Raw genomic sequence first — 55,241 nt, 5'->3', positions numbered from 1 at the left:
GATGGCTAGCAACTCGATCCTGACTAACCCGGAAGCCCTGGTCGCTCTTCGTAATCTGGAGCGGACCAACAATCTCCTCGCCACCACGCAGAATCGCGTCTCCACCGGCCTCAAGGTCACCGGAGCGATCGATGATGCCTCCAACTTCGCGATTGCCCAGGGCATCCGCGGCGACATCAAGGCGCTCGGCGCGATCAGCCAGGGCCTGAACAACTCCAAGGGCATCGCCAACGTCGCGATCGCCGGCGCCACCAGCATCTCGGACCTGCTCCAGACGGTGCGCCAGAAGCTGACGGAACTGTCGAACGAAGGCATCACCACGACCCAGCGGCAGATCCTGACCAACGATTTCACCGAACTGCTCTCGCAGGCGGCCAACTTCATCGACAACGCGGTGTTCAACGGCGTCAACCTGCTGGATACGGCCGGTGCCGCGCCGACCATCAACACCCTGTCGAACCTGGCGGGCGGTACGCTGACCCTGACCAACGCGGACCTGCGAACTCAGGTGCTGTCGCTGGCGGCCGTCGGCCTCGGCACGGCGAACGCGGCTCAGGGTGTGATCGCCAATGCCTACTCCAACCTGGAGTCGGTGGTGAACGCGGCGCTCGGCTCGCTCGGTGCGGAAGCCCGCGCCCTGGATCTGCAGACCACGTTCCTCGACCAGATCACCGATGCGACGGAAGAAGGTCTCGGCAACATCGTCGATGCCGACATGGCGCGCGAGAGTGCCCGACTGACCGCCTTGCAGGTGCGCCAGCAGCTCGGCGTCCAGGTTCTCGGCATCGCGAACCAGGCACCGCAGATCCTGCTCGGCCTGTTCCAGTAATCGGTGCCGGCTCAACCGGCACCGCTTGACCGCGTCCCGCTGCCGGATCGGGCAGGGTGGGCGACGGTCTCGACGGAGGACTAAGGAATGCGGGGATACGGTGCATACAAGAATACACAGGTGGCGACCGCCGTGCAGAACGGACGGGACCTGGAGTATCGCCTCCTGGCCCAGGTTACCGGCGGCCTGATGAAGGCCCGCGACGGCAAGGTCACCATCCAGGAGAAATACAACTGGATCCTTCAGAACGAGAAGGTCTGGGGTGTCTTCCTGGCGGATGTGAACGACCCGGCCAACGCTCTGCCGCAGCAACTCAAGGGCGGCATCGCAAGCCTGGCGCTCTGGGTCATGAAGGAAACCAAGCTCGTGATGTCCGACGACAGCGCGCCCTTGGACGATCTGATCGAGATCAACCGCCAGATCATGGCGGGCCTGAAACCCGAGCCACAATCGATGGCCGGCTAATCCAGGAGAGCGACACAGGGGGCGGCACGTTTCTTGCTTGTCAGTTTCCGTGTCAATCGTAAGGACCCGTCATGAGCCTCCTTTCCGCCCTTACCACCGCGACCAGCGGTCTGAATGCGGCCCAGGCAGGGATCGACATTGCTGCGCGCAACATCACCAACGCGAATGTCGATGGCTACACGAAGAAGACCCAGACACAATCCACGCGGATCATCGACGGGCAGAGCAGCACGGTCCGGCTGGAGGAGATCACCCGCCTGGTGAACTCCCAACTTCAGACCGACGTGCGCAACCAGACCTCCACGGTGGAGGAGCTGAAGGTCATCGACGACTTCCTCGGGCGCCTTGAGCTGGAGTTCGGCCGCCCGGAGGACAATGCCTCGATCTCGGCAAAAATTACCGACCTGAAGAAATCCTTCCAGGTCCTCGCGACCAACCCGGACGCGTCGACCGCCCAGTCGGACGTTCTGCGCGCGGCGACGGCCGTGGCGGAAGCGTTCCAGTCGCTGTCGGGAGCGGTCCAGGATCTTCGGGCCGAGGCGGATACCCGCATCGCGGAGTCGGTCGACAACATCAACGAGGCCCTGGCCAACATCGAGAAGATGAACGGCGAGATCGGCGCGCGCAGTGCCGTCGGCGAGTCGACGGCGGATCTGGAGGACGAGCGGGACCGCTGGGTCGCCAAGCTCTCCGAAGAGATGGATATTCAGACCTTCGACCGGCCTAACGGTACGATCGCCGTCATGACCGGCGGCAGCGACTTCCTGCTCGACCAGACCGCGGTGACCCTGACCTTCAACCCGACGAACACCGTCGGGCCGGACGTGGGTCTGAATGCCGTGTTCCTGGACAACGGGTTCAACGCGCCGTTCTCGATCAATGGCAGCATCAACAGCGGCAAGCTCGGGGGCCTGCTGGAACTTCGGGACACCGTTCTTCCGCTGGCGCAGGACCAGCTGGACTCGCTGGCCTTCGAGCTGGCCCAGCAGTTCGATACCATCAACGTCGGCGGCAATACCGCGAACATCGACCTGTTCGTCGATGCCGGCAACGCGATCCCGGGTGGCGATCAGGGCTTCTCGGCCCAGATCCAGGTCAACCCGACCGTTACCGCGACCCCCACCATTCTGCGTGACGGCAACGGCGGCACCTTCGTGTCGAGCGGGGTGAGCGACAACTCGCTGGCCCTGGCGGTCATCGACATGTTCGACACCGCCCAGGCCTTCGTGGCGGTCAACGGGCTCAACGGCACGGCCACGATCGAAGAATTCGCTGCCGACCTGGTATCCTATCAGGCCAATCAGAAGGCGGATTACGAAAGCCAGCTCGGATTCCAGGACCAGGTTCGCAATCTCCTGGAAGAACGGCTTCGTGACGAGAGCGGTGTCAATGTCGACGAGGAACTCGCCAGCCTCATTCAGTTGGAAAGCGCGTTTGCGGCATCAGCGCGGGTGTTGTCGTCGGTGCAGGATGCACTCGACGAACTCCTGGCCGTTGTTCGATAACCGCGGAGAGGGCTAGATCATGCGTATTTCGACTCTGAGCCAGAACCTGAGGATCGACACCTCGATCACGTCGATTCAACGCCGGATCGCGGATGCCCAGCAGCAGATCTCCACAGGCAAGCGCAGTCAGGTCTACAGCGGCTTCAGCGGGCAGGACACGCGCCTGCTGATCACCCTGAAGGAGCAGCGGACGTCGGCGGACTCCTATATCAACTCGATCAACAACACGAAGGTGAAGACCGAGACGATCGACGCGACGCTGCAGCAGATGACGTCTGTCGCAGAGGATCTGCGCACACAGCTCTACGAGCAGGTCGAGGGTCTGTTCGAGCAGTCCTCGCTGGCGTTGTCGACCTTCGCCACCGCGGCGATCAACCAGATGTCGAACCTTCTGAACCAGACGACGGATGGCAAGTACCTGTTCAACGGCACCGATACGGACACCCAGCCGATCATCGATCCGGCGACCACCCAGGGTGCCTATGCCCAGCCGGCGCTCGCCGGCGGCTCCGCCGGCATCATCGCCGCCGCGGAGGCGTTCTTCGACGTGGACGCCAACTGGAACAACGTGACGACCCCGGCGCCAGGCTCGCTGTCGGTGCGCGTCGATCAGGGGGTCGATCTGGACTTCGGCGAGTTGGCGAATGACAGCGCGACCTTCGAAGAGGTCTTCGACGTGCTGTATGCCTTCTCCAACACGACTTTCACCGCAGGCGACGACGCCGAATACCGTAACCTGTTGAACTGGGGCCTCGGCAAGATCGAGGCCGCTATCGACCTGATGAACGACATGGTCGGGCAGAACGGCGTCGTGGGCAGCGAGATGGCCACCCGGCAGGAGGCCCACAAGGAGACGATCCTGCTGCTGGAGACCCAGATCGGCAAGATCGAAGATGTGGATCCCTACGAGGCGGTCGCCGAGTTCCAGACGTTGCAGGCCCAGCTTGAGGCGTCGTTCCAGACCACGGCCGTGTTGCGGAACCTGAGCCTTACGAAGTTCATTTAAGAGAGTCTTCCACGATCGATTTTCCGTCGACAGACATCGACGCACGCGTGGTCGGCCAAGCCGAATGGCTTGCAGCCTGACTTCTGAGTATTATATAAGTTAAATTAGTGTGAAGTATGGCATCGCTCCAGAATGGAGGAGCCCGTGGATATACGCAGTGTAACCGGTATAGCAGGCGCGGCAAGCGAGCCGCGGTCGGTTGCGCGCGAGTCCGCGACGTCGGGTACGTCTAACCGTGCCTCCATCGCGGGCGGCTCCTCGGACTCCCGCCAGTCTCCAGCCGCCGAATCCGTCAGCGCATCGTCATCCGGCCAGTTCTATGTCAGCCCGTTCCTGACGTTCGATTCGCGCTCCCTCACCGTGATTTTCCAGGTTCGCGACACGGAATCCGGGGACGTCACCCGGCAGTTCCCCGCCGAGTCCGCGGTCGAGCGCTACCGCCGTGATCCCTCCGCCCGCCCCTTCGTTCTTCCGGAAGCGGAGGCACGCCCGGATGAGCAGACCGGCCCGCCGCCGCCGACCATCGGCGGCCCGGTGACCCAGGCTCTGCGCGAGCAGGAAGCGGCGGATCCGGTCACCTCGGATCCGACCGCGCCGGATACCGGCGGCCCGTCGGGAGCCGAGGGCGCGGATACCCAGACCGGACAGTCCGGTCCTGCGCCGGCGGCGCCCACTGGCCGGACCCGCATCGACCTTGTTGCCTGATACCCGCCGTACCGGTCCCTGACCCGTATTGAGATTGCCTTTGATTGCGTGCTCCGTCTTGACAATATGTGGTACGTTTTCAGCTACCCGTATCCATCCGTGGCGGAGTGACTCTGCATGACCGTTGACGACGACCTGCAACCCAAACTCGTCGCCGCTGTCCGCCTTCACGAGGCGGGTGAGTTCGAGCAGGCTCGCGATCTCTATGTCGAGATTCTCAACGCCGATCCCCAGCATGAGCGCGCGCTGCATCTGGCCGGTTTGCTGTGTCTCCAATGCGGTGAGTTCGAGGGCGCGAAGGGGCTGCTGGCGGCCGCCGCGGATATCGATCCGACCAACGCAGCCTATCCCAACCATATCGGTACCGCCGATCTCAAGCTTGGCGACCTCGCGGCTGCCGATCGCCAGTTCGACAAGGCGATCGCCCTCGACCCGCACTATGTCGAAGCGCATTTCAACAAGGCCCTGACTCAGCGCGGCATGGACGACCTGCCCGGCGCGGCGGCCAGCCTCGAGCGGGCAATCGAAGCCGACCCGTCGGCCTCGGAAGCCCTGGTGTGGCGCGGCATTGTCGGCCGCGAGATGGGGGAGGGGGCCGACGCGGTCCAGTTCCTGATCAAGGCGGTCGAAATCAACCCGGACAATGTCAACGCCCTGTATCAGCTCGGTGAAGCGTTCGTCGATCTCGGCGAGCTGGAACAGGCGGAGAAATGTTTCCGCGCGGCCACCGATCGGGCGCCGAAGGTGACGGCCTTCCGGGGCAAGCTCGCGAGCTGTCTGGGGCAGTTGGGGCGGATCGACGAAGCGATGGCGGAGTTCGAGGGAGCCCTCGCCGGCAATCCCGACGATGCGGCCCTGCTGGGTGGACTGGCTTGGCTCAAAGCGGAGACAGGGGAGTTGATCGACGCCCGCAAGGCGGCGGTCCGCTCGATCGAGCTCGACCCGCAGAGCATCGACGGGCACTTCGCCATGGCGCGGATCCACACGCTCGCGGGCGAGGCAGATCTTGCCGAGGCGTCGCGGTCGCGGGTGCGCGAGCTGGCGCCGGACAACGCCCGCTATCTGGCTGAATTATAACCCTCGATCTGGCTGAAATATAAACTGAGCCCGACAATCCGACGGCGCACCGTCCGGCCGGCAGAATCTGCCGGGCGGTACGGGCGGATCGGACGGCGGTATCGCGTCAGAGCGTGCGGCTCATGAGCTGGCCGGAACTGCCCGAGGCAGCGTAGGCGCCATAGCCGCGCTGGATCGACGCCTTGCGGCCGGTATGCGCGGGAGCGTTCTCGGGCAGCCCCCGGGCCTTGCGGACGCTGCTGATGATGAGGTTGACCATCTTGTCGGTCGCATCCTGGGCCGCTTTCAGGGCCAGCATGTTCTCCGACAGGGTCTCGCGGAACACCTGATACAGGGAGCGGAGTTCGGAGCGCTCCTCGGTAGACAGGGTCTCCACCGCGCTCAGGTTCTTCTTGATCGCCCGCTGGTGGATCTCGAAGGCCTGGCTCAGCTTGACCTTGTGGCGCTGGATCTTCTCCACCTGATCGTACTGCTTGTTGCGCACCAGCTCGGTCTCCTGGCGCATCAGCGCCATCAGCTGCGTCATCGATTCCACGAAATGCTGGATCAGTTCACGGGGGTCCATCACACGGCCTCCTGCAGCGTCAGCAGTTGTCTTTCAATGGTATCCGCGAGGCCGATACCGCCCCGCGAGGCGAAGGACTTGGTGATTTCCTCGACGTAGAAGTCGCGCCAGGTGTCCTCCGCTTGCCCGCCGCCGAAGACGCCGTCGCTGCTGATGCCCTTGAACATGTGGCCCATCATCTGGGACAGGAACTGGGCCTCGAACTTCTCGGCGGTCGCCCGCACGGCCTCATTGTCCTTGGCGCGGGCGGCGGCCTGGATTTCGGCGGCGGTGTGCGCCGTGTTGTTGCGGCTGCGGGTCATCGCCAGATCGGCGGTGCCGAGATTGGCCATGGAAAGGTTCGCGGTCATCGGTCCGTCCTCCCTCAGAGCACTTCGAGTTCGGCTTGCAGGGCCCCGGATGCCTTGATCGCCTGCAGGATCGAGATCATGTCGCGCGGACCCACGCCGAGGGCGTTCAGGCCGTCGACCAGTTCCTGCAGGGTCACCGTGGTCGGCAGCACCGTCAGGCGGTTGTCGCTCTCGTCGTCGATCTCGATCTGCGTGCGCGGCACCTCGACCGTCTCGCCGGTCTCGCTGAAGGGCTGCGGCTGGCTGACCTGCGGGGTTTCGGTGATGCGGATCGTCAGGTTGCCCTGAGCGATGGCGACGGTGTTGATGCGGACGTTCTCGCCCATGACGATGACGCCGGTCTGCTCGTCGATCACCACCTTGGCGATGTTGTCCGGGGTGACGCGGAGCTGCTCGATATCGGTGATCAGGGCGACCGCGTTGTTGCGGTAGGCATCGGGCACCAGCATCCGCACCGTGCCCGAGTCAACGGACTGGGCGATCGGGCCGCCGACGAAGGCGTTGATGGCCTGGGCGATGCGGCGCGAGGTGGTGAAGTCCGGATTGCGGAGCGCGATGCGCACCGTCTCCATCATGTTCAGCTTGAAGTCGATCTCGCGCTCGACGATCGCGCCGTTGGCGATCCGGCCGCCGGTGGGCACGCCGCGGCTGATCGAGGCGGCCTGACCCTGGGCGGAGAAGGCGCCGGTGGCGACCGGGCCCTGGGCCACGGCATAGACCTCGCCGTCGGCACCGACCAGCGGGGTCACCAGCAGCGTGCCGCCGAGCAGATCCTCGGCGTCGCCGATGGCGGAGATGCTGACGTCGATCCGCGTGCCCTGGGTGGAGAAGGGGGGCAGGGTCGCGGTGACCATGACCGCGGCCACGTTGTCGGTGCTCAGGCTGCTGTCGCGCGAGTTGACGCCGAGGCGCTCGAGCATGCCGACCAGGCTCTCACGGGTAAAGATTGCCGAGTTCAGCGAGTCACCGGTGCCGTTCAGGCCGACCACGAGGCCGTATCCGATCAGCATGTTCTCGCGCACGCCCTCGAAATCGACGATGTCCTTGATTCGCGTCTGGGCGCCCGCGGCGGTGGCCGTCAGCACCAGGGCGGTCAGCCCGGTCGCGATGCCTTTCAGGAAGCGTGTCAGCGTCATCGTCTCTGTCCCCGCGTTTCGCGCGTCTCGGCTCGAGTATCGTTTCTGCCGGGTTCTCCGGTCTGGCCATCTCTATGCGAGTTTCGTGCCAACCCGTGGTCCGGGCCGCTCCGCCGTTCGATGTCGCCGGTTCGTCTGCCGGTCGTGGTCGTGATATAAGGCAATCTATCCCTGGCGATGCGGTCTGATAGGGCCTGCGACGCCTGCATTTGCTCTGACGGTGAAAGAATTGCAGGATATAGGCCAGCGCCGCGTCGCGACCGCCACGGCAATTGAGGCTTCTCATGAAAGTTGATCCCACCAAGGTCAGCGGCGTTTCCCAGGCGAAACGCACGAAGAAGTCGTCGTCTACGGGCGGGTCGGCCTTTGCCGACATGATCTCGGAGACCGACGCGCCGGAGCGGGCCAGCGGCCCGGCGCCGACCTCGTCGGTCGACTCGGTTTTCGCCCTGCAATCGGTCGGCGACCGCGAGGGCAACGCGCGCAAGGCCAAGGAACGGGCCGAGCTCATGCTGTCTCGGCTGGAGGATCTCCGCGACGGCCTGCTGATGGGAATGGTGCCGACCGATCGTCTGCATGACCTGGCGACGGCGGCGCGCGAGCAGCGCGAGGAAATCGACGATCCGCGCCTTTCCGAAATCCTCGACGACATTGAACTCCGCGCACGAGTCGAGCTTGCGAAACTGGGTCGAAGCGTGTAACCCCACGCGCGTCGTCGTCGGCGGTATCGGCGCAAAGGCTCCGCCCATCGGCGATATCGGCAGGTTCCCCCGGAAAGCGATCCGCTTGTCGGGTTCTCCGAGGGAGCCGGCTGTGGTCGAAGACGCGTGGAGGATTTCGGATGAGCGTTACCTTGCCGCCGGACTATCAGCCGTCGGATGAAGAGGAGTTCATGAATCCGAAGCAGCTGGAATATTTCCGCCAAAAGCTGCTGCGTTGGAAAGCCGACCTCGTGAAGGAGGCCGGCGAAACCCTGAGCAACCTGACAGAACAGAATTTACAGCAGCCGGACATGGCGGACCGGGCCTCGCTGGAGACCGAGCACTCGATTGAACTGCGGACCCGTGACCGCGAGCGCAAGCTGATCAGCAAGATCGAGGCGGCGCTGAAGCGGATCGAGGACGGCACCTACGGCTACTGCGAGGAAACCGACGAGCCGATCAGCCTGCGCCGTCTGGAGGCGCGGCCGATCGCGACGCTGAGCCTGGAGGCGCAGGAGCGCCACGAGCGCATGGAGCGCACGCACCGCGACGACTGACTGATCCGGGCCCGCATCGGATCGCAAGAACACGAAGGCCGCCTCCAGGGCGGCCTTCTGTTTTCGGGGGCGGCGCCCGTGGGCGCCGCCGGGGTCGGATCAGCCTCAGAACGGCATGATGATGTCGAGGACCTGGCTGCCGTAGCGCGGCTGCTGGACATCGGTGAGCTGGCCGCGGCCGCCGTAGGCGATGCGGGCTTCGGCCATCTGGTCGTAACTGATCGTGTTGCCGGAGGTGATGTCGGCCGCGCGGATCACGCCGCCCACGACGATCTCGCGCACTTCGAAGTTAACGCGCACTTCCTGCCGGCCGTAGAGGACAAGATTGCCGTTCGGCAGTTTCTGCGTGATCACCGCGGCGATGCGGATATTGATTTCTTCCTCGCGGTCGACCTCGCCGCTGCCGACATTGCTGGAGTTGGAGCCGAGATCGACGAGGTTCTCGCCGGTCACCGACTCGGGGAAGACCTGGCCGAGGGAGCCTTCGTAGCCGAACAGGCCGCCGAGGCTGGCCCCCTCGCTGTTGGCACGGGTCCGCGTCGTGGTGTTCGTGACCGCGGCCTCATCGTTTATCTGGACCACGACGGTGATGATGTCGCCGATATCGCTGGCGCGCTGGTCCTTGAAGAACGCCCGGCTGCCTTCCTGCCACAGCGAGTTCGCCTGACGGGTCGCCACCACAGGTGCCGGCATCGGCATGCTGATCGGCTGGTAGCCCGGCGACTGGGTCGGATCTTGGATCCGCGACATCTCCGGCGCCTGGCCCAGGTTGGACAGGCGGTCGATCGCGTTGCAGCCGGAGAGCAGGACCGCGGCGGCGGCGATGCCGAGCAGCGGGCGGATCCGGATGGGCGAGGACAGGCGGGTCATTTCTTCATCCTCCAAAGGGCGCTTCTGCACCCGGGTATCAAAAGCCGTGCCAAACACGGTCGCGGTCGCGGTTTCGACGGGCTCAGCCGTTCAGGGCGACCAGATTGGCCAGCGAAGCGGGCTCGACGATCGCCATGTCCGGGCCGATCACCCGGGCTTCGACGACCTTCTGGCTCTGGACGTTGGTCACGCGGATCACCGCGTTGCGGGTACCGGATTCCAGGGCCTTGCCGCGGGCGGTGAGCGTCATCGTGCCGGTGCGCACCGTCAGGGTGATCAGCTCGCCCTTGGTGACCAGCAGGTTCGGCTTCAGGTCCGTCAGCCGGACCGGCACACCGGCGGTCAGCGGACGACGCGCGGTCTGTCCGACGATGTCGTCGCGCTGGGTGACGGTGGTCACGCTGGCGCGGCGGGCGGCGACCCGCTCCCAGGAGATCATGTCTTCGGTGATCACCTGGCCCGGCATGGCGTGCCGGCGGAGCATCGGGACTTCGACCATCGCGACGACCTTGCCGCTCATCTGGGTCATACGGCCGCCATTCGCGCTGACCGTCGCATCGAAGCGCTTGCTGCGCGGGTCGTAGCTGATCGAATGGATGTCGAGCTGCATGCCCTCGTTGGCGGCGATGAACATGTTCGACGAGCGGCCGAACAGGTCGAGATCGAACTCGTCCTCGACATATTCGGTGGCCAGGCGCTGGGCGATCTTGTCGGCGATCGTCTCCATCGGAACCTCCAGGCTGGCCCGGGTCACGACGACGGCGATCTTGGAGCGTTCCGGCCGCCAGTTCAGGCCGAACGCCTGCGCGTACTGCCAGATCTGCCGGGCGCCGAGAACCATTCGTTCGCCCGGGGCGGGCGCGTCGGCGAGCCGCTGATCGAAGCCCTCGGGCAGGTTGGCAAAGACGTCGGAGAGCATCAGGTCGGCATGATCGAGCACGACCTTGTCCTTGAGGATCAGCGGCAGGTTCTGCCCAGCCTGCAAGGTCTGCCCAGCCTGCAAGGTCTGCCCAGCCCGCGGGGTCTGGCCGTTCGCCGCGAAGCCGGTCGACGGCAGGCCGAGGCCGGCCGCCAGCGTGGCGGCGAGGGTCAGGTGGGTGAGGGCGTGTCGCATCCGGATCATGGGGTTTCTCCCGTCGTCCCGGTCCCCGCCGTGCGGGGACCGCATGCTCAAAGAGGGGCGTCAGAGGACGTTATCGGACGTTATTGACCGTCGACATCATCTGGTCGGAGGTCTCGATGACCTTGGAGTTCAGCTCGTAGGCGCGCTGGGCGGTGATCAGGTTGGTGATCTCCTGCACCGGGTCGACGTTCGAGGATTCCAGGAAGCCCTGCTGCAGGCGGCCGAAGCCGGCGGCACCGGGCGCGCCGGCGCCGGGGGCACCCGACGCGGCGGTCTCCAGCAGGAGGTTGCCGCCGATATTCTCGAGGCCGGCCGGGTTCTGGAAGATCGCCAGCTGCAGCTGGCCGACATTCTGCTCGTCGACCTGGCCGTCGATCTGGGCGAAGACCTGACCGGATTCGTTGATCGTCACGCCCAGGGCATCGGCCGGAATGGTGATGCCCGGCTGCACGGTGTAGCCGTCGGGGGTCACCAGGCTGCCGTTCTGGTCGAGCTGGAAGGAGCCGGCCCGGGTATAGGCGGTGTTCCCGTTCGGCATGGTGATCTGGAAGTAGCCTTCGCCGCGGATCGACAGGTCGAACTGGTTGTCCGTGAGGATCAGCGCGCCCTGCTCGTTCACCCGGTAGGTCGCGGCGGTCTTCACGCCGAGGCCGAGCTGAATGCCGGAGGGCACCACCGTACCGGCGTCGGAGGAGGCCGTACCGACCCGGCGCTGATCCTGGTAGATCAGGTCCTGGAACTCCACACGCTGACGCTTGAAGCCGGTGGTGTTCATGTTCGAGATGTTGTTCGAGATGACCTCGACGTTCATCTGCTGGGCGTTCATGCCGGTGGCGGCGATGTTCAGCGACTGCATAGTTCTACTCCCTGGATGACCGCGTCGGGTCCTGTCTCGTCTGGTCTGGGGCGGGGCTCAACGCGGCCGATCACCCGTAAATTCGATTAAACGGAGCCTTGCACAGGGCGTGCCAGACGCTTGACCGCGTCCTGCTCGCGCTCGCTTTCCTTGGAGATCAGGTTCTTGACCGCCTCGTACATGCGGCTGACTTCGATCATCGTGGTCAGCTCGGCGATCGGGTTCACGTTCGAGGATTCGATCAGGCCCTGCTGCACGTCGCTGTTTTCGGCGGGGCGCGGCAGCTCGTCGGACTCGAACAGGGTGTCGCGGGTCTTCTTCAGGGCGATCGGGTTGTCGAACTCGACCACGGCGATGCGTCCGAAGACCTCGTCGCCCAGCTTCACGCTGCCGTCGGTCTCGATGATGATCTTCTCGTCGGACCGGGGCACGAAGATCGGCTCGCCTCCCGCATTGAGCACGAGATGACCCTGGTTGGTGACGAGCTGGTTGAACTCGTCCAGGGCGAACGTGCCGTTGCGCGTATAGAACGTGCCGGTGCCGTCATCGACCTGGAAATACCCGGGGCCGTCGATCGCCAGATCGAAGGTGTTCCCGGTCTTGCGCATGGCGCCCGGCTGGTGGTCGGTCGCCGTGCCCTTGTCGATGACGAAGTCGTTGGTCTGAGCGAACGGGACCTTGGTCTCGTAGGCCTGATAGATCATCAGCTCGCGCTTGAAGCCGGTCGTGTTCATGTTCGCGATGTTGTTTGCGACCTGGCTCATCTGCCGGCGCAGTGCCGCTTGGCGCGACAGGCCGATATAGATCGAGTTCTCCATCACTCTCTCCTTGCGTTCGCAGGCCCGTTTCGGGCTCTTGTCTGCTGGCCGTCGGGTCCAGCCCGCGGTCTCGGAGATCGGATATGCAGGCTCCGTGCCAACCGCGGACGAGCGCTACGCAGGGAGCGCATCGCGGCGCCGAAGGCCGGGAATGGACTGGCCTTTTACCGACGGCCCCATTTCTGTAGAATCAGGGTGAGTCGGCATTGCGGTTGCATAGGCTGATCGGACCGGCAGGGTCGTCCCGCGGCATGCGTGGCGGCAGGATGTGCCGGTGGCTCCGGGGCGACGACCGCCGGATCCGGTGAACACCAGGGCCCGATGAATCGGCCCGAGGGAGTGTCTGATGGCTGATGAAGCCCTCGACGATATGGATGGTGCCGGCGACGGGCCGGAAAAGAAACGCGTCAGCGGCAAGCGGCTGATCATCTTTGCCGCCATCATTGTGCTGTTCCTCGTAGGCGGGGGCGTCGGTGCGGCGTTCATGCTCGGCCTGTTCGGCGGCAGCGAGCCGCCGCCGGCCGAAGCCGCCACTGAAGGCGAGGCGGCGGCACCCGCGGCACCTCCGCCGACGCAGGACACCCGCGCCTTCTTCTTCGAGGTGCCGGATCTGATCGTGAACCTGAACACCAACGGCCGGAAGTCGACCTTCCTGAAGATCAAGATCGCGCTTGAGCTGGAAGGGCCGCAGGATACCGACCGGATCAACGAGGTGCTGCCGCGCATCGTCGACAACTTCCAGGTCTATCTGCGCGAGCTGCGGGTCGACGACCTGAACGGATCGGCCGGTATGTACCGGCTGCGCGAGGAATTGCTGAGGCGGGTCAATCTTGCCGCCCGGCCGGTGCGGGTGCGCGACGTGCTGTTCAAGGAAATGCTGGTCCAGTAGGGCGGAGCGCAGGTCCGGCCCGCGGGGTCGGCACAGAGGCAGACGAGCCGGAAAGAGATGAGGCTGGGCTGATGGCAACCGATGACGATCTCGCCGCCGAATGGGAGGCGATGGGAGATGACGAAGAAGAGGATGTCGGCGCTGCGCGTGTCCTGAACCAGGACGAGATCGACAGTCTGCTCGGTTTCGACGAGACCACCAGCGGCGAAAGCGACACCTCGGGCATCCATGCCATCGTCAACTCGGCACTCGTTTCCTATGAACGTCTGCCGATGCTCGAGGTCGTGTTCGACCGCCTCGTGCGCATGATGTCGACCAGTCTGCGAAACTTCACCTCCGACAACGTCGAGGTCTCGCTGGACAACATCACCTCCATCCGTTTCGGCGATTATCTGAACTCGATCCCGTTGCCGGCGATGCTGTCGGTGTTCAAGGCCGAGGAATGGGACAACTACGGCCTCCTGGTGGTGGACAGCGCGCTGATCTACTCCATCGTCGACGTGCTGCTCGGCGGCCGGCGCGGCACGGCGGCGATGCGCATCGAGGGACGGCCCTACACCACGATCGAGCGCAACCTGGTGGAGCGCATGGTCAACGTGGTGCTGAGCGACCTGTCGGCCGCCTTCGATCCGCTGAGCCCGGTCACCTTCCGCTTCGACCGGCTGGAGACCAACCCGCGCTTCGCGACCATCGCCCGCCCGGCCAACGCAGCCGTTCTGGCGCGCCTGCGCATCGACATGGAGGATCGCGGCGGTCGCCTGGAACTGATGCTGCCCTATGCCACGCTGGAGCCGGTGCGCGAACTGCTGCTGCAGATGTTCATGGGCGAGAAGTTCGGCCGCGACTCGATCTGGGAAACCCACCTGGCGAACGAACTCTGGAACACCGATGTGGAGCTCGACGCGGTGCTCGACGAGGTCGTCATGCCGCTGAACGACGTGCTCAACCTCAAGCCGGGCAGCCGGATCCTGCTGAACGCGATGCCGAATTCGACCATCGACATGCGATGCGGGAACGTCTCGCTGTTCAATGGTAAGATGGGGCGCAAGGGCGGCAATATCGCTGTGCGGATCAGCCACCGCCTGCGCAAGATGTGACGGTCGTCCTTGTCGGCATCTGCACGAGGCGGCGAGAGGACGGACGCGTGATGACAGGGCAACAAGGTGAGGGAGCGTAGATGAACCTGGCGCTGATCCTCGACGTCCTCCTGATCATTCTGCTCCTGGCGACGATCGTCTACGCCATGGTCTTGCATCGGCGCCTCTCGATGCTCAGATCCGAGAAAGAGGGTCTGGAAACCTTTCTGGAGAAGATGAACCAGGCGACCATGAAGGCCGATGCCAGCCTGAAGGGCATCCGCCAGTCCGCCGAGCAGGCCCAGGCGCTGCTCAACGATCCGATGGTGAAGGCCCAGGCGCTGCGGGACGAGCTTCTGTTCCTGATCGAGCGGGCCGATGGATCGGCCGAACGTCTCGCCGGGAGTGCCAGCGGCAAGGCGCGCGAAGAGCCGGAGCCTCAGGCGCCGGCCCGCAAGCCGGCACGGCGCGCCGCACCCGCCGCCGCGCCTCAGCCGGAAAAGGGTGAGGATGACGGTGCGCGCTCCCAGGCCGAGCGCGACCTGATGAACGCTTTGAGGAACGTGCGCTGAGATGAGCTACGACCGACTTGGACGACGGGCCGCTGCGCCCTCGCAGGATGACGACGCCACAGCCGGCGGCACCTTCGCGCCGGTCGCCTCGCATCCGGCGACACCGAACGCGGAGCGTCTGGCCCGGGGCCGGGCGGCGGCGGCGGCCATGCGGGCCGCCCAGCAGCAGAACCGCGAACCGCAGGCCCCGGCCGGCAAGGCGGCAAAGCCCGCAAATCCCAAGAAGCGGGGCGCGGCCGCCCTGCGGATCCTGCCGCTGACCGCCTTCGCGGCGGCGCTGGTGCTGTCGGTCAAGGTCGCCGACCTGTGGGAGCGGCGCGAGAGCTTCGTGCAGGCCGTCACTTTCGGCACCGTGGCGGTCGCCGCCGGGCCGGCGCAGTCGGAGGCCGAAGACACGTCGAACAGTCCCGTCATGAAGGCGGGTTCCCCCGAGGCATCGCTGCCGATGATGCAGCTGGCCCAGGCCGACACGACCACATCCGGCGAGAAGGTCGATCCGTTCAACCTCGGCAAGTCCCAGATCGAACTGCTGCAGAGTCTGGCCGATCGGCGCGAGGAGCTCGAGGAACGGGAGCGTACCCTGGTCCAGCGCGAGGGGCTCCTCGCCGCCGCCGAGCATCGCATCGACCGGAAGATCGGGGAGCTGAACGGCATCAAGACGGAGATCGAAGACCTCATCCGCAAATATGACGAGCAGGAAGAAGAACAGCTCGGAAGCCTGGTGAAGATCTATGAGACGATGAAGGCGAAGGACGCGGCCAAGATCTTCGACGCCCTGGATATGGATGTCCTGCTGCAGGTCATCGAGCGGATGAAGGCCTCGAAGACCGCGCCGGTGCTTGCCGAAATGACGCCGGAGCGGGCGAAGGAGGTGACCACGCGGATCGCCGAGCGGCGGAAGATGCCCGACATCAACTGATCCGGCGGTAACCGATCCGGTTGTAACCGGTACGGCGGCGGCGCGCCGAAATCTGCTGCGTTGACAGGCGGTACCCTCTAAATTACGCCAGCATCATCACTAATCTCGTTTACAACGTTTTAACCCCCCTGGCATACGTTGTGCCCACTTCGGCAGGGGTCCGCGCGTCCAGGGGCGGGCATCAGAGACTTTAGGAGACGGGATATGGCGGTTGATATGAACATGTCGATTCTCATCGTCGACGACTACAAGACGATGTTGAGGATCATCCGAAATTTGCTGCGTCAGCTCGGCTTCGCAAATGTGGACGAAGCGTCCGATGGAGCGACCGCCCTGCAGAAGCTGCGCCGCGGCGAGTTCGGTCTGGTCATTTCCGACTGGAACATGGAGCCGATGACGGGCCTCCAGCTCCTCAAGGAAGTCCGGACCGACGCCAAGCTGAAGTCGACCCCGTTCATCATGGTCACCGCCGAGAGCAAGACCGAGAACGTCATCGCCGCCAAGAAGGCCGGCGTGAACAACTACATCGTCAAGCCGTTCAATGCCGCCACCCTCAAGACCAAGATGACTGCGGTCATCGGCGAGTTCTGAGCATGAGCGCGGGCGGGGCGGGGTGAAGTCGGGCGTCGATGACAACGGTGCGGCTGCCCGCGCCTTGTCCGAAATAGCGGCAGCGGACGGCGAGCTGCAGGATGCGTTCGACCGCGTTCTGGAGGCTGCCGAGCAGCTGATGGATACCGGTGAGTCCGCCGGTGGCGCCGTCGGTGACGCCATTGCCGCCGCCACCGGATCGATCTTCGAAGCCTCCGCCATGCGGGACATCCTGGGCCAGCGCCTCAGCGCGATCCGCGAGGCCGTGACGCTTCTCGACACCTCGACTGCATCTGCGCTCGAAACAAAACGTGACAAAGCGCGGGAAATAGAGGAAAAAAGAGAAGACGGGTCGGCTTCGGAGAGCGGGTTGCTCAACGGTCCACAGTTGCCGGGAGCGGCCACGAGCCAAGCGGAGGTCGACGCGCTGTTCGATAACCTCGATTAGGCGCGAATGACATTCAGCCGGGCAGAGCGACGGGAACCCGACAAGGGAAGCAGCCAGCCGCTGTTCCTCAGTCTGTTTCTGTTGCTGCTGGCGTTCTTCATCATGCTCAATGCCCTCTCCACGGTCGAGCAGGGCCGCAGCGACCGGGTCATGGAGAGCGTGAAGCGTGCCTTCCCCTCCGCCGTCCGCAAGAACATCGCCGACGATCCGCTGGATGCCGACCCGGGCCAGGTGATCGGCGAGTCCGTTCGCTCGGCCCTCGGAACGGTGTTCCGCGAGGTTCTGCCGGCCGTGGTCGTCGAGGTCGAGGCCAGCGGCAATCCCATTTTCGTGACTATTCCCGCGCGACAGGTCTATGCGCCGGCCGCCGGCGGCATCACCCCGGTGATGGAGAAGCTGGCCGCCCGGCTCGCGCCGATCCTCAACAATCCGCCGGCGGGCAGCGTTCTCGATCTGCAGATCCTGTACGGCGTGGACGACGCGGTTTCCCAGCCGCGGCGGGAGGAACTCATCTTCCGCGCCAGCGAGACGGTGCGCACCTTCGTCGATCGGGAGGTCGACCCGTCGGTCCTGTCCGCGGGTCTCGAACCCTTCGACCCGGCCTCGGTTCGGCTGATCTTCCGCACGCGTCCGGCCGGCGCCAGCGGGCCGGCGCTGGAGGATGGGGCGTCGTGACGGTTCAGCTTTCCCGCGTGCGCTCCATGGTGGTCCGGGGTGAGCGCAAGCTCGGCCGCCGGGCCGGCCGCAAGTATGGCGGCGGCGCAAGTTGGATGGTCACGCTGGTGGACCTGGTGTCCCTGATGCTGGCGTTCTTCGTACTGCGTTTCGCGATGACAAACATCGACACCCCGAGTTTCCAGGCGGCTGCGGGGTCGATCGCCCTGGTTCTCGGCCAGGAGGTGTCCGTTGTCGGGGAGACACCGCCGGTCGAGCTGAGCGTGTCCGCCGAACGCACGCGGCGCGGCTTTTCCCTCAGCTACCTGGAGCCGATCCTCGACGCCAAGATGTCCGCCGACCCGGTCCTGAACCAGGCGAAGATCGCCGCGGCCGGCGAGCAACTCGTCATCGCCCTGCCGGCCGATCTTCTGTTCTCCGTCGGGGAGGCGGAGCTGACCCGCGAGGCGCGCGTCGCCGTCGGGGTCCTCTCGACCGCCTTGTCGACGCTGCCGAACCGGATCGACGTGGTCGGATACGCCGACCCGCAGCCGATGACCGGCAGCGGACGCTACGCGACCAATTGGGAGCTCTCCCTGGCCCGGGCCGATGCCGTCGCCACACGGCTCGTTCAGACCGGCTTTCCGCGACAGCCCACGGTGGAGGGGCGGGGGGACAGCCGGTTCAGCGAGGTGGCGCCGACCCTCGACATGGATCGCCGATACGCCCTGGCGCGTCGGGTCGATGTGGTGATCTTCCCGGAGCGCGCGCCATGATCCGCGCGCTGACCCGCTTCGTCCTGGTCCTGGCCGTCGCGTTGCTGACGGTAACCGGCTCCGCTGGGGCCGTTCCCGTGCAGGTGAGCGGCGGCAGTACCGAGACATCCGAACGGCTCGTCTTCGACTGGCCCCGCTCGGTCGATTATTCGGCGGAGCGGTTCGGCGATTCCCTGGTGATCCGCTTCTCCCAGCCGATCGAGGGCGACGTCGCCGGCGCGGCGACCGGCCTCGGCAGGTTCATCTCCGGCGGCCGGGTCGGCAGCGATGGCCGAAGTGCGGTGATCGAGCTGACCGGCAATCACCGCCTGCGCACCACCCGGGACGGCAACCGGATCGTCATCGACCTGTCGGACCGGACCAGCGCCCCGACCCCCTTGCCGGCTCCCAGTCAGCCGGCGTCCAGTCAGGCGGCTCCCGCGCCGCCGCCGGCCGCCGCCGCACCGCCACCTGCCCAGGCTGCCCCCACCCAGACGGCGCCCGCCCAGGCGGCACCTGCCCAGGCTGCGCCCGCCGCGCCGTCGGGTCCGGAACTGGCCGTGCGGACCGGCAGGCACGCGAACTACGACCGGATCGTCTTCGACTGGCCGGCATCGGTGGACTTCGAAGTCGAGCCGGACGCGGGGGCCGCCCGCATCCTGTTCGCCCGTCCGGCCCGGATCGACGACAGTGCCGTGCGCCGCCAGCTGCCCGAAGCGTTGCGCGGTTTCGCCAGCACGCCGTCGGCCTCCGGTCTGACCGTCACCGTGCCCGTGCCGGACGGCCGCTCGATCAACGCCTTCCGCTCCGGCCCGAAGGTGGTCGTGGATGTGCTGCGCGACACCAGTGGCACGACCGTGGCCCCGGCCGGATCCCAGCCCGCTCTGCCGCCGGCCCAGGCGCAACCGGCGCCGCAGACCGAGCCGCAGACGGCGCAGCAGACAGCGCCGCCACCCGCCGCTGACGGTGTTCCGGCCGCCCGTGCGCAGGCCCCGACTCCGGCTCCGGATCAGACCCCGAGCCCGGCCGCGCCGGCGGCGACCCAGGGTCAGGCACCGGCGCCCGCCGCCGCGCCGGTACCGGCGACGCCGGAGGTTACGGCGCAGAACAATGTGCGCAGCCAGACCGCTCCTAGACCCGCCGGTGCCGCTCCCTCCGACCCGACGACGGCCGTCACGCAGCTGCCCGACGTCCGTTCCAGCATGCCGGCGGCGCAGTCCGACGGCGAGTCGAGCCTGGACGACGCGATCCGTCTCAATGCCGCCCCGACCGAAGCGGCACAGCCGATTACCGGGCCACCGCTGGCGATCACCCGGCTGAACAACGCCGACGCGATCTCCCTGCGCTTCGCCTTCGAGGAGGAAGCGGCCGCCGTGGTCTTTCCGCGCGCCGGCTATGTCTGGGTCGGGTTCGACCGGCCCGCCGCCTTCGATACCAGCCAGCTCGCGGGCCTGGCGAACGAGATCGTCGGCCAGCCCGAGCAGGTCGCCGCATCCACCGGATCGGTCGTGCGCATCCCTGTCGTGGAGGGGGTGAATCCCCGGGTGTGGCGCGACGGGACCGCGTGGGTGCTGGACCTGCAGCCGCAGCTGTCGCGCCCGGACGTGCCACTGCGCATCGACGCGCAGATGGTCAGCCCGCAGGGGCCGCGCCTGTTCATCCCGGTCGAGGGGGTGGGCGAGCCGATCGTCGTCAACGACCCCGAGGTCGGCGACAGCCTGTTCCTGATCCCGATCACCCCGCTGTCCCGTGGCATCGACGGCAACCGACGCTATCCGGACATGGAGATCCTCGCCTCGCTTCAGGGCGTGGTGGTGCGGCCGAACCGGTCGGACCTGGCGATCCGTGTCCTGCCCGACGGCATCGCCATCACCCGCGAGGAGGGCATGGTGCTGTCCGGCCCCGCGCCCCGGTCCGCCGACGACGTCTATACAGGCGGACGGTTCGAGGGGCTGACCGCCGGGTTGCCACCCGGACGGATCTTCGACATGGCGAACTGGCGGCTCGGTTCGGACGCCGAGTTCCTGGAGCGGCGCCAGGCCCTGCAGCTCCGCATTTCCGAGGCCACGAGCATTTCCCGCAACGGGCCGCGGCTGGAACTCGCCCAGTTCTATTTCGCCCGGGGACTGGCGGCGGAGGCCATCGGTCTGCTGCGGACCATCGCCCAGTCTGACGAGGACCTGGCGAACCGGCCGGACGTGAAGGCCCTGCGCGGCGCGGCCAGCTTCATGCTCGGCCGCAATGCCGAGGCCGAGGAGTATCTCGACGACCCGGCCCTCAACGGGTTCTCGGAGGCCGAACTGTGGCGCGGCGCCGCCACCGCCGGCCAGGGCAAATGGGACGAGGCGGTGGAGCATATCGCCCGGGCCGGCGAGATCCCCGGCGGCTACCCGCGCAACTACACCACCGAACTGGCGATGCAGGCCGCTGAGGCGGCGATCCGGGCGGGCGACTTCCGCGGGGCCGGCGCCTTCCTCGACGTCATCGCCGAGGGCGACCCCACGCCGGGCGAGCGCGCGCGTCTCGATTTTCTGCGCGGCCGGGTTCTGTATGCCTTCGGGGATACCGAGGCGGCCCTGGATATCTGGAACCAGCTGGCCGAGGGCGAGGACCGCTGGGCGCGCGTGCGCTCCGAACGGGAACTCATCCAGCACCGTCTCGATGACGGCCGCATCACTCCCATGCAGGCGGCCGACCGTCTGGACGAACTCCGCTACGCCTGGCGCGGCGACCGCGTCGAGTTCGAGCTGCTGCGCGACCTGGGTCGCCTGCGCCTGCAGGAGAACGAGTTCGAGGAAGGGCTCGCCGCCCTGCGGCAGGCCGTGACCTTCTTCCCGGACAATCCGGAATCGCGCGACCTGGCCTTCGAGCTGACCGAGGCCTTCAGCGAGATCTTCACCAGCGGCATCGCCGAGGCGATGACCCCGCTTCAGGCGTTGGCGCTGTATGACGAGTTCCGCGAGCTGACCCCCGTGGGGGCGGCCGGCGACAAGATCATCGAGGCGCTGGCCGATCGGCTGGTGAAGGTCGACCTGCTCGATCGCGCCGCCCGCCTGCTGGACCGCCAGGTCAAGTTCCGCCTGCAGGGGACGGAGAAGGCACGGGTCGGCGCCCGTCTCGCGCTGATCCTGCTGCTCGACCGCCAGCCGGAAAGCGCCATCGCCGCCCTGGACGAGAGCGTGGCCCCCGGCCTGCGCCCGGATCTGGCGGCGGAGCGCCGGCGGCTGCGGGCCCGGGCGATCTTCGATCTCGGCGACGCCCAGGGCGCGCTCAAGCTGCTGGCCGACGACACAAGCCGCGAGGCCGACCTGCTGCGCGCCGATATCTACTGGCGCACCCAGGACTGGGTGGAGGCGGCCAAGACCTTCCGCAGCCTGGTTGCCGAGGCGGGCCGCGACGGCCGCCGCCTGACGCCGGAACAGGCCAACTACATCGTCAACTGGGCGGTGGCGCTGGCGCTCAGCGACAACGACAACGGCCTGAACCGGCTGCGGCAGATCTACGGCACGCAGATGGACGACACCCCGTTCCGCGAGGCGTTCCGTCTGATCACCAACAACACCGACAGCGGGCCGGACGAGTTCCTGCGCCTGACGGAGCGGTTCGAGGAGATCGGCCGGTTCCAGGCCTTCCTGTCGAGCTATCGCGACAAGCTGAAACAGGGCCCGCTCAGCGCCACCAACTGAGGAGGCGCGCCTCTCCCCGAGTTCCGGGATTCAGGGTGCCGCGTGTCGGAGCCCGTCCGAACCGGATCGGGTCCGCGAGACGGGACGCGCCCCGCTACGTCGCGAAGCTGCGGACCAGGGTGCCGGCGACCATGTACCAGCCGTCCACCAGCACGAAGAAGATCAGCTTGAACGGCAGCGAGATCGTCACCGGCGGCACCATCATCATGCCCATGGACATCAGCACCGACGCGATCACCATGTCGATGATCACGAACGGCAGATAGAGCAGGAAGCCGATCTCGAAGGCGCGCCGCAGCTCGCTGATCATGAAGGCCGGCACCAGCACCTGCAGCGGCGCGTTCAGCCCGGTCTCGGCGGGCCCGACCTCGGCGATGTCCTCGAAGAGCTGCAGGTCCTTCTCGCGGACCTGGGCGAGCATGAAGACCCGGAAGGGGGCGGTGGTCTCGCGGAACGCCTCCTCCTCGTCGATCTGCTCCTCGATCAGCGGCCGCACCCCGTTCTGCCAGGCGGTCTGGAAGGTGTCGGCCATGATGAAGGCGGTCATGAACATCGCCAGGCTGATCGCCACGATGTTCGGCGGCGCCTGCTGGGTGCCGAGCGCGGAGCGCAGCAGCGAGAACACCACGATGATGCGGGTGAAGGACGTCACCATCATCAGGATGCCCGGCGCCAGGGACAGCACCGTGACCAGGGCGACGAGCTGGATGATGCGCGCGGTTGTGGAGCCGCCCGGCTCGCCCACATCGAGGGTGAGGGACTGGGCGAGGACCGGCGCGGCGTAGAGGGCGCCGCCGAGGCCGGCCAGAACCGACAGGAGGACGAGCAACCGCCGTGCGGTCATCGATCGGCTCCGTCGCCGGTGGTTTGGGGCACGGGCAGCGGCGGTGCCGGGATGCCGGTCTCCACGACCATGTCGCTCTCTCCGCCGATCACCAACAGATGCTCCACCTCGTCACGCCGGACCAGAATCAGCCGCCGGCGCCCGTCGAGGACGCGGTTCTCGACGATCCGGAGGCGCGGCGTCTTGCCGACATTCATCGCCAAGCCGAAGCGCTCGACCGCATAGCGCCGTACCAGCCAATAGCATATGCCGATCAGCCCGAGAACAAAGGCGAAGGCCAGGATGAAGCGGATATAGTCGAACAGACCCATGGCGCATTGTCGGCTGCGGGTCGGGCCGTGCCAAGGCTGCAGGGAGGTGCGGCGGCCGGGCGATATCAGAACCCACGCCGGCGGCGGGTCTGTCCGGCGCCATAGGCGGCGGCGGCGGAGCGGGCCGAACGGGCCGGGGGCGGCGAATCGCCGCCGTCGCCCCGCTGCTGGATCGCCGTCGCCGCGGCGTCGAGCCGCGCGATCAGCTGTTCCAGAACCGGCAGCAGGGCCTTGGCCTCCGCGGGCGGGCGGGCCAGGACGGCGTCGCAGAGCCGCGAGACCCGCTGCTCCAGCGCGGCGCGATCGGTGGTGCCGGCCGCCAGGTCGTCGATCTGGGCGGCGACGGCGGCGATCTCCGCCTGCAGCTCCGGCTGGGCAGCGGGATCATCTGTCATCGCGGGGCTCTCCCTCCCGGTTTTCGACTTTCATCCGGTCGTTCGCGCGGTAGACATAGGTCAGGATCTCGGCCACGGCGGCGAAGGCCTCCAGGGGGATCTCGCAATCGACCTCCACGACCTCGAGGATCTGGGCGAGATCCGGGTCGGTCCGCACCTTCACGTCGTTGCGGAAGGCGAGATCGAGAATCTTCTCGGCCATCTCGCCATAGCCCTTGGCCACCACGGTCGGCGCGAGGCCGCTGTCGATATCGTGGCTCAGGGCGATCGCGATCTGCCGCTCTGGCGCGCTGCCGCGGGGACTGGCCGGGGTGTTGGGTCGCCGTGTCATGGGGGCAGTATACCGATCCTCGCGCCCTCTCGCATCCGGCCCGCGCACCACGGTTGGCACGGTGCTTGCTTGTCCATTGGCGACGCTCACCGCCAACCGGTGGACGTCACCGAAAGAAGCAAATCCGTCGAGATTGCTCAGAAGGGGACGAGAGATGAAGATGTCGGACATGAGCCTGTTTCGGATGGCTCGTCAGCAGATGGACTGGTTGGGCGACCGTCAGACCGTGCTGGCCCAGAACATCGCCAACGCCGACACCCCGAACTACCGCGCCAAAGACCTCAAGGCGCTGAGTTTCGAGCGGGAGCTGCGCGACATCAAGCAGGTGAGGATGCAGGCGACCAGCGGCACCCATCTGCAGGGAACGGTCCAGAAGCCGGACTTCCGGGTCGAGGAGCTGCGGGCCCGCGACGTCTACGAGACCAACCCGAACGACAACGGCATCGTCCTCGAAGAGCAGATGATGAAAGTGTCCGACACCCAGATGAAGTACCAGCTGGCGTCGAACGTCTATCAGAAGAACATGACGATGCTGCGGACCGCCATCGGGCGTAACGGGCAATAAGCGGAGAGGACGGACCCATGGAACTGATCAACGCCATCAAGATCTCCGCTTCCGGCATGAAAGCCCAGGGCACGCGCCTGCGGGTCGTGGCCGAGAACGTCGCCAACGCCGACTCGATGGGCAACAAGCCGGGCGACGATCCCTATCGCCGCAAGACCATCACCTTCCAGGACCAGCTCGACCGGACGCTCAACGCGGATCTGGTGTCGGTGAAGAAGATCGGTCGCGACATGAGCGACTTCGATCTCTCCTACGAGCCGTACCATCCGCTGGCCGACGAGAACGGCTACGTCAAGAAGCCGAACGTCAACTCGCTGATCGAACTGACGGACATGAAGGAGGCCCAGCGCGGCTACGAGGCCAACCTGAGCGTGATCGACAGCTCCAAGGCGATGATCCAGCGCACGATCGAGCTGCTGCGCTGATAGGCGCGCAGAAACCCCGTAAGGCGCTGTTTCGCCGGACGGACCCATCGCGTAGAATGGCACCCATGGAGGTACCGTCATGGTGACACGTATCGGAGACATCACGCCGCCGATCCCCGGAGTGGGTGGCGGTGCTGCGGACAAGCCGCTCGCCGGCAAGGATTTCGCCAGCTTCGTCAAGGACGCGGCCGAATCCTCGATCGACACGATGTATAAGGGCGAGACCCTGTCCAAGGCCGGTATCGCCGGCACGGCCGACCTGACCGACGTGGTCGCCGCCGTGAACGATGCGGAACTCACCCTGCAGACCGTGACCGCTCTGAGGGACAAGCTTGTCTCAGCCTATCAGGAGATCATCCGCATGCCGATCTGAGGTGGTCGCCGCGGTTTCGGCGACCATCGGGAGCGACAGGGCGGCAGGAAGCGACCCGGCAGGTTTTGCCGGGCATTCGGCGTTGGGAGGAAGCAAATGACCGAGGCCGATGCGATCGACGTGTCCCGGGAAGCGGTTCTGGTGCTGCTGACGATGTCCCTGCCGGTCATGCTGATCGCGCTGGGGGTCGGTCTGACCATCGCCCTGTTCCAGGCGCTCACGCAGCTTCAGGAGATGACCCTGGTCTTCGTGCCGAAGATCCTGGTGGTCTTCGGCTCGCTGCTGCTGCTGCTGCCGTTCATGCTGGCCACGATCACGACGTTCTTCGACGGATTGGCCGACAAGATCATCGGGCTCTCGTAGGAGCGCGGCCGGTGCCGCTTCAGGAGTATCTCCCGGTCCAGGCCTATGCGCTGATGCTGGTCATCGCCAGGCTGGGCGCTTTGGTGTTCCTGCTGCCGGGAATCGGTGAGTCCTTCGTCTCCTCGCGCATCCGCATGATGTTCCTGCTGACCATGGCGCTGGTCGTCTCGCCGACGGTCATGACCTATCTGCCGACCGTCCCGCCTTCGCTGCCGGAACTGTTCCTGCTGGTCTTCATCGAGGTCATGATCGGCAGCTTCTTCGGGCTCGTCGGCCGCACGCTGCTGCTGACCCTGTCCTCGGCCGGCATGATCCTCTCGTTCTCCACGGGGCTGGCGAACGCCCAGGTGTTCAACCCGTCGATCCAGGGGCAGGGAACGTCGATCAGCCTGCTGCTCAGCGTGCTGGCGATCATGGTGGTGATGGCGGCCGACATGCACCACATGCTGATCCTGGCGCTGATCGACAGCTACACCCTGTTCCCGCCCGGCGCGCCGCTGCCGATCGACGACATGTCGCTGGCCTTTACCAGGCTGGTGGCGGATTCCTTCGAGATGGCCGTGCAGCTTTCGGCGCCGTTCATCGTGTTCTCGCTGGTGTTCTTCGTCACCCTCGGCGTGGTGTCCCGGCTGATGCCGCAGCTTCAGATCTTCTTCATCGGTCTGCCGATACAGATACTCATGGGCTTCACCATCATGATTGCGATTCTCGGCACGATGGTTGAGGTGTTTCTCAGGTACTATGAGGACGGGATCGCCTCCTATCTCGTTCCCGGCTAACCGCGACAAGGCGACGGCGCATCCATGTCGGACCAGGACCAATCCGAAAAGACGGAAGAACCGACTCCGAAAAAGCTGTCGGAGGCGCGCAAGAAGGGTCAGATCGCCAACAGCAAGGAGGTGAACAGCTTTGCCGTGCTGCTGGGCGCGACGCTGGTCGTCGGCATCATCGGTCCGTTCGTTGCGCTGCGGGTCTACAGTCCGCTGGCCGGAATCATGGAGAAGGCCGGCACGATGCCGATCGATCATGGCAGCACCGGCCAGATCCTCTTCGACGTCTTCGCCTCGGTCCTGATCGCGTTGTCGCCGGTCTTCGCGGTGTTCATGGTGCTGGCTCTGGCCGCCAGCCTCGGCCAGTCCGGGATCCTGTTCACCACCGAACCGATCTCCCCGAAGTTCGACAAGATCTCGCCGATCAAGGGCTTCGGCCGGCTGTTCTCGCTGCGGTCGATCGTCGAGTTCCTGAAAGGCATCGCCAAGATGGGGGTCGTCGGCGCCGTCGCCCTGGTCCTGGTCTTGCCGGAACTCGACAGGCTCGAGACGATCGTCCAGATGGATGTCCGCCAGTTGCTGGAAGAGATCCAGACCCTGCTGATCCGCCTGCTGTTCGGGGTCTCCGCGGTCATGGTCGTCATCGCCGTGGCCGACTACGTCTATCAGAAGTACGAGCATATCAAGCAGCTCAAGATGAGCCGCCAGGAGATCCGCGACGAGCACAAGCAGTCGGAAGGCGACCCCCACGTCAAGGCGCGGCTGCGCCAGATCCGTCACGAGCGGGCGCGTCAGCGCATGATGTCGGCGGTGCCCCAGGCGGATGTCATCGTCACCAACCCGACCCATTTCGCCGTCGCGTTGAAATACGACACCTCGGTGATGGCGGCGCCGACCGTGGTCGCCAAGGGCGTGGACAATGTCGCGTTCCGGATCCGCGAGGTGGCGGAGGCGAACGGCGTGCCGATCGTCGAAAACCCGCCGCTGGCGCGGGCGCTGTTCGGCGGCGTCGAACTGGACCAACAGATCCCGGAAGAGCACTATCAGGCGGTGGCGCAGATCATCTCCTACGTTTACCGCCTCCAGGGTAAGCGGATGTCGGCCTAGAGCGCGATCGGTTCAGATCGAAACGATCTGAACCGTGAATCGCCCTCTAACCCATTAAAGATAGAGCAAGTTCACACGAGCAGATGTTTCCATCTGATCGTGATTTGCTCTAAGGCGGCTCGCGCTCTAGATGGTCGTCCGGATGGGCCGGGCAGCGGAGGCGCTGGCGGAGCGCAGGATTTTGCGGAGGGGAAGCTGTTTTCTGGCGAGGGTTTGAGGGGGTTTTCCCTATGGCGCGCCCTGATCGGCGGACCGTCCGAACGCGGCAGCGATGCCGCCGACAGACGGATACCCGACGGCGACGGAGGGCCGGCGGAGGACGCGGTCGATCGTGGTTGCGTTCGCCTGGGCGCGGACGGCCGCTTCCTGGATGCCGATGCCGGGGCGGTGGCGCTCCTGGGCGAGTCGGCCTCGACGGGAGAGGGCAAACCCGTGGCGCGCCTGCGCCTCATGGTCCTCAAGCGCGATGTCTCCGACAGCGAAGTCACGGACAGTTTCGAGCATGACGGGCGGAGCGTTTCCGTAACGCTGACCGCGGTTCCGGAGGGAGTCGTCCGGGCCGATCTCTGCGCCGCCCGCAAGCCGGCCGATGCACCGCAGGAGACGGTGCTGGAACTGGTGGTCGACGCCCTGGAATACGCGCCCATCGGTGCACTGAGGATCTCCGACGAGGGACGGATCGTCGGCCATAACCGCTTCCTGTCCGACTGGCTCGGCCCCGGCGGCAGCAACGCCATGCTCGGCTTCGAGTTCCTGCCGCTGGTCGCCGAGCACGACCGCGACCGGGTGCGGCAGGTGATCGCCGGCGCCGATGCGAGCGGCGAGACCTCGCGGCCGATAGACGTGACCGTGGGCGGGGGCGATACCGAGCGGGTCGCCTCGATGTTCGTGCGGCGGCCCCGCGGCAACCCGAGCCAGCGGGTGGTCTACCTGATCGATGTCAGCGAGCAGCGCTCCCTGGAGGTGCAGTTCGCCCAGTCGCAGAAGATGCAGGCGGTCGGCCAGCTGGCCGGCGGCGTGGCCCACGATTTCAACAACCTGCTGACGGCGATGACCGGCTATTGCGACCTGCTGCTGCAGCGTCACCGCGCCGGCGACCAGTCCTTCGCCGATGTCATGCAGATCAAGCAGAACGCCAACCGGGCGGCCAACCTGGTGCGCCAGCTTCTCGCGTTCTCCCGGCAGCAGACCCTGATCCCCCGGGTCGTCGACCTGACCGAGATCCTGTCGGACCTGTCCCACCTGCTGCGCCGGCTGATCGGCGAGACCGTCGTCCTGGAACTGGAGCACGGCCGCGACCTGCGCCCGGTTCGGGTCGATCCGGGCCAGCTCGAACAGGTGATCATCAATCTCGTGGTCAATGCCCGCGACGCCATGCCCGGCGGCGGGCGGATCTCCATACGCACCGGCCTGACCGAGACCGTCCGGCCGCTGCGCCAGGGCGACGAGGTCATGCCGCCCGGCGAATACGTGCTGATCGAGGTGATCGATACCGGCACCGGGATGCCGCCGGACGTGCAGAAGCGGATCTTCGAGCCGTTCTTCACCACCAAGGACCTGGGGCAGGGCACCGGGCTCGGCCTGTCGACCGCCTTCGGCATCATCAAGCAGTTCGGCGGCTACATGTTCGTCGACAGCACCCAGGGGGTCGGAACCACCTTCTCGATCTACCTGCCGGCCTGGACCGGCGCCCTGGAAGCCACCGCGGCCGACGGACCCCGGCGGCTGGACACCGATCTTTCGGGGACCGGCACCGTGCTGCTGGTGGAGGACGAGGATCCGGTGCGTCTGTTCGCCGCCCGGGCGCTGCGGGGCAAGGGCTACACGGTGCTGGAGGCGCGCTCGGGCGAGGCGGCTCTGGAGCTGTTGCGCGGCGAGAATCCGCAGGTCGACCTGATGGTGACCGACGTGATGATGCCGGGAATCGACGGACCGACCCTGATCCGCGAGGTGCGCAAGGACCGGCCGAGCCTGCCCGTGGTCTGTATTTCGGGGTATTCCGAGGATGCGTTGCGCCAGCGGATCGCCGACGCCGAATCGGTGGCGTTCCTGCCGAAACCGTTCTCGCTGAAGCAGCTCGCCCAGGCGGTGAAGCATGCTTCGCTCCCGATCGATCCCGGATCTTGAGGTCGATTCAGGCAAGACCGCTAGATCTGGACGAGAACAAAAGTAGAAAATCCGCTTGTGAATGAGAACAAAATAAGTACAATCCGTCTCTAGAGATCGTTCACCTCGCACCGGCACCGACGTCAGTCCCAACGGGTCACACCCGTTGCCCCGTACCGGGCGCGCACGATAGAAGGAGGCGGAAATGAGCGCTGCACTCAAGCTTGTTGAGAAGGACGGCATGGACAAGTCGAAAGCGTTGGAAGCCGCACTCAGTCAGATCGAGCGTGCGTTCGGCAAAGGCTCCGTGATGAAGCTCGGTGCGCGCGAAGCCGGGGTCGAGATAGACTCGGTGTCGACCGGCTCGCTCGGCCTGGATATCGGCCTCGGCATCGGCGGCCTGCCGCGCGGCCGCATCGTCGAGATCTACGGTCCGGAGAGCTCGGGCAAGACGACCCTGGCCCTGCATGTGGTCGCCGAGGCGCAGAAGGCCGGCGGCACCTGCGCCTTCGTCGATGCCGAGCATGCGCTCGATCCGATCTATGCCCGCAAGCTGGGCGTGGATGTGGACGAGCTGCTGATCTCCCAGCCGGATGCCGGCGAACAGGCGCTGGAGATCGCCGACACGCTGGTGCGCTCCGGCGCCATCGACGTGCTGGTGATCGATTCCGTGGCCGCCCTGGTGCCCCGGGCCGAACTCGAGGGCGAGATGGGCGACACCCATGTGGGCCTGCAGGCGCGGCTGATGAGCCAGGCGCTGCGCAAGCTGACCGGCTCGATCTCCAAGTCGCGCTGCATGGTGATCTTCATCAATCAGATCCGCCAGAAGATCGGCGTGATGTTCGGCAACCCGGAGACCACCACCGGCGGCAACGCGCTGAAGTTCTATGCCTCCGTGCGCCTCGACATCCGCCGCATCGGCGCGATCAAGGACCGCGACGAGGTGGTGGGCAACCAGACCCGGGTGAAGGTGGTGAAGAACAAGCTGGCTCCGCCGTTCCGGGTCATCGAATTCGACATCATGTACGGCGAGGGCATTTCCAAGCTGGGCGAACTGCTCGATCTTGGCGTCAATGCAAGCATCGTGGAGAAGTCGGGCGCGTGGTTCTCCTGCGACGGCCAGCGCATCGGCCAGGGCCGAGAGAACGCCAAGCAGTTCCTGAAGGCCAATCCGGACATCGCCAACGGCATCGAGCGGCGGATCCGCGAGAATGCCGGGCTGGTGGCCGAGGCCATGCTGGTCGGCGACCCGGAAAGCGGGCCCGAGGACGCCGCGGGCGACGACGCCTGATCGCATTTAGGAGGGCGGCCGGTCACCGGCCGCCTTCGTCCTTCGGGTGGGACGTCCCCCGCCGGCCGGTCCTCCGGCGTCGATCGCGGGACGGCGACCCGACCCGTCCGGCGGGCATCCGCTGGACAGCGCCGGGTGGCCTCGATAAAACCGGGGACTTTTGACGGCGCCGTTTCCGCGCGTGGGGCGCGGGGCCGGCCGCCAAGTCGCCGGAGACAGGGCCATGGCCACGACGAACGACATCCGCCGCGCGTTTCTCGACTATTTCTCGGCCCGCGGGCATGCCGAGGTGGCCTCCAGCCCGCTGGTGCCGCGCAACGATCCGACGTTGATGTTCACCAACGCCGGTATGGTGCAGTTCAAGAACGTCTTCACCGGCCAGGAGACCCGCGACTACAACCGGGCCGTCACCTCGCAGAAATGCGTGCGCGCCGGCGGCAAGCACAACGACCTGGACAATGTCGGCTACACCGCCCGCCACCACACCTTCTTCGAGATGTTGGGGAACTTCTCCTTCGGCGACTATTTCAAGGCCGAGGCGATCGAGTTCGCCTGGACCCTGATCACCGGCGAGTTCGGCCTGCCCAAGGACAAGCTGCTGGCCACCGTCTATGCCGAGGATGACGAGGCGGCCGCCCTCTGGAAGAAGATCGCCGGCCTGCCGGAAGAACGGATCATCCGCATCCCGACCTCAGACAATTTCTGGGCGATGGGCGATACCGGACCCTGCGGCCCGTGTTCGGAGATCTTCTTCGACCATGGCCCGTCCATCCCCGGCGGCCCGCCGGGCTCGCCGGACGAGGACGGCGACCGGTTCATCGAGATCTGGAACCTCGTGTTCATGCAGTACGAGCAGGTGACGCCCGACGAACGGGTCAACCTGCCGCGGCCGTCGATCGACACCGGCATGGGCCTGGAGCGCATCTCCGCCGTGCTGCAGGGCAAGCACGACAACTACGAAATCGACACCATGCGCCGCATCATCGAGGCCTCGGCCGAGGCCGCCGGCGTGGATCCGGACGGTGAGTTCAAGGTCTCGCACCGGGTGGTCGCCGACCACCTGCGGGCCAGCACCTTCCTGATCGCCGACGGGGTGCTGCCGTCGAACGAGGGCCGCGGCTACGTGCTGCGCCGGATCATGCGCCGGGCCATGCGCCACGCCCATATCATGGGCTGCACCGACCCGCTGCTGCACCGGCTGGTGCCGACCCTGGTGCGCGAGATGGGCGAGGCCTTCCCGGAACTCGGCCGCGCCCAGGCGCTGGCGACCGAAACCCTCAAGTTGGAGGAGACCCGGTTCAAGGAGACCCTGGACCGCGGCCTGCGGATCCTCTCCGAGGAGACTGGCAAGCTCGGCGAGGGTCAGGCCCTGAACGGCGAGGTCGCCTTCAAGCTCTACGACACCTACGGCTTCCCGGTCGATTTGACCGCCGACATCCTGCGCGGCCAGGGCCGGGCGTTGGACCAGGCCGGTTTCGACGCGGCGATGGAGCGCCAGCGTGCCGCCGCCCGCAAGTCCTGGTCCGGTTCGGGCGAGGCGGCAACCGACCGCACCTGGTTCGAGGTCCGCGACAAGGTCGGCGCCACCGAGTTTCTCGGCTACGACACCACCTCGGCCGAGGGCGTGGTCAGCGCCCTGATCGTCGACGGCAAGCAGGTCGACAGCGTCGAACCGGGGGCCCAGCCCGGCGGCGATGTGCTGGTCGTGGTCAACCAGACCCCGTTCTATGGCGAGAGCGGTGGCCAGATGGGCGATACCGGCACCATCCGCACGGCCGCCGGCGCGACCCTCACGGTGACGGATACCCAGAAGAAGCTGGGCGACGTCTTCATCCATGTCGCCACGCTGCAGGACGGCCCGGTAAAGGTCGGCGAACCGGTGGAACTGCTGGTCGATGCCGACCGCCGCGACCGGCTGCGGGCGAACCACTCGGCCACCCACCTGTTGCACGAGGCCCTGCGCCGCCGGCTCGGCGACCATGTGGCTCAGAAGGGCTCTCTGGTGGCGCCGGAGCGCCTGCGCTTCGATTTCAGCCAGCCCACATCCATCGCGCGGGAGGACCTAGCCTGGGTCGAGAGCGAGGTGAACCGGCGGGTGCGTCAGAATTCCCCGGTCACCACCCGCCTGATGACCCCGGATGCGGCCATCGGCGAGGGGGCCATGGCCCTGTTCGGCGAGAAATATGGCGACGAGGTCCGTGTCGTCTCCATGGGCGGCGACCTCGAGGCGGGCGGCAAGTCGGCCTGGTCGGTCGAGCTCTGCGGTGGTACCCATGTGGGCCGCACCGGCGATATCGGCCTGGTGAAGATCGTCGCCGAAGGCGCGGTCGCCGCAGGCGTGCGCCGGGTGGAGGCGGTCACCGGCATCGGTGCGCTGGACTGGCTGAACGCCCGCGAAGCCGCGCTGGCCGAGGCGTCGGCCGAGCTGAAGACAACGCCGGAGGACCTGCCGGCCCGCGTCCATGCCCTGATCGAGGAGCGCCGCCGGCTCGAGCGCGAGCTGGTGGAGACCCGTAAGAAGCTGGCCTCCGGCGGTTCCGGCGGCGGCGCGACCAAGACCGTCTCCGGCGTCACCTTCGCCGGCCGGTCGCTTGACGGCGTGCCGGCCCGCGAGCTGAAGGGCGTGGCCGACGGCCTGAAGCAGGAGATCGGCTCGGGAGTCGTCGCCGTGGTCAGCAACGACGACGGCAAGGCCTCCCTGGTGGTCGCCGTGACCGACGACCTGACCGGCCGGTTCAGTGCCGTCGATCTGGTCCGCGCCGGCTCGGCGGCTCTCGGCGGCAAGGGCGGCGGCGGCCGTCCCGACATGGCCCAGGCAGGCGGCCCCGACGGCACGGCCGGCGACAAGGCCCTGGCGGCGATCGAAGCGGCCTTGGCCTCCGCCCCCGCCGCCGCGTAAGGTCCGGGACGACCCAATGCCGGGGCGGCGACGTTCTGCCCCGGTTTCGTCGCAGTTTCGACCCACGGTGCTTCCCCGCGAGTGCCGCGCGCACAACCCACCCGGCATGAAGCCGTCTGGCGAGGTGAGATGAACGAGATGCAGCAACCCACCCGCTTCGAGGGCAGCGACAGCTACGTCGCCACCGCCGACCTGCGTGTGGCCGTGAACGCCGCGGTACAGCTTGCCCGTCCGCTGCTGGTCAAGGGCGAGCCCGGCACCGGCAAGACGGTGCTGGCCCGCGAGGTGGCGGACGCTCTCGGCATGCCGCTGATCGAGTGGCACGTGAAGTCGACCACCAAGGCGCAGCACGGCCTGTACGAGTACGATGCGGTCGCCCGTCTGCGCGACGGTCAGCTCGGCGACGAGCGGGTGCGGGACATCTCCAACTACATCCGCCGCGGCAAGCTGTGGGAGGCGTTCACCGCCCCGGAGCAGGCGGTGCTGCTGATCGACGAGATCGACAAGGCGGATATCGAGTTCCCGAACGACCTGCTGCTGGAACTCGACCGCATGGAGTTCTTCGTCTACGAAACCGGCGAGACGGTGAGGGCGAAGCACCGCCCGATCGTCATCATCACCTCGAACAACGAGAAGGAACTGCCGGACGCCTTCCTGCGCCGCTGCTTCTTCCACTACATCCGCTTCCCCGATCCGGAGACCATGGCGGCGATCGTCGAGGTGCATTTCCCCAAGTTGAAGCAGGAGATGCTGCGCGCTGCCCTGAACGCGTTCTTCGAGATCCGCGAGGTCCCGGGGTTGAAGAAGAAGCCGTCCACCTCGGAGCTGCTGGACTGGCTGAAACTGCTGCTGATCGAGGACATCCCGCCGGAGGCGCTGAAGGTCACCGACGAGAAGGACCTGATCCCGCCGCTCTACGGCGCCCTGCTGAAGAACGAGCAGGACGTCCACCTGTTCGAACGCCTGGCCTTCCTGGCCCGGCGCGAGGGGCGGGCGTGATGCGCGCGCTGGTCCTGGCCGCCGCCCTTTCCTTCGCCGCCACGCCCGCCTTTGCCGGCAAGCTGCTGGAGGCGGCGCCCGAGGCAATGAAGAGCTATGCCGAGCAGGCGGGCTACATCCTGAGTTCCATCGCCGTGTGCGGCGGTGATGCGGAGGAGGAGACGTATTTCCGCTCTCTGGCCCGCGACAACCTTGTGCAGCTCGGCGCCGATGACGAGGATCTGGGCTTCCTGGAATACAACATGGAAGCGGCCGCCCGGACCGCCAAACCGCGCAAGCGGGACTGCGGCGAGGATGGCGCGGTGCCCGTGGCCTCCGACCTGTTCCTGTACAGGAACATCATCGAGAAGGCGCTGAAAGGCGGCTGAGCCCCCCAGGTAGCAAGCAGGAAGCAAGAGGTCATGTTCACCCGCTTCTTCACCGAGCTGCGCGACGCCAAGCTGCCGGTTTCCATTACCGAATACCTGACGCTGCTGCGGGCGGTGCGCGACGGGGTGGCCGGCGGGTCGGTGGATGATTTCTACTACCTTTCGCGCGCCACCCTGGTGAAGGACGAGCGCCATCTGGACCGGTTCGACCGGGTGTTCGGCCATGTCTTCCAGGGCATGGAGGCGCTGGACGAGCTGTTCGGCTCCGAGATCCCCGACGAGTGGCTGCAGAAGCTGGCCGAGCTGAACCTCTCCGACGAAGAGAAGCGCCAGATCGAGGCCATGGGCGGCTGGGACAAGCTGATGGAGACCCTGCGCCAGCGCCTGGAGGAACAGAAGGGTCGGCACCAGGGCGGCAGCAAATGGGTCGGCACCGCCGGCACCTCGCCCTACGGCGCCTACGGCTACAATCCGGAGGGCGTGCGCATCGGCCAGGACGGCAACCGCAATTTCCGCGCGGTGAAGGTCTGGGACAAACGCGAGTTCCGCAATCTCGACGACAGCGTGGAGATCGGCACCCGGAACCTCAAGGTCGCCCTGCGCAAGCTGCGCCGGTTTGCCCGCCAGGGCCGGCCCGACGAGCTCGATCTGGACGGCACGATCCGGCAGACCGCGAAGAACGGCGGCTGGCTCGACCTGCAGATGCGGGCCGAGCGGCAGAACGTCGTCAACGTGATCCTGTTCTTCGATGTCGGCGGCTCGATGGACCCGTATGTGAAGGTCTGCGAGGAGCTGTTCTCCGCCGCGCGCAGCGAGTTCAAGCACCTGGAGTTCTTCTACTTCCACAACTGCCCCTACGAGCGGCTGTGGAAGGACAACCGGCGCCGCCACGTGGAGCGGATCGACACCGCCGAGGTGCTGCGGACCTACGGGCCGGAATACAAGGCGGTGTTCATCGGCGACGCCTCCATGAGTCCCTACGAGATCGCGGTCGCCGGCGGCAGCGTGGAGCACATGAACCCGGAGCCGGGCGGGGTGTGGATCAAACGTCTGACCGAACATTTCCACCGCTCGGTCTGGCTGAATCCGGTGCAGGAGCGGTTCTGGCAGTACACCCAGTCCGTCGCCATGGTGAAGGAGCTGCTGGAGGACCGGATGTATCCGCTGTCCCTCGACGGCCTCGACCGGGCGATCAAGGAGCTGAACTCGTGAGCATGGCCGAGACCGAGCGGCTCGACCCCCGGGTGAACGCCTATCGCACGGACCTGGCGGACGCCCGGCTGGAGGGCCGGGTGAACGCCGCGCGGTTCGTGGCGGGCGAGCCGGCGCGCATCGCCACCGGCACCGCTTCCCTGCGCGAGGCGCCGTTCGAGGAGGCCCGCCAGGGCTCCGAACTGCTGTATGGCGAGCGTGTCGCCGTGTTCGAGCGCAAGCGCGGCTGGGCCTGGGTGCGTAACGAGACCGACGGCTATGTGGGCTATGTGCGCGAGGAAAGCCTGGGCGCGGCGGAGTCGGCCGCACCCAGCCACCGGGTGGTCGCCCTGCGCAGCTACCTGTTCGACGCGCCGGACCTGAAGACGATCCCGCGCGCGGTGGTCCACCTGACCTGCCGGGTGACGGTGACCGACCGGCATGGCGACTGGGCGCGGGTGGCCGATGACGGCTGGCTCTGGGCGATGCACTTGGCGCCGCTGGGCGAGGTCGAGCGAGATCCGGTGGCGGTCGCCCGGCGCTTCATGGGGGCGCCTTATGCCTGGGGCGGGCGGTCGACCACTGGACTGGACTGTTCGGCCCTGGTGCAGCTTGCGCTGGCGGCCTGCGGGGTCGCGTGTCCGCGCGACAGCGACATGCAGGAAGCGGGGTTGGGCACGGTGGTGCCGTCGCTGGACGAGGCGCGGCCGGGCGACCTGCTGTACTGGCCGGGGCATGTGGCGTTCCTGCTGGAGGGCGACCGCATTCTGCACGCCAACGGTCATCACATGGCGGTGGCCGAGGAGCCCCACGCCGACTTCCGCGCGCGCAACATGGCCAAGATCGGCGATGTGCGCACGGTGCGCCGGATCGGGTGACGCCTCTGCCCGGTTATCCGCCCGTTCCGTCGTCCCGGACCTGATCCGGGACCAAGCCCCAGGCGCCGGTGCACCGCAGATCCAGACGTTCGTCAGGATGACGGGCAGGGTTGTGGGACGTGCTGCATCCATCCCCCTAACGCCGTCATCCCGGACGGCCCCGGACCTGATCCGGGGGCGGGCCGGGACCCAGGCGGCGCGCTGGAGGCTCGGTCCCGGTCTTGTCCCGGATCGAGCGCGGGCCAAACCGGGATGACGGGAATGAGAGTGGCAGGGGGAAGGAGAGGGCTGCTTATGCCCCCACCTTGATGTCGAGCCAGCGGCGCGGCGTGCAGGTGGCCACGTCGCCCGCCCGCAGCAGAACCGTGGTGGTGCTCGCCTCCACGATCGCCGGCCCCGGCACTTCCTGTCCGGGGGTCAGATCGTCGAAGCCGTAGATCGGCGCGTCGACCCAGCCGTCGAGATAGATCGGACGCGTGCCCGTCGGCTCGGCCGGCGCCCCTCCCTGGGCTTCCGGTTCCTGTGGCGGGGCCGGGAGTTGACCGATGGCGGCGACCTTGGCGTTGACCAGAACCGGCGCACGGTCGGGCAGGCTGTAGGTGTAGAGCGCCTCGTGCCGCGCCTCGAACATCGCCTTCAGCCGGTCCAGCACGTCCGGCGCGTCCAGGTCCAGCTCGTCCAGCGGCACGTCGATCTCGTAGACCTGCTCGCCATAGCGCATGTCGGCGGAGCGCGAGGTCGTCACCGCGCCGTCGAACCAGGAGGAGAGGTAGTCGCGCCCTTCCTTCTCCATGCCCCGGAACAGGGCGCGCACCGCATCGGCCTGCAGGCCCTCGGTGTCGCCGATATGGGTGCGGATGGTCTCGTAGCGAAGGTCGGTGGTCAGCATGCCCCAGGCCGACAGCACCGAGGCGACCCGCGGCACGATCACGCGCTGCAAGTCGAGCATCCGGGCGAGGCCGGTCACATGCAGCCCGGCGGCGCCGCCGAAGCCGAACAGGGCGAAGCGGCGCGGATCCACGCCCCGGCGCACGGTGGCGAGACGGATGCCCTCCGCCATCTGGGTGTTCACCACCCGGTGCACGCCGGCGGCAGCCTCCACCATCGACACGCCCAGCGTCTCGCCGAGCCGTGTCAGGGCGGCTTCCGCGCCGGAGCGGTCGAGCTTGTCGGCGCCGCCAAGGAAGCCCGAGGGGTCGAGATAGCCGAGCACCACGTTGCTGTCGGTCACCGTCGGCTCGGTGCCGCCGCGGCCGTAGCAGACCGGGCCGGGCACCGCACCGGCACTGTGCGGACCGACCTGCAGCAGGCCGGCGCCGTCGACGCGGGCGATGGAGCCGCCGCCGGCGCCCAGCGTGACGATGTCGAGGCTCGGCAGGGCGATGCGCTCGCCGGCGATGGCCCGGTTGGAGGCGAGCGCGATCTCGCCCGCATCGACCAGGGAGATGTCCGAGGAGGTCCCGCCCATGTCGAACGGGATCAGATTCTCCACCCCGGTCAGCTCGGCGGCGTGGCGCGCGCCGGCAAGGCCGCCGGCCGGGCCGGACAGCACGGTGGCGACGGCCGAGCGGATGGCTTCGGAGATCGGCGCCACGCCGCCATGCGACAGCACGATCAGGGTGGCGTTTCTGTATCCCGCCTCGTCCAGCCTGGCCTCGAGGCGGCGCAGATAGCGCTGCAGGGCCGGGCCGACATAGCCGTTCACCACGGTTGTGGAGACCCGCTCGTACTCCTTGATCTGCGGCAACACGTCGGCCGACACGCAGACATAAGCGTCGGGCAGGGCGGCGCGGATCGCCTCGGCGGTCGCGCGCTCATGGGCGTCGTTGGCGTAGCTGTGCAGGTAGCAGACCGCCACAGACTCGACCTTTTCCGCCTTCAGCGTCTCGATGGCGGCGGCCAGCGACGCATCGTCAAGCGGCGCCTCCACTGAGCCGTCATGGCGCATGCGCTCCTTGACGCCGAGGCGCAGGTGGCGCGGCACCAGGGCCTCCTGGCGGGGCAGGCGCAGGTTGTAGCGGTCGGGCTTAAGCCCCTCGCGCATCTCCAGCACGTCGCGGTGCCCCTCGGTGGTCAGCAGGGCGAGCTTCGCCCCCTTGCGCTCCAGCAGGGCGTTGGTGGCGACCGTCATGCCGTGGACGATCCGCTCGGTCTTGGCCAGCAGGTCGGCGCGCGACAGGTCGAGCATCCCGGCCAGTTTCTCCAGCCCGTTCAGCAGGCCGATGGACTGGTCTTCCGGCGTGGACGGGGTCTTGGCGAAGGTCACGGTGCCGGCATCGTCGACCGCGACGAGGTCGGTGAAGGTGCCGCCGATATCGATGCCGATGCGATAGGTCATGGTGTCCTGAGTGGTCATGTCTGTGTCTGGCCCTCAGCGCTGGGCGAGGGGAGGAAGGCCGGCGCGCGTGTCGGCGGCGCGGTCCTCTGCGGTGCGCTTGGCGGGATCGCCCCAGCCGCCGCCGCCGGCGGACTGCACATGGAAGACCGAGCCGGCGGGAACCTGCAGTCCCTCGCGCTTGGTCTTCAGGACAACCGGCTCTCCCGACGGGGGGTGCATGGTGTAGAGGTGGACGGCGCCGTCCTCGCCGCCGGCGCGGCCCTTGGACGGCACCCGTGCGCCTTCGCCGGCCGTATTCACCACCGCGTCCTGCGCGGTCTCCAGGCGCAGGCGCAGCTCGCCGCCGGCCCCGCCGACATACTGGCCGTCGCCGCCGGAAGCCGGGCGGAACTCGTGGGTCTCGAAGAACAGCGGGAAGCGGGCCTCGGCCACTTCCACCGAGCCGAACTTGAGCCCGCCGGCCGAATGCCACTCGCCGGAACTGTGCCAGCCGTCGCCGCCCGGCGAGGCGCCGCCACCCGGACGGGCGTGGAACATGTGCCAGATGAACGGCCGGTCGCTGCCCGGATAGGTGCCCTTGATGGCGAGGCGGAAGCGCTTGCCCCAGCCGGCCATGGCCCGGTCGGGGCAGGCGGGGGCGATGGCGTCGACGATCGCCTCGACGATCTCCTGGCTGCAATGGGAGGTGCAGAGCGTGACCGGCGCGCCGGGCCGGGCCCAGACCACGGTGCCCTCCTTGGCGACCACCTCGATCGGCCGCATGGAGCCCTCGTTCTTCGGGATCTCCTTGTCCAGCAGGAAGGCGATGGCCATGGCCACGCCGGAGCGCATGTTGGCGAAGGAGGAGTTGATGAAGGAGGTGACCTGGGGCGACGACTCGGTCAGGTCGACCGAGATGCCGCCGCCCTTGATGGTCACGGTGGCGCGCACGACCACGTCGGTGTTGCCACGCCCGTCATCGTCCAGGGGCGCCTCGCCGCGATAGGTGCCCTCTTTCCAGGTGGAGATCACGGCGCGGGCCTGGCGCTCGGAGCCGTCGAGGATCTGGGAGACGGCGGCCAGGACGGTATCGGCGCCGAACTCCCCGATCAGCGCCTGCAGCCGGCGCTCGCCCAGATGGACGGAGCCGGTCTGCGCCGCCAGATCGCCCAGGAAGTCGCGAGGATGCCGGACGTTGATCGACAGCATGTGCAGCAGGTCTTCGCGGGTCTTGCCCCGGTCGGCGAGGCGGATCGGCGGGATGCGGATGCCTTCCTGCCAGATCTCGGTCGCCGCCGCGTTGTAGGCGCCGTGGGTCGCACCCCCGATATCGGAATGGTGGGCGCGGTTGACGGTCCAGAACACCAGCCGGTCGCCGGCGAAGACCGGCACGAAGGCGGTGACGTCCGGCAGGTGGCTGCCGCCGAAATACGGGTCGTTCAGCAGGAAGACGTCGCCCGGATGCACGTCCTCGCCGAAATACGCCACCACGGCCCGGGTCGCCCAGGGCATGGCGCCCACATGGACCGGGATGTGCTCCGCCTGGGCCACCAGATCGCCGTCGGCGGCGCAGATCGCCATGGAGAAGTCGCGGCTGGAATTCAGGATCTGGGAATAGGAGGTGCGGAGCATCGCTTCGCCCATCTCCTCGACGATGCCGACCAGCCGGTGCTGGACGACGGAGGTGGTGATGGGATCGATATCGGCTCGGGGTTCGGTCATCGCGGCGATCCGTTGGGACTGCGGGGAAGGGAGGGACCCGAGCTTAGGACCCCTGCTGCGGTGCGTCATCCCGTGAAAATGCGCCGTCGAGTGGATTGACGTGTGCGTCAAGATATCGGACGCTCTTCCCATGGCCGACCGTTACACCATGACCCAGCTCGTGCGCGAACTCGGGCTGACCAGCCGGGCGATCCGGTTCTACGAGCAGCAGGGGTTGATCTTTCCCGGCCGCAACGGGCGCTCCCGCGTCTTCTCCGGCAGCGACCGGACCCGGCTGATTCTGATCCAGCGCGGCCGGGGGCTCGGTTTCTCCATCGCCGAGATCCGCGAGATCCTCGATCTCTACGATCCGACCGAGGGCGAGCGGGCGCAGCTCGTCCACCTGCTGCGCAAGATCCGCGACCGCCGCGCCCAGCTCGAGGCGCAGCGCCGCGACATCGAGGCGATCGAGGCCGAGCTGGCGGTGCTGGAGAATACCTGCCTGGACCGTCTGTCGGAGGATGCGGCGTGACGGAACCTACTGACGCGGACGTCAAGAACCGGGTCGCCAACCCGGCCTATGCCGACCGGGTGCTGAGCTCCTTCGGACGCCAGGCCTTCATGCATTTCATCGGCGCCGAGATCAGCGAGGTGGCGCCGGGTGCGGTCGAGATCCGCCTTCCCTATCGCCCGGAGCTTGCGCAGCAGCACGGGTTCTTCCACGGTGGCATCGTCGGCACCCTGGCGGACAACGCCTGCGGCTATGCCAGCTTCTCGCTGGCCGCCGCCGACGCCTCGGTGCTGACGGTGGAGTACAAGCTGAACCTCATGGCGCCCGCCGCCGGCGATCTGCTGATCGCGCGCGGCCGGGTGCTGCGGCCGGGCCGGACCCTGGTGGTGGCCCAGGCCGACGTCTTCGCGGTTCGCGACGGCCGCGAGAAGCAGGTGGCGACCGCACTCGCCACCCTGATGCTGATGGCCGGGATGGCCGACGAACCGCATGCTCATAGCCCAGATAGCCACAAGTCCCCTGGAATGGACGGAACCCCATGATCCCCAACGACTATCCGAGCCTGAACTTCGATCTCGGCGAGACCGCCGACATGATGCGCGACAGCGTGCGCAGCTTCTCGGCCGACCAGATCGCGCCGCGCGCCGCCGAGATCGACCGCGAGAACACCTTCCCCCACGACCTTTGGCGCAAGATGGGCGAGGTCGGCGTGCTCGGCGTGACCGTAGGCGAGGAATACGGCGGCGCCGGCATGGGCTACCTGGAGCACTGCGTGGCGATGGAGGAGATCAGCCGCGCTTCGGGGTCGGTGGGCCTGAGCTACGGCGCCCATTCCAATCTCTGCGTCAACCAGATCAACCTGAACGGTACCGAGGACCAGAAGCAGCGCTACCTGCCGAAACTGATCAGCGGCGAGTATGTCGGCGCCCTGGCGATGAGCGAGCCGGGGGCCGGCTCCGACGTGGTGTCGATGAAGCTGCGGGCGGAGAAGAAGGGCGACCGCTACGTCCTCAACGGCTCCAAGATGTGGATCACCAACGGCCCGACCGCCGACGTGATCGTCGTCTATGCCAAGACCGATCCGGAGAAGCACCAGCACGGCATCACCGCCTTCCTGGTCGACACCAAGGCCAAGGGGTTCTCCGTCGCCCAGAAGCTCGACAAGCTCGGCATGCGCGGCTCTGACACCGGCGAGTTGGTGTTCGACAATGTGGAGGTGCCCGAGGAGAACGTGCTCGGCCAGCTCAATGGCGGGGTGCGGGTGTTGATGAGCGGCCTGGACTACGAGCGCGCGGTGCTCGCCGCCGGGCCGACCGGGCTGATGCAGGCGGCCATGGACGTGGTCCTCCCCTATGTCCACGAGCGCGAGCAGTTCGGCCGGCCGATCGGCACCTTCCAGATCATGCAGGCCAAGATCGCCGACATGTACGTGATCATGAACGCGGCCAAGTCCTACGTGTACACCGTCGCCAAGGCCTGCGACCGGGGCGAGGTCACCCGCAAGGACGCCGCCGGTGCGATCCTCTACGCGGCGGAGAAGGCGACCTGGATGGCGCTGGAGGCGATCCAGTGTCTGGGCGGCAACGGCTACACCAACGACTACCCGACCGGGCGGATCCTGCGCGACGCCAAGCTCTACGAGATCGGCGCTGGCACCAGCGAGGTCCGCCGCATGCTGATTGGCCGGGAGCTGTTCAAGGAGACGGCTTAGGAAACCAATCCACAGCCGTCATCCCGGACGGCCCCGGACCTGATCCGGGGACGGGCCGGGACCCAGCGGAGGCTTGGGGGGCATGGTCCTGACTTTCGTCAGGACGACGGGGTGGTTTCTACGCCACCCCCACCGTCATCCTGATGCACGTCAGGATCAAGCCGAGGACCCCGGGCAGCAAGGTCCCGGCCCGCTCCCGGATCAGGTCCGGGCGCGTCCGGGATGACGCTCGATTTATAATTTCGACCTGATCTTCTCCGCGATCTCGCGGTAGGTCGCGTCCGCCAGCAGCGGCAGCTTTGTTTCCGGCATCGGCGGCGGGCCGCCCCAGTACCCGTCGTCCCGGTACCGCGGGATGAGCTGCCAGTGCACGTGCGGCTCCACGTTGCCGAAATTGGAATAGTTGATCCGGTCCGGCCGGAACGCCGCGCGCACCGCCCGGCCCAGCCGCCGCAGGTCGTCGTTCAGGGCTGCATGGACGTCGCCCGGCACCTCAAGCACATCCACATAATGCGGCTTCAGCACCAGGATGCAGCGGCCGCGGAACGCCTGCTGGAAATGCACCACGGCGACCGAGTGCTCGAACTCCGCGATCCGGTTGGCGGCCTCGGCGCCGTTGCGGACGACATCGCAGAACAGGCAATCGGTCATGTTTTGTTCTCCTCTTGGGCGCGGCGATATGCTAGCACCGGATGGCAGATGTTCACGATCGTTCGGCCGGAGACCTTCCGATGGCACTCGACGACACCACGCCCCGCTGCACCTGGCCGGGCGAGCACGCCGATTACATCGCCTATCACGACGACGAATGGGGCCGGCCGGTGCGCGACGACATTCGGCTGTTCGAGAAGATCTGCCTGGAAGGGTTCCAGTCCGGCCTGTCCTGGCTGACCATCCTGCGCAAGCGCGAGGCGTTCCGTGCCGGCTTCGCCGGATTCGACTTCCGCGAGGTCGCCGGGTTCGGCGAGACGGATGTGGAGCGGCTGCTGGCCGACAAGGGCATCGTGCGCCACCAGGGCAAGATCCGCTCCACCATCAACAATGCCCAGCGGGCCGTGGAACTGGTGGCGGAGGCGGGATCGCTCGCCGCTTTCATCTGGAGCTTCGAACCCTCAGCCGAGGCCCGGCCCGACCGGTTCGACCGGGAGACCCTGAACACGATCACCATGTCGGACGCGTCAAAGGCCCTGTCCAAGGCGCTCAAGAAACGCGGCTGGAGCTTCGTCGGGCCGACCACGATGTATGCCTTCATGCAGTCGGTCGGCATCGTGAACGACCACCTGGACAGCTGCGCCTTCCGGGCGGCCTGCGAGCGCGACCGGGCGACCTTCGCGCGTCCCACCCTCTGAGACGGGAGACAAAACCATGATCGGCCGACGCATCTATTCCGGCGCCCCGTTCGAGGAGATGGCCGGGTACGCCCGGGCGGTGGTGGATCCGCCCTATGTCTTCGTGTCCGGCACCACCGGGTTCGACCCGGACACGCTGGAGTTTCCCGAGGACGTGGAGAGCCAGTGCGAGAACTGCTTCCGTATCATCGAGCGGGCGCTGACCCAGGCCGGCTCGCGGATGGACCATATGATCCGGGTGCGGGTCTTCGTGGCCACGCGGGAGGAGTTCGAGCGGATCAAGCCGATCATCAAGCGCCACTGCGACGCCGCGCGACCGGCCAACACGACCATCCTGGCGGAGCTGGCCGAGCCGTATATGCGGGTCGAAGTGGAGGTGACGGCGAAGCTGGAGGATAACCGCCGTTAATCGGGGTGGCGCCAACCCCGCCGCCGACGGCGGCTACCAACCCCGCCGCCGGCGGCGGCTGCCAACCCGTCTAGCCTCCGCCCCCAAGGGCTTGTTAGGCTCCGCCGTCTAAACAGAGGGCTGACGGCATGAGCGACGGCGCAACCACCATTCCCGCCCGCAAGGGCAAGGCCGCCCGGCTGTCCGCCGGGCAGGCGATCAAGGTCATCAACACGCCGGGATCCCAGGTGGTCGATACCTGGGCTTTCGTCGAGGACGACATGACCGAGTTCATGTCGATGGAACACAGCAGGGCCTACATGAACCGGCTGACGCCCAAGACCGGCGACACCCTGGTCACCAATCACCGGCGGCCGATCCTGATGCTGGTGGAGGATACCTCCGGCGAAGTGCACGACACCTTCATCGCCGCCTGCGACCGCTGGCGCTACGAAGGCCTGGGCGTGGAGGGCTTCCACGACAGCTGCCAGGACAATCTGCACAACGCGCTGCAGGGGATCGGCTTGGAATCGGCCGAGACGCCGAGCCCGCTGAACCTGTTCATGAACATTCCCTGGGATACGGAGGGCAAGATCGACTGGAAGCCGCCGGTGAGCGAACCGGGCGGCTATGTCGTGCTGAAGGCGCTGGTCGACTGCGTCATGGTCTTCTCCTCCTGTCCCCAGGACATCATCCCGATCAACGGGATCAACTGCACCCCGCAGGATGCGCATTTCGTCGTGACCGACGGCGCCGCATTCTGAGCCTGAACAGCGAGAGGGAGACATCATGCCAACAGTCCTGATCACCGGCGCGAACCGAGGGATCGGCCTCGAACTCGCCCGCCAATACGCGGCCGACGGCTGGCGGGTCATCGCGACCTGCCGCAACCCGGGCGCGGCCGACGAGCTGAACGAGATCGACGGCGATATAGACGTCTATCCGCTGGACGTGGACGACACCTCGACCCTGGACGCGCTGGTCATCAGCCTGAAGGGACAGACGATCGACGTTCTGTTCAACAATGCCGGCATCAACATCAACAAGGTGCCGTCGGTCGGCGACATCGACTACGACGCCTGGGCGAAGACCATGGAGACCAACGTCTTCGCGCCGATCCGCGTAGCCTGGGCCTTCAAGGACAACGTGCTCGACAGCTCCCGGAAGGTGGTGGCCTTCACCAGCTCGCTGATGGGCTCGATCGAGCGCAACGGCGGCGGAAATGCCGTCTACCGGTCGTCCAAGACCGCACTGAACATGGCCGCCCATTGCCTGTCGCTGGAACTGGCCGACAAGGGGGTGACGGTGGCCCTGCTGCACCCGGGTCATGTGCGCACCGACATGGGCGGGCCGAACGCGCCGGTGACCGCGGTGGACAGCGCCGCCGGGATGCGCAATGTCATCGCCAACCTGACGCCGGAAGACAACGGCTGCTTCCGCAACTACGACGGCACCGCGTTCCCCTGGTAAGGAGGCGGGCCGCATCTGGGAGGACCTGACATGACCGAGGCTGATACGGCGGAGGACGAGCCTAAGGGGCCGATCGACTTCTATTTCGACTTCTCCTCGCCCTACGGCTACCTGGCCGCGCACAAGATCGACGAGATGGCCGGGCTCTACGACCGCGCGGTCGACTGGAAGCCGGTGCTGCTCGGCGTGATCTTCAAGACCACCGGCGCCCAGCCGCTGCTCGACATCCCGATCAAGGGCGTCTACGCCCGGCGCGACATGGAGCGCACGGCCCGGATGATGGGCCTGCCCTTCACCCTGCCGGAGGTCATGCCCTTCCCGTCGATCTCGGCCGCGCGGGCGGTCTATTGGGTCAAGGATCAGGACCCGGCCAAGGCGGTGGCCCTGGTCAAGGCGCTGTATGACGAGGCCTTCGCCAAGGGCGGCGACATCCGCGACGCCGAGGCGGTGGTGCGTGTCGCCGGCGAGACCGGCATCGACCCGGCGGCCCTGTCCGCGGCGCTGGGCGAGCCGGCGGTGAAGGAGCGGCTGAAGACCGAGATCGAATCGGCGATGCAGGCCGGCGTCTGCGGCTCGCCGTTCTTCGTGGTCGATGGCGAGCCGTTCTGGGGCGCCGATCGCCTGGATCATGTCGAGCGCTGGCTCGCCACCGGAGGCTGGTAGGCCCGTGTCCGTCATCCGCTCAACCGTCGACACCCGCTCGGACGCCTTCAGGCAGAACGCCGAGCGGACCTCCGCCCTGGTGGAGGAACTGCGCGAGAAGGTTCATGCGGTGAAGCTCGGCGGTGGCGAACGGGCGCGCGAGCGGCACCTGTCCCGCGGCAAGCTGCTGCCCCGCGACCGGGTGCGGTCGCTGCTCGATCCGGGCGCACCGTTCCTGGAGTTCAGCCAGCTCGCGGCCGACGGCATGTATGGCGGCGATGTCCCCGGGGCCGGCATCGTCACCGGCATCGGCCGGGTCGGCGGGCGCGAATGCGTGGTGGTCTGCAACGACGCCACGGTGAAGGGCGGCACCTACTACCCGATTACCGTGAAGAAGCATCTGCGGGCCCAGGACATCGCGCGGGAGAACAACCTGCCCTGCGTCTATCTGGTGGACAGCGGTGGGGCGAACCTGCCGAACCAGGACGAGGTGTTCCCCGACCGCGACCATTTCGGCCGCATCTTCTACAATCAGGCCCAGATGTCGGCGGAAGGCATCCCGCAGATCGCGGTGGTGATGGGAAGCTGCACCGCCGGCGGCGCCTATGTGCCGGCCATGGCCGACGAGAGCATCATCGTGAAGGGGCAGGGGACGATCTTCCTCGGCGGTCCGCCCCTGGTGAAGGCGGCCACCGGCGAGGTGGTGTCGGCCGAGGATCTCGGCGGCGCCGACGTCCATTCCCGGATCTCCGGCGTGACTGACCACATGGCACAGAACGATCCCCATGCCCTTAGCCTCGCGCGGCGGATCGTGGAGAACCTGAACCGGCGCAAGCCGGCCAATGTGGAGAGGCGCGACCCGGAGCCGCCGGCCTACGACCCGGCCGAGCTCTACGGCATCATGCCGGACGACCTGCGCAAGCCGATCGAGATCCGCGAGGTGATCGCCCGCATCGTCGACGGCAGCGAGTTGGACGAGTTCAAGCCGCTCTACGGCACCTCCCTGGTCACCGGCTTCGCGCGGATCCACGGCTATCCGATCGGCATCGTCGCCAATAACGGCATCCTGTTCTCCGAATCCGCCCAGAAGGGCGCGCATTTCATCGAGCTCTGCGCCCAGCGCGGTATCCCGCTGCTGTTCCTGCAGAACATCACCGGCTTCATGGTCGGCCGGAAATACGAGGCCGGCGGCATCGCCAAGGACGGCGCCAAGCTGGTGACGGCGGTGGCGACGGCGGCCGTGCCGAAATTCACCGTGATCGTCGGCGGCTCGTTCGGGGCCGGGAACTACGGCATGTGCGGCCGGGCCTTCGGGCCGCGGATGCTCTACACGTGGCCGACCGCGCGGATCTCGGTCATGGGCGGCGAACAGGCGGCCAATGTGCTGGGCCAGGTCCGGCGCGACGGGCTGGAGTCACGGGGCGAGAGCTGGAGCGCGGAAGACGAGGAAGCCTTCAAGGCGCCGATCCGCGAGCAGTACGAGACCCAGGGCCATCCATATTACGCGACGGCCCGGTTGTGGGACGACGGCATCCTCGACCCGGCGGAGACCCGCACGGTGCTCGCCCTGTCCCTGTCGGCGGCGCTGAACCGGGAAATCGGCCAGACGAAGTTCGGCGTATTCCGGATGTAATCCGGCGCGATCTCGCGCTCCAAGCTCGTTCCCGGCCTTGTTTGCGGCAGACCGCGATGACAAGTGTTGGCCAAAGAAGATTTCAGACAGGGACACCGCAATGCTTCGCTACGACATCAAGCGCCCGGAGACCATCCAGCTCGAGCATGACGACAGGGGGGTGGTCCGGCTCACCCTGAACCGGCCGGATATCCGCAACGCCTTCGACGACGTGCTGATCCAGGACCTGACGGAAACCCTGGAACGGCTGGCGGGCGACAGCTCCATCAAGGCGCTGGTGGTGACCGGCGCGGGGGCCGCCTTCTCGGCCGGCGCGGAGATCGGCTGGATGAAGAAGGCCGGCGGCCAGGGCGATCACGACAACTTCCAGGACGCGATGAAGCTGGCCGGCCTGATGAAGCGGCTGGACAGGATGCCGATGGCGACCATCGCCCGGGTCAACGGGGCGGCGCTGGGCGGTGGCGTCGGGCTGACGGCGACCTGCGACATGGCCGTGGCGGTCAGCGACGCCATTTTCGCCTTCAGCGAGGTCAAGCTCGGCATCATACCGGGCGCCATCAGCCCGTATTCCCTGCGGGCCATCGGCGAGCGCGCGGCGCGGCGCTATTTTCTCACCGGAGAGCGCTTCGATGCCGAGGAGGCGTTGCGCATCGGTCTGGTGCACCAGGTCGTCGCCGATGAGGCGGCGCTGGACGAGGCGGTCGACAGCCTGCTGAAGCACATCACCGGCTCCGGCCCGACGGCGGTGCGGGCCTCCAAGGACCTGATCGGTCACGTGGCCGGCAAGCCGATCGACGATCTGCTGGTGCGCGACACCGCCCAGCGGATCGCCCATCAGCGCGCCTCGCGGGAGGCGAAGGAAGGCCTCAGCGCATTCCTGGAGAAGCGCAAGCCGGAGTGGTGAAGGCCCCCGCCGCGGACCTTATTCCGTGGTCGTACCGCCCTGGATCGGTGCCGGCGCCACGTCCGGCGGCGTCGACTTCGACTTGTCGATCTCGCCGATCTTCTGCTGGAGCTCCTCGATCTTCTCCGCGAAAAGGTCGGTTTCGGTGTCCAGGTTCTCCGCCTGGAGATACTTGGCGAGGGCGTCCTCGTACTCGCCCATGGCGGCCAGACTCTCGCCCCAGCTCGCCAGGAATTCCGCGCCTTCCATATTGAGGCGCGCCGCGGTCTCGAAACGCTCCACCGCCAGCGGCATATTGCCGGCCTTGGCCAGGCCGCGGGCGAAGCTGACGAATTCCTGGCCCACGTCGCTGTCCAGGGCCAGGGCTTCTTCGTAGCGCTTCTGCGCGGCGTCCTCCTGATCCAGACGGCGCAGCACATCGCCCAGGAAGGCGGTGGCGACGGCGTCCTTGCCGCTGATCTCGTTGGCGGTCTGAAGATCTTCGAAGGCGGCGCGGGCGTCTCCGGCATTCAGGTTGGCGAGGCCGCGGATCGTGTGGCCGACGCGAACATTGGCCTGGGTGCAGATGAAGGTCGGCGCGCTGTCGCAGCCGCGCAACAGGGCGGAGGTGGTGGCGATCGTCTCCGAATAGTCTCCGACCCGCGAATCAGCGACCAGGTCGTGGGCCGCTCCCTCGAACGGGGACAGGAACGAGATCGTGTGATGGGCCAGGGTCTCGAAGAGCTGCTCGGTGCTTTGAGTGTCCAGTTTGCCGGATCGCATGGTCGGCCCGTAGAGGGCATGGTTGCCGCGGACCCGCCAAAAGGCGGTCTTGTCGCGCTGGATGACCTCCAGCTCGATGCGCGGCGGCGCCAGGCCGAAGCTTTCCTGGCCGGCGCGGATCAGCTCGGTCACGCCGAAATAGCTGGCGACCTCTTCGGCCGGCGTGACCTTTCCGGTCTTCACGACGTCGGTCTGGGATTCCGATGCGGTCTCGAGCCGGATGTCGTCGATCTGATCGATCACATGATTGACGAAGATCTTCGGCGTGTAGCCCTGGTCGGCCAGATAGGGCGGGATCGCCTCGGCCTCGATCTCCCAAAGCCCGAAATAGGCGTAGGTGCTGAGCGCTAGTACCCCTGCATAGACCGAGATGCCATACGCGATGAGCGAGAAGTCCATGCGATCCCCCTTGCGATCTCGGTCGAACCGGCGCCCTGCCGGTGTCGTGTGATGTAGAACCGCAACGCTTGGGACTGGCGGCGGTTGCGACGGCTGCTCCGATTTTAGCAGATCGCGGCGGCTTTAAGAGGCTCGACAATAGCGCAGGGAGAGGCAGGACATTCCGCCATCCACCTTCGCCGCTTCGGAATTCGGCAGCGCCACGACCCGGTACCCCGCCTGGTTCAGGAGTTCCGCGGTGCGGGGGTAGCCGGCCGGGAGCAGAACCACGTCGTTGACGCGCACCGCATTGGCCGCCGCCTCTTCGCCCTCGGCCACGTGGATCAGGCGGTAGCCGTCCAGATGGCCGCCGGCGGCGAGGCGCCGCGTGGTCAGGATCGTTTCGCCGTCCAGCAACCCGCAATCGGTCTTGAAGTGCAGCACCTCGGGCGGGGTGGCGAGTTCGCGCACGGTGTAGCCCCAGTCGCGTACCACCTCCCGCAATGCCTCGATCCCGGCGCCGTTGGTCCGCGCCGACCGGCCGACCAGGATCTCCCGGTCGGTCACCAGCACGTCGCCGCCCTCGATCCGTCCATGCCCGTGGTCGCCCAGCGAGGGCAGGTGGCGCACCTCGTCGAACGCCTCGCGCAGCGCGGGCTCGATCATCACCGCCTCGCCGAGCCGGGTCGGGGCGCCCGGCCGCATCACCACGGCCCCCTCGGGGAGACACAGGGCGGCGTCCTCCACGAACACGCTGTCCGGAAACTCCTGCAGCGGACCCAGAACCGTCGTCGCCAGCCCCGCCGCCTCCAGCGCGTCGCGATAGGCGGCGTGCTGCGCCCGGAACAAAGCCACATCCGGCGCACCGGTATCCACCGCGCGCAAACCGTCGACGATGCTGTCGACAGGTTCCCGCAGGAGGGCATGGGTGAAGCGGAAGGAGCGTCCGGGCGTGGGCATGGGGCGACTCGCGGTCGGAATGGGGTGATCTCATATGTCCGAGTCGGGCCGCCTTCGTCCACTACCCCGTGCGGAACCGGCCGGGATCGCCGCCGCGGCGACCGGTCCGATCGCCCCTCCCATAGTGCCCTTTGAATTCCCGGCTCCGCCTTCTTATGCTCAGCGTCCCGTGACGCCTGGGACCTTAGCCGATGTTCTCCAGCCTGCTGATCGCCAACCGCGGCGAGATCGCTGTGCGGATCGCCCGCACCGCCCGCGCCATGGGCCTGCGCACGATCGCCGTCTTCTCCGATGCGGATCGGGACGCCCCCCATGTACGCGCCTGCGACGAGGCCTGGCCGATCGGCCCGGCGCCCGCGGCCGAGAGCTATCTGGTCGCCGAGCGCATCCTGGAGGTGGCCCGCCGCGCTGGCGCCGAGGCGATCCACCCGGGCTACGGGTTCCTGTCGGAAAACGCCGGCTTCGCCGAGGCCTGTGCCACGGCCGGCATCGCCTTCGTCGGCCCGCCGGCCGGCGCGATCGAGGCCATGGGCTCCAAGGCCGGAGCCAAGGCGCTGATGGAGAAGGCGGGGGTGCCGCTGGTCCCCGGCTATCATGGCGACGACCAGTCCGTTGAGCGCCTGTCCGCGGCGGCCAGGGACATCGGCTTCCCCGTGCTGCTCAAGGCGTCGGCCGGCGGCGGCGGCAAGGGGATGCGGGTCGTGCGCGGCGCCGACGAGCTGAAAGCCGCCATCGAAGGCGCCCAGCGCGAGGGCAAGGCGTCCTTCGGCGACGACCGGCTGATCGTGGAGAAGTACCTGGAACGGCCGCGGCACGTGGAGGTCCAGGTCTTCGCCGACAGCCACGGCAACACCGTTCACCTGTTCGAGCGCGACTGCTCGGCCCAGCGCCGTCACCAGAAAATCCTGGAGGAGGCCCCGGCCCCCGATCTCGATCCGGACCTGCGCCGGGAGATGGGGGCGTCGGCCGTCGCCGCGGCCGAGGCGGTCGGCTATGTCGGCGCCGGCACGGTCGAGTTCATCATGGACTCATCCGGGTCGTTCCATTTCATGGAGATGAACACCCGCCTGCAGGTCGAGCATCCGGTGACCGAGCTGATCACCGGTCTGGACCTCGTCGCCCTGCAGCTCCGGGTCGCCGCCGGCGAGGCGCTGCCGTTCGGTCAGGACGACCTGAGCATCACCGGCCATGCGGTGGAGGTTCGGCTCTATGCCGAGGATCCGGCGCGGGACTTCATGCCCCAGACCGGCCGGCTGGTGCACCTGCGGTTCCCGGAGGGCGAGGGGGTCCGGGTCGATTCTGGTGTCGAGCAGGGCGGGGTGGTGAGCGTCCATTACGACCCGATGATCGCCAAGGTCATCGCCCATGGGGCCGACCGCCGCCAGGCCCTGGCCCGGCTCGCCGCCGCTCTGGGCCGCACCGAGGTGGTCGGCGTCACCACCAACCGCGATTTCCTGAAGACCCTGGTCGAGCATCCCGAGGTGGTGGCCGGACCGATCGATACCGGCTTCGTCGGCCGCGAGATCGACAGCCTGGCGCCGCCTCCTCCGGCCGCGCCCGACGGGGTGCTGGCCCTTGCCGGGCTGGCCGAGATGCGGGCCCTGGCCGCCGCGGCCTCGGCCCGGGCGGCGGCGACCGGCGATCCTCAGTCGCCCTGGGCCCGGGCCGATGCCTGGCGCCTGAACGACCGAGCCCACCACACCCTGCGTTTCCGCCAGGGCGAGGATGAGGTGGCGGTGGACATGCATGCCGACAGGGTCGGCTGGCGCGCCGATATCGCGGGCCGGTCGGTCTCGATCGCGGCGGATGACGGCCCGGACGGCGCCCTGCTGGCCACCATCGACAGGGTGCGCCGGCCGGTGCGGGTCGTCGCCGACCGGGACCGCCGGACGGTTCTGGCCGAGGGACGTTCCTGGACGATGGTTCTGGTCGACCCGCTGGCCGGCATCGACGACGCGGCGGAAGCCGGCGGGCGGCTGGTCGCGCCGATGCCGGCCAAGGTGGCCTCCGTCGCCGTGTCCGAGGGCGATGCGGTGAAGAAGGGAACCACGCTCATCGTCCTGGAGGCGATGAAGATGGAGCACACCATCTCCGCGCCGGCCGACGGAACGGTCGCCGGCCTGCCTGTCGCCGCCGGCGATCTGGTGGAGGAGGGGGCCGATCTGGTGGTCTTCGAGGCTGACGGCGACAAACCGGAGAAAGGCGCGTGACCGCCTCGCTCCGCCACACCGTCACAATCGTCATCCTGGCGGCGAGCTCCTGCACCCTGTGGTTCATGCCGGTGCCCGAGGGGGCGTCGCCGGAGATCATGCGCGCCGCCGCCCTGGTGGTGCTGGCGATCGGCGCCTGGGCCTCGGTGCTGCTGCCCGAGCATCTGGTGGCCGTGGCGTTCTTCCTCGCTGCCATGATCCTGCACGTCTCCAGCCCGCCGGTGATCTTCTCCGGTTTCGCCAGCCCGGCCTTCTGGCTGGTGTTCGGCGGGCTGATCATCGGTGCCGCGGTCGACCGCACGGGGCTCGGCGGGCGCATCGCCCGCACCCTGGTGCGGCGCTTTACCGGCGGCTATCTGGCGACGGTGGCCGGCGTGGTCACGGTCTGTCTGGCGCTCGGTTTCCTGATGCCGTCGACCATGGGGCGGCTGGTGCTGCTGCTGCCGATCGTGCTCGCCCTGGCCGACCGGCTCGGCTACCTGGCCGGATCGCGGGGGCGCACCGGACTGGTGATCGCCACCGGCTTCGGCTCCTATCTCGGTCCCGTGGCCATCCTGCCGGCCAATGTGCCGAACAACGTGCTGCTCGGCGCCGCCCAGACCTTCCACGGCATCCAGATCCAGTATTTCGACTGGCTGCTGATCCACTTCCCGGTGCTCGGCCTGCTGAAATCGATCCTGCTGGTCCTGGTGGTCTGGCGCCTGTTCAACGACACGCCGATCCGCGGCGAAGAGGCGGCGGAGGAAGCGTCGGAGCCGTCCTACTGGAGCCGCGACGAGCAGCGGCTGGCCCTGCTGCTGGCCGCCGCCCTGGCCCTGTGGGCGACCGACGCGGTGCACGGCGTCTCACCTGCCTGGATCAGTCTGGCGGCCGGCCTGATCTGTCTGCTGCCGGTGGTCGGGCTCGTGCCGCCCCAGACCTTCCGCGACAAGGTGC

Annotated in this window: 58 protein-coding genes (1 of these 58 running past the window's edge); 42 read left to right on the top strand and 16 right to left on the bottom strand. The window is 67.2% G+C overall.

Annotated elements, in window-relative coordinates; genetic code table 11:
• Nucleotide 1 precedes the first annotated feature (1 nt).
• From BLS34_RS19180 to BLS34_RS19155, 6 genes are all read left to right on the top strand, one after another.
• Nucleotides 2-829 carry a flagellin gene (locus BLS34_RS19180; RefSeq protein WP_028795017.1) on the top strand — a complete coding sequence of 276 codons (828 nt, stop codon included), beginning with the start codon at nucleotides 2-4 and terminating at the stop codon, nucleotides 827-829.
• A gap of 87 nt (nucleotides 830-916) precedes the next feature.
• Nucleotides 917-1,294, top strand: coding sequence for a flagellar biosynthesis regulator FlaF (gene flaF / locus BLS34_RS19175; RefSeq protein ID WP_038015123.1), 378 nt, complete (start codon nucleotides 917-919; stop codon nucleotides 1,292-1,294).
• Nucleotides 1,295-1,365: 71 nt separating this feature from the next.
• Nucleotides 1,366-2,799 carry a flagellar hook-associated protein FlgK gene (flgK, locus tag BLS34_RS19170; protein ID WP_028795015.1) on the top strand — a complete coding sequence of 478 codons (1,434 nt, stop codon included), beginning with the start codon at nucleotides 1,366-1,368 and terminating at the stop codon, nucleotides 2,797-2,799.
• A 19-nt stretch (nucleotides 2,800-2,818) separates the two neighbouring features.
• Nucleotides 2,819-3,805: a flagellin gene (locus BLS34_RS19165; RefSeq protein ID WP_093152892.1), complete on the top strand. Its 987-nt coding sequence runs from the start codon at nucleotides 2,819-2,821 to the stop codon at nucleotides 3,803-3,805.
• A gap of 144 nt (nucleotides 3,806-3,949) precedes the next feature.
• Nucleotides 3,950-4,510, top strand: a complete 561-nt coding sequence (locus BLS34_RS25570; RefSeq protein WP_139189398.1) for a hypothetical protein — start codon at nucleotides 3,950-3,952, stop codon at nucleotides 4,508-4,510.
• Nucleotides 4,511-4,627: 117 nt separating this feature from the next.
• A complete protein-coding gene (locus BLS34_RS19155; RefSeq protein WP_028795012.1) occupies nucleotides 4,628-5,587 on the top strand; it encodes a tetratricopeptide repeat protein in 960 nt (319 codons plus the stop codon).
• A gap of 106 nt (nucleotides 5,588-5,693) precedes the next feature.
• On the opposite strand, the gene BLS34_RS19150 is transcribed toward BLS34_RS19155, so the two are convergent.
• From BLS34_RS19150 to BLS34_RS19140, 3 genes are read right to left on the bottom strand one after another with little or no spacing between them, the layout of a single operon-like run.
• Nucleotides 5,694-6,152, bottom strand: a complete 459-nt coding sequence (locus BLS34_RS19150) for a hypothetical protein (RefSeq protein ID WP_093152889.1) — start codon at nucleotides 6,150-6,152, stop codon at nucleotides 5,694-5,696.
• Nucleotides 6,152-6,502 (bottom strand): rod-binding protein, encoded by a 351-nt coding sequence (locus tag BLS34_RS19145; RefSeq protein WP_093152886.1) that lies wholly within the window; start codon nucleotides 6,500-6,502, stop codon nucleotides 6,152-6,154. Before BLS34_RS19145 ends, BLS34_RS19150 begins: the two co-directional genes overlap by 1 nt.
• 14 nt (nucleotides 6,503-6,516) lie before the next feature.
• The gene (locus BLS34_RS19140) at nucleotides 6,517-7,638 is read right to left on the bottom strand and encodes a flagellar basal body P-ring protein FlgI (protein ID WP_038015122.1); all 1,122 of its coding nucleotides are present in this window, start codon (nucleotides 7,636-7,638) and stop codon (nucleotides 6,517-6,519) included.
• Between the two features lie 284 nt (nucleotides 7,639-7,922).
• Here BLS34_RS19140 and BLS34_RS19135 point away from each other — a divergent pair, with 284 nt between their 5' ends.
• Nucleotides 7,923-8,339: a flagellar assembly protein FliX gene (locus BLS34_RS19135; RefSeq protein WP_028795008.1), complete on the top strand. Its 417-nt coding sequence runs from the start codon at nucleotides 7,923-7,925 to the stop codon at nucleotides 8,337-8,339.
• Nucleotides 8,340-8,479: 140 nt separating this feature from the next.
• Nucleotides 8,480-8,896, top strand: coding sequence for an RNA polymerase-binding protein DksA (dksA, locus tag BLS34_RS19130; RefSeq protein ID WP_028795007.1), 417 nt, complete (start codon nucleotides 8,480-8,482; stop codon nucleotides 8,894-8,896).
• A gap of 105 nt (nucleotides 8,897-9,001) precedes the next feature.
• Here dksA and flgH read toward each other — a convergent pair whose 3' ends face one another.
• The 4 genes from flgH to flgF form a co-directional block, all read right to left on the bottom strand.
• On the bottom strand, nucleotides 9,002-9,766 hold the full coding sequence (flgH, locus tag BLS34_RS19125) for a flagellar basal body L-ring protein FlgH (protein WP_051244906.1): 765 nt from the start codon (nucleotides 9,764-9,766) through the stop codon (nucleotides 9,002-9,004).
• Between the two features lie 82 nt (nucleotides 9,767-9,848).
• Nucleotides 9,849-10,889, bottom strand: coding sequence for a flagellar basal body P-ring formation chaperone FlgA (gene flgA / locus BLS34_RS19120; protein ID WP_175474302.1), 1,041 nt, complete (start codon nucleotides 10,887-10,889; stop codon nucleotides 9,849-9,851).
• A 70-nt stretch (nucleotides 10,890-10,959) separates the two neighbouring features.
• Entirely contained in the window at nucleotides 10,960-11,745 is a 786-nt protein-coding gene (gene flgG, locus BLS34_RS19115) for a flagellar basal-body rod protein FlgG (protein ID WP_028795004.1), read from the bottom strand.
• A gap of 86 nt (nucleotides 11,746-11,831) precedes the next feature.
• Nucleotides 11,832-12,563: a flagellar basal-body rod protein FlgF gene (flgF, locus tag BLS34_RS19110; protein WP_028795003.1), complete on the bottom strand. Its 732-nt coding sequence runs from the start codon at nucleotides 12,561-12,563 to the stop codon at nucleotides 11,832-11,834.
• Nucleotides 12,564-12,909: 346 nt separating this feature from the next.
• Here flgF and BLS34_RS19105 point away from each other — a divergent pair, with 346 nt between their 5' ends.
• From BLS34_RS19105 to BLS34_RS19065, 9 genes are all read left to right on the top strand, one after another.
• A complete protein-coding gene (locus BLS34_RS19105) occupies nucleotides 12,910-13,452 on the top strand; it encodes a flagellar basal body-associated FliL family protein (protein ID WP_093152880.1) in 543 nt (180 codons plus the stop codon).
• 71 nt (nucleotides 13,453-13,523) lie between these two features.
• A complete protein-coding gene (gene fliM, locus BLS34_RS19100) occupies nucleotides 13,524-14,549 on the top strand; it encodes a flagellar motor switch protein FliM (protein WP_028795001.1) in 1,026 nt (341 codons plus the stop codon).
• Nucleotides 14,550-14,629: 80 nt separating this feature from the next.
• Entirely contained in the window at nucleotides 14,630-15,100 is a 471-nt protein-coding gene (locus BLS34_RS19095; protein WP_028795000.1) for a DUF6468 domain-containing protein, read from the top strand.
• A 1-nt stretch (nucleotide 15,101) separates the two neighbouring features.
• Nucleotides 15,102-16,019: a MotE family protein gene (locus BLS34_RS19090; RefSeq protein ID WP_051244905.1), complete on the top strand. Its 918-nt coding sequence runs from the start codon at nucleotides 15,102-15,104 to the stop codon at nucleotides 16,017-16,019.
• 204 nt (nucleotides 16,020-16,223) lie between these two features.
• Nucleotides 16,224-16,610 (top strand): response regulator, encoded by a 387-nt coding sequence (locus tag BLS34_RS19085; protein ID WP_028794999.1) that lies wholly within the window; start codon nucleotides 16,224-16,226, stop codon nucleotides 16,608-16,610.
• 22 nt (nucleotides 16,611-16,632) lie between these two features.
• Nucleotides 16,633-17,058, top strand: a complete 426-nt coding sequence (locus BLS34_RS19080; RefSeq protein ID WP_051244904.1) for a hypothetical protein — start codon at nucleotides 16,633-16,635, stop codon at nucleotides 17,056-17,058.
• Between the two features lie 6 nt (nucleotides 17,059-17,064).
• Complete coding sequence (locus BLS34_RS19075; protein ID WP_093152877.1) at nucleotides 17,065-17,733, top strand: hypothetical protein; 669 nt, start codon at nucleotides 17,065-17,067, stop codon at nucleotides 17,731-17,733.
• Complete coding sequence (locus BLS34_RS19070) at nucleotides 17,730-18,488, top strand: OmpA/MotB family protein (protein ID WP_028794998.1); 759 nt, start codon at nucleotides 17,730-17,732, stop codon at nucleotides 18,486-18,488. The genes BLS34_RS19075 and BLS34_RS19070 overlap by 4 nt, the downstream gene beginning before the upstream one ends.
• The gene (locus BLS34_RS19065; protein ID WP_093152875.1) at nucleotides 18,485-22,153 is read left to right on the top strand and encodes a tetratricopeptide repeat protein; all 3,669 of its coding nucleotides are present in this window, start codon (nucleotides 18,485-18,487) and stop codon (nucleotides 22,151-22,153) included. Before BLS34_RS19070 ends, BLS34_RS19065 begins: the two co-directional genes overlap by 4 nt.
• 94 nt (nucleotides 22,154-22,247) lie before the next feature.
• On the opposite strand, the gene fliP is transcribed toward BLS34_RS19065, so the two are convergent.
• The 4 genes from fliP to BLS34_RS19045 all read right to left on the bottom strand — a co-directional run bounded on the left by fliP (nucleotide 22,248) and on the right by BLS34_RS19045 (nucleotide 24,205).
• Entirely contained in the window at nucleotides 22,248-22,997 is a 750-nt protein-coding gene (gene fliP / locus BLS34_RS19060) for a flagellar type III secretion system pore protein FliP (protein ID WP_028794996.1), read from the bottom strand.
• Complete coding sequence (locus tag BLS34_RS19055; protein WP_028794995.1) at nucleotides 22,994-23,308, bottom strand: FliO/MopB family protein; 315 nt, start codon at nucleotides 23,306-23,308, stop codon at nucleotides 22,994-22,996. Before BLS34_RS19055 ends, fliP begins: the two co-directional genes overlap by 4 nt.
• A 65-nt stretch (nucleotides 23,309-23,373) precedes the next feature.
• Nucleotides 23,374-23,703 carry a hypothetical protein gene (locus BLS34_RS19050; RefSeq protein WP_093152872.1) on the bottom strand — a complete coding sequence of 110 codons (330 nt, stop codon included), beginning with the start codon at nucleotides 23,701-23,703 and terminating at the stop codon, nucleotides 23,374-23,376.
• Nucleotides 23,693-24,205, bottom strand: a complete 513-nt coding sequence (locus BLS34_RS19045; RefSeq protein ID WP_342740326.1) for an EscU/YscU/HrcU family type III secretion system export apparatus switch protein — start codon at nucleotides 24,203-24,205, stop codon at nucleotides 23,693-23,695. The genes BLS34_RS19050 and BLS34_RS19045 overlap by 11 nt, the downstream gene beginning before the upstream one ends.
• On the opposite strand from BLS34_RS19045, the gene flgB reads away from it, so the two are divergent.
• From flgB to BLS34_RS18980, 13 genes are all read left to right on the top strand, one after another.
• Nucleotides 24,204-24,599 (top strand): flagellar basal body rod protein FlgB, encoded by a 396-nt coding sequence (flgB, locus tag BLS34_RS19040; RefSeq protein ID WP_169400864.1) that lies wholly within the window; start codon nucleotides 24,204-24,206, stop codon nucleotides 24,597-24,599. The two genes, BLS34_RS19045 and flgB, sit on opposite strands and share 2 nt — an antisense overlap.
• Nucleotides 24,600-24,616: 17 nt before the next feature.
• Nucleotides 24,617-25,024, top strand: coding sequence for a flagellar basal body rod protein FlgC (gene flgC, locus BLS34_RS19035; RefSeq protein WP_028794991.1), 408 nt, complete (start codon nucleotides 24,617-24,619; stop codon nucleotides 25,022-25,024).
• Between the two features lie 79 nt (nucleotides 25,025-25,103).
• The gene (gene fliE, locus BLS34_RS19030) at nucleotides 25,104-25,397 is read left to right on the top strand and encodes a flagellar hook-basal body complex protein FliE (protein ID WP_028794990.1); all 294 of its coding nucleotides are present in this window, start codon (nucleotides 25,104-25,106) and stop codon (nucleotides 25,395-25,397) included.
• Between the two features lie 96 nt (nucleotides 25,398-25,493).
• A complete protein-coding gene (gene fliQ / locus BLS34_RS19025; protein ID WP_028794989.1) occupies nucleotides 25,494-25,760 on the top strand; it encodes a flagellar biosynthesis protein FliQ in 267 nt (88 codons plus the stop codon).
• 11 nt (nucleotides 25,761-25,771) lie between these two features.
• Nucleotides 25,772-26,539 carry a flagellar biosynthetic protein FliR gene (gene fliR, locus BLS34_RS19020; RefSeq protein ID WP_093152864.1) on the top strand — a complete coding sequence of 256 codons (768 nt, stop codon included), beginning with the start codon at nucleotides 25,772-25,774 and terminating at the stop codon, nucleotides 26,537-26,539.
• A 24-nt stretch (nucleotides 26,540-26,563) separates the two neighbouring features.
• A complete protein-coding gene (gene flhB, locus BLS34_RS19015; protein ID WP_028794988.1) occupies nucleotides 26,564-27,637 on the top strand; it encodes a flagellar biosynthesis protein FlhB in 1,074 nt (357 codons plus the stop codon).
• Nucleotides 27,638-27,850: 213 nt separating this feature from the next.
• The gene (locus tag BLS34_RS19010; RefSeq protein WP_245702069.1) at nucleotides 27,851-29,764 is read left to right on the top strand and encodes a response regulator; all 1,914 of its coding nucleotides are present in this window, start codon (nucleotides 27,851-27,853) and stop codon (nucleotides 29,762-29,764) included.
• Between the two features lie 184 nt (nucleotides 29,765-29,948).
• On the top strand, nucleotides 29,949-31,034 hold the full coding sequence (gene recA / locus BLS34_RS19005; protein ID WP_093152862.1) for a recombinase RecA: 1,086 nt from the start codon (nucleotides 29,949-29,951) through the stop codon (nucleotides 31,032-31,034).
• Nucleotides 31,035-31,257: 223 nt separating this feature from the next.
• Nucleotides 31,258-33,933 (top strand): alanine--tRNA ligase, encoded by a 2,676-nt coding sequence (gene alaS / locus BLS34_RS19000; RefSeq protein ID WP_093152859.1) that lies wholly within the window; start codon nucleotides 31,258-31,260, stop codon nucleotides 33,931-33,933.
• Between the two features lie 138 nt (nucleotides 33,934-34,071).
• Nucleotides 34,072-34,932: an AAA family ATPase gene (locus BLS34_RS18995; RefSeq protein ID WP_093153054.1), complete on the top strand. Its 861-nt coding sequence runs from the start codon at nucleotides 34,072-34,074 to the stop codon at nucleotides 34,930-34,932.
• Nucleotides 34,932-35,300 (top strand): hypothetical protein, encoded by a 369-nt coding sequence (locus BLS34_RS18990; protein ID WP_028794984.1) that lies wholly within the window; start codon nucleotides 34,932-34,934, stop codon nucleotides 35,298-35,300. Before BLS34_RS18995 ends, BLS34_RS18990 begins: the two co-directional genes overlap by 1 nt.
• A gap of 33 nt (nucleotides 35,301-35,333) precedes the next feature.
• A complete protein-coding gene (locus tag BLS34_RS18985; protein WP_093152856.1) occupies nucleotides 35,334-36,512 on the top strand; it encodes a vWA domain-containing protein in 1,179 nt (392 codons plus the stop codon).
• A gap of 2 nt (nucleotides 36,513-36,514) precedes the next feature.
• Nucleotides 36,515-37,369 (top strand): C40 family peptidase, encoded by an 855-nt coding sequence (locus BLS34_RS18980; RefSeq protein WP_093152854.1) that lies wholly within the window; start codon nucleotides 36,515-36,517, stop codon nucleotides 37,367-37,369.
• Between the two features lie 292 nt (nucleotides 37,370-37,661).
• Here BLS34_RS18980 and BLS34_RS18975 read toward each other — a convergent pair whose 3' ends face one another.
• Nucleotides 37,662-39,725, bottom strand: coding sequence for a hydantoinase/oxoprolinase family protein (locus BLS34_RS18975; RefSeq protein WP_245702060.1), 2,064 nt, complete (start codon nucleotides 39,723-39,725; stop codon nucleotides 37,662-37,664).
• A gap of 15 nt (nucleotides 39,726-39,740) precedes the next feature.
• A complete protein-coding gene (locus BLS34_RS18970) occupies nucleotides 39,741-41,408 on the bottom strand; it encodes a hydantoinase B/oxoprolinase family protein (protein ID WP_093152851.1) in 1,668 nt (555 codons plus the stop codon).
• 130 nt (nucleotides 41,409-41,538) lie between these two features.
• On the opposite strand from BLS34_RS18970, the gene BLS34_RS18965 reads away from it, so the two are divergent.
• Genes BLS34_RS18965 through BLS34_RS18955 form a run of 3 tightly spaced genes read left to right on the top strand, consistent with a single transcriptional unit; the run spans nucleotide 41,539 to nucleotide 43,609 of the window.
• Nucleotides 41,539-41,919 (top strand): MerR family transcriptional regulator, encoded by a 381-nt coding sequence (locus tag BLS34_RS18965; protein WP_093152849.1) that lies wholly within the window; start codon nucleotides 41,539-41,541, stop codon nucleotides 41,917-41,919.
• Nucleotides 41,916-42,440, top strand: a complete 525-nt coding sequence (locus BLS34_RS18960; RefSeq protein WP_245702051.1) for a PaaI family thioesterase — start codon at nucleotides 41,916-41,918, stop codon at nucleotides 42,438-42,440. Before BLS34_RS18965 ends, BLS34_RS18960 begins: the two co-directional genes overlap by 4 nt.
• Nucleotides 42,437-43,609 (top strand): isovaleryl-CoA dehydrogenase, encoded by a 1,173-nt coding sequence (locus tag BLS34_RS18955; protein WP_093152846.1) that lies wholly within the window; start codon nucleotides 42,437-42,439, stop codon nucleotides 43,607-43,609. Before BLS34_RS18960 ends, BLS34_RS18955 begins: the two co-directional genes overlap by 4 nt.
• 234 nt (nucleotides 43,610-43,843) lie before the next feature.
• Here the strand turns inward: BLS34_RS18955 and BLS34_RS18950 are convergent, their stop codons facing one another.
• On the bottom strand, nucleotides 43,844-44,260 hold the full coding sequence (locus BLS34_RS18950) for an HIT family protein (RefSeq protein ID WP_093152844.1): 417 nt from the start codon (nucleotides 44,258-44,260) through the stop codon (nucleotides 43,844-43,846).
• Nucleotides 44,261-44,340: 80 nt separating this feature from the next.
• Here BLS34_RS18950 and BLS34_RS18945 point away from each other — a divergent pair, with 80 nt between their 5' ends.
• From BLS34_RS18945 to BLS34_RS18915, 7 genes are all read left to right on the top strand, one after another.
• Entirely contained in the window at nucleotides 44,341-44,958 is a 618-nt protein-coding gene (locus BLS34_RS18945) for a DNA-3-methyladenine glycosylase I (protein WP_215906164.1), read from the top strand.
• 16 nt (nucleotides 44,959-44,974) lie between these two features.
• On the top strand, nucleotides 44,975-45,367 hold the full coding sequence (locus tag BLS34_RS18940; protein ID WP_028794975.1) for a RidA family protein: 393 nt from the start codon (nucleotides 44,975-44,977) through the stop codon (nucleotides 45,365-45,367).
• 128 nt (nucleotides 45,368-45,495) lie between these two features.
• Nucleotides 45,496-46,110, top strand: a complete 615-nt coding sequence (locus tag BLS34_RS18935; RefSeq protein ID WP_093152839.1) for a DUF1989 domain-containing protein — start codon at nucleotides 45,496-45,498, stop codon at nucleotides 46,108-46,110.
• A gap of 25 nt (nucleotides 46,111-46,135) precedes the next feature.
• Nucleotides 46,136-46,816: an SDR family oxidoreductase gene (locus BLS34_RS18930; protein ID WP_093152836.1), complete on the top strand. Its 681-nt coding sequence runs from the start codon at nucleotides 46,136-46,138 to the stop codon at nucleotides 46,814-46,816.
• Between the two features lie 30 nt (nucleotides 46,817-46,846).
• Nucleotides 46,847-47,479 (top strand): 2-hydroxychromene-2-carboxylate isomerase, encoded by a 633-nt coding sequence (locus tag BLS34_RS18925; RefSeq protein ID WP_093152833.1) that lies wholly within the window; start codon nucleotides 46,847-46,849, stop codon nucleotides 47,477-47,479.
• A 4-nt stretch (nucleotides 47,480-47,483) separates the two neighbouring features.
• The gene (locus tag BLS34_RS18920; RefSeq protein WP_093152831.1) at nucleotides 47,484-49,091 is read left to right on the top strand and encodes a carboxyl transferase domain-containing protein; all 1,608 of its coding nucleotides are present in this window, start codon (nucleotides 47,484-47,486) and stop codon (nucleotides 49,089-49,091) included.
• Between the two features lie 100 nt (nucleotides 49,092-49,191).
• The gene (locus BLS34_RS18915) at nucleotides 49,192-49,995 is read left to right on the top strand and encodes an enoyl-CoA hydratase-related protein (protein ID WP_038015119.1); all 804 of its coding nucleotides are present in this window, start codon (nucleotides 49,192-49,194) and stop codon (nucleotides 49,993-49,995) included.
• 18 nt (nucleotides 49,996-50,013) lie between these two features.
• Here the strand turns inward: BLS34_RS18915 and BLS34_RS18910 are convergent, their stop codons facing one another.
• A complete protein-coding gene (locus BLS34_RS18910) occupies nucleotides 50,014-51,156 on the bottom strand; it encodes a tetratricopeptide repeat protein (protein WP_093152828.1) in 1,143 nt (380 codons plus the stop codon).
• Nucleotides 51,157-51,279: 123 nt separating this feature from the next.
• The gene (locus BLS34_RS18905) at nucleotides 51,280-52,095 is read right to left on the bottom strand and encodes a dimethylarginine dimethylaminohydrolase family protein (RefSeq protein WP_093152826.1); all 816 of its coding nucleotides are present in this window, start codon (nucleotides 52,093-52,095) and stop codon (nucleotides 51,280-51,282) included.
• Between the two features lie 191 nt (nucleotides 52,096-52,286).
• On the opposite strand from BLS34_RS18905, the gene BLS34_RS18900 reads away from it, so the two are divergent.
• Nucleotides 52,287-54,305: an acetyl/propionyl/methylcrotonyl-CoA carboxylase subunit alpha gene (locus BLS34_RS18900; RefSeq protein WP_093152823.1), complete on the top strand. Its 2,019-nt coding sequence runs from the start codon at nucleotides 52,287-52,289 to the stop codon at nucleotides 54,303-54,305.
• Nucleotides 54,302-55,241, top strand: the 5' portion of a protein-coding gene (locus BLS34_RS18895; RefSeq protein WP_245702050.1) for an SLC13 family permease. Its footprint extends 455 nt past the window's final position; only the first 940 of its 1,395 coding nucleotides appear in the window; it begins with the start codon at nucleotides 54,302-54,304; its stop codon lies off the right edge, out of view. Before BLS34_RS18900 ends, BLS34_RS18895 begins: the two co-directional genes overlap by 4 nt.

Origin of the sequence: Thalassobaculum litoreum DSM 18839, assembly GCF_900102465.1 — a bacterium.
Classification (GTDB): domain Bacteria; phylum Pseudomonadota; class Alphaproteobacteria; order Thalassobaculales; family Thalassobaculaceae; genus Thalassobaculum; species Thalassobaculum litoreum.
The sequence above is the reverse complement of the archived record's forward strand: the minus strand, read 5'-3'. Positions and strand labels throughout refer to the sequence as shown.

Coding starts and splice junctions, on each gene's coding strand:
- BLS34_RS19180 (WP_028795017.1), top strand. CDS start 2: ATGGCTAGCAACTCGATCCTGACTAACCCGGAAGCCCTGGTCGCTCTT.
- flaF (WP_038015123.1), top strand. CDS start 917: ATGCGGGGATACGGTGCATACAAGAATACACAGGTGGCGACCGCCGTG.
- flgK (WP_028795015.1), top strand. CDS start 1,366: ATGAGCCTCCTTTCCGCCCTTACCACCGCGACCAGCGGTCTGAATGCG.
- BLS34_RS19165 (WP_093152892.1), top strand. CDS start 2,819: ATGCGTATTTCGACTCTGAGCCAGAACCTGAGGATCGACACCTCGATC.
- BLS34_RS19155 (WP_028795012.1), top strand. CDS start 4,628: ATGACCGTTGACGACGACCTGCAACCCAAACTCGTCGCCGCTGTCCGC.
- BLS34_RS19150 (WP_093152889.1), bottom strand. CDS start 6,152: ATGGACCCCCGTGAACTGATCCAGCATTTCGTGGAATCGATGACGCAG.
- BLS34_RS19145 (WP_093152886.1), bottom strand. CDS start 6,502: ATGACCGCGAACCTTTCCATGGCCAATCTCGGCACCGCCGATCTGGCG.
- BLS34_RS19140 (WP_038015122.1), bottom strand. CDS start 7,638: ATGACGCTGACACGCTTCCTGAAAGGCATCGCGACCGGGCTGACCGCC.
- BLS34_RS19135 (WP_028795008.1), top strand. CDS start 7,923: ATGAAAGTTGATCCCACCAAGGTCAGCGGCGTTTCCCAGGCGAAACGC.
- dksA (WP_028795007.1), top strand. CDS start 8,480: ATGAGCGTTACCTTGCCGCCGGACTATCAGCCGTCGGATGAAGAGGAG.
- flgH (WP_051244906.1), bottom strand. CDS start 9,766: ATGACCCGCCTGTCCTCGCCCATCCGGATCCGCCCGCTGCTCGGCATC.
- flgA (WP_175474302.1), bottom strand. CDS start 10,889: ATGATCCGGATGCGACACGCCCTCACCCACCTGACCCTCGCCGCCACG.
- flgG (WP_028795004.1), bottom strand. CDS start 11,745: ATGCAGTCGCTGAACATCGCCGCCACCGGCATGAACGCCCAGCAGATG.
- flgF (WP_028795003.1), bottom strand. CDS start 12,563: ATGGAGAACTCGATCTATATCGGCCTGTCGCGCCAAGCGGCACTGCGC.
- BLS34_RS19105 (WP_093152880.1), top strand. CDS start 12,910: ATGGCTGATGAAGCCCTCGACGATATGGATGGTGCCGGCGACGGGCCG.
- fliM (WP_028795001.1), top strand. CDS start 13,524: ATGGCAACCGATGACGATCTCGCCGCCGAATGGGAGGCGATGGGAGAT.
- BLS34_RS19095 (WP_028795000.1), top strand. CDS start 14,630: ATGAACCTGGCGCTGATCCTCGACGTCCTCCTGATCATTCTGCTCCTG.
- BLS34_RS19090 (WP_051244905.1), top strand. CDS start 15,102: ATGAGCTACGACCGACTTGGACGACGGGCCGCTGCGCCCTCGCAGGAT.
- BLS34_RS19085 (WP_028794999.1), top strand. CDS start 16,224: ATGGCGGTTGATATGAACATGTCGATTCTCATCGTCGACGACTACAAG.
- BLS34_RS19075 (WP_093152877.1), top strand. CDS start 17,065: ATGACATTCAGCCGGGCAGAGCGACGGGAACCCGACAAGGGAAGCAGC.
- BLS34_RS19065 (WP_093152875.1), top strand. CDS start 18,485: ATGATCCGCGCGCTGACCCGCTTCGTCCTGGTCCTGGCCGTCGCGTTG.
- fliP (WP_028794996.1), bottom strand. CDS start 22,997: ATGACCGCACGGCGGTTGCTCGTCCTCCTGTCGGTTCTGGCCGGCCTC.
- BLS34_RS19055 (WP_028794995.1), bottom strand. CDS start 23,308: ATGGGTCTGTTCGACTATATCCGCTTCATCCTGGCCTTCGCCTTTGTT.
- BLS34_RS19050 (WP_093152872.1), bottom strand. CDS start 23,703: ATGACAGATGATCCCGCTGCCCAGCCGGAGCTGCAGGCGGAGATCGCC.
- flgB (WP_169400864.1), top strand. CDS start 24,204: ATGAGCCTGTTTCGGATGGCTCGTCAGCAGATGGACTGGTTGGGCGAC.
- BLS34_RS19045 (WP_342740326.1), bottom strand. CDS start 24,205: ATGTCCGACATCTTCATCTCTCGTCCCCTTCTGAGCAATCTCGACGGA.
- flgC (WP_028794991.1), top strand. CDS start 24,617: ATGGAACTGATCAACGCCATCAAGATCTCCGCTTCCGGCATGAAAGCC.
- fliE (WP_028794990.1), top strand. CDS start 25,104: ATGGTGACACGTATCGGAGACATCACGCCGCCGATCCCCGGAGTGGGT.
- fliQ (WP_028794989.1), top strand. CDS start 25,494: ATGACCGAGGCCGATGCGATCGACGTGTCCCGGGAAGCGGTTCTGGTG.
- flhB (WP_028794988.1), top strand. CDS start 26,564: ATGTCGGACCAGGACCAATCCGAAAAGACGGAAGAACCGACTCCGAAA.
- recA (WP_093152862.1), top strand. CDS start 29,949: ATGAGCGCTGCACTCAAGCTTGTTGAGAAGGACGGCATGGACAAGTCG.
- alaS (WP_093152859.1), top strand. CDS start 31,258: ATGGCCACGACGAACGACATCCGCCGCGCGTTTCTCGACTATTTCTCG.
- BLS34_RS18995 (WP_093153054.1), top strand. CDS start 34,072: ATGCAGCAACCCACCCGCTTCGAGGGCAGCGACAGCTACGTCGCCACC.
- BLS34_RS18990 (WP_028794984.1), top strand. CDS start 34,932: ATGCGCGCGCTGGTCCTGGCCGCCGCCCTTTCCTTCGCCGCCACGCCC.
- BLS34_RS18985 (WP_093152856.1), top strand. CDS start 35,334: ATGTTCACCCGCTTCTTCACCGAGCTGCGCGACGCCAAGCTGCCGGTT.
- BLS34_RS18980 (WP_093152854.1), top strand. CDS start 36,515: ATGGCCGAGACCGAGCGGCTCGACCCCCGGGTGAACGCCTATCGCACG.
- BLS34_RS18975 (WP_245702060.1), bottom strand. CDS start 39,725: ATGACCACTCAGGACACCATGACCTATCGCATCGGCATCGATATCGGC.
- BLS34_RS18970 (WP_093152851.1), bottom strand. CDS start 41,408: ATGACCGAACCCCGAGCCGATATCGATCCCATCACCACCTCCGTCGTC.
- BLS34_RS18965 (WP_093152849.1), top strand. CDS start 41,539: ATGGCCGACCGTTACACCATGACCCAGCTCGTGCGCGAACTCGGGCTG.
- BLS34_RS18955 (WP_093152846.1), top strand. CDS start 42,437: ATGATCCCCAACGACTATCCGAGCCTGAACTTCGATCTCGGCGAGACC.
- BLS34_RS18950 (WP_093152844.1), bottom strand. CDS start 44,260: ATGACCGATTGCCTGTTCTGCGATGTCGTCCGCAACGGCGCCGAGGCC.
- BLS34_RS18945 (WP_215906164.1), top strand. CDS start 44,341: ATGGCACTCGACGACACCACGCCCCGCTGCACCTGGCCGGGCGAGCAC.
- BLS34_RS18940 (WP_028794975.1), top strand. CDS start 44,975: ATGATCGGCCGACGCATCTATTCCGGCGCCCCGTTCGAGGAGATGGCC.
- BLS34_RS18935 (WP_093152839.1), top strand. CDS start 45,496: ATGAGCGACGGCGCAACCACCATTCCCGCCCGCAAGGGCAAGGCCGCC.
- BLS34_RS18930 (WP_093152836.1), top strand. CDS start 46,136: ATGCCAACAGTCCTGATCACCGGCGCGAACCGAGGGATCGGCCTCGAA.
- BLS34_RS18925 (WP_093152833.1), top strand. CDS start 46,847: ATGACCGAGGCTGATACGGCGGAGGACGAGCCTAAGGGGCCGATCGAC.
- BLS34_RS18915 (WP_038015119.1), top strand. CDS start 49,192: ATGCTTCGCTACGACATCAAGCGCCCGGAGACCATCCAGCTCGAGCAT.
- BLS34_RS18910 (WP_093152828.1), bottom strand. CDS start 51,156: ATGGACTTCTCGCTCATCGCGTATGGCATCTCGGTCTATGCAGGGGTA.
- BLS34_RS18905 (WP_093152826.1), bottom strand. CDS start 52,095: ATGCCCACGCCCGGACGCTCCTTCCGCTTCACCCATGCCCTCCTGCGG.
- BLS34_RS18900 (WP_093152823.1), top strand. CDS start 52,287: ATGTTCTCCAGCCTGCTGATCGCCAACCGCGGCGAGATCGCTGTGCGG.